The 56,485-nt window shown below is 73.9% G+C and carries 45 protein-coding genes and 2 pseudogenes (1 of these 47 cut by a window edge); 23 read left to right on the top strand and 24 right to left on the bottom strand.

Features of this window, described 5'->3' with window-relative positions:
• On the bottom strand, nt 1-959 hold the 5' portion of the coding sequence (locus tag ABZ719_RS28515; RefSeq protein ID WP_366728045.1) for a DUF5941 domain-containing protein. Its footprint begins 865 nt before the window's first position; only the first 959 of its 1,824 coding nucleotides appear in the window; the start codon lies at nt 957-959; the stop codon falls past the left edge of the window.
• 575 nt (nt 960-1,534) lie between these two features.
• Between ABZ719_RS28515 and ABZ719_RS28510 the strand changes: the two genes are divergently transcribed.
• Entirely contained in the window at nt 1,535-2,467 is a 933-nt protein-coding gene (locus ABZ719_RS28510) for a cation diffusion facilitator family transporter (protein WP_037863124.1), read from the top strand.
• 221 nt (nt 2,468-2,688) lie between these two features.
• Nucleotides 2,689-3,279, top strand: coding sequence for an isopentenyl-diphosphate Delta-isomerase (gene idi / locus ABZ719_RS28505; protein ID WP_366728044.1), 591 nt, complete (start codon nt 2,689-2,691; stop codon nt 3,277-3,279).
• Nucleotides 3,280-3,514: 235 nt separating this feature from the next.
• Here idi and ABZ719_RS28500 read toward each other — a convergent pair whose 3' ends face one another.
• Nucleotides 3,515-4,027 carry an ATP-binding protein gene (locus tag ABZ719_RS28500; RefSeq protein ID WP_366728058.1) on the bottom strand — a complete coding sequence of 171 codons (513 nt, stop codon included), beginning with the start codon at nt 4,025-4,027 and terminating at the stop codon, nt 3,515-3,517.
• 250 nt (nt 4,028-4,277) lie between these two features.
• Here ABZ719_RS28500 and ABZ719_RS28495 point away from each other — a divergent pair, with 250 nt between their 5' ends.
• The gene (locus ABZ719_RS28495; RefSeq protein WP_366728043.1) at nt 4,278-5,024 is read left to right on the top strand and encodes an enoyl-CoA hydratase/isomerase family protein; all 747 of its coding nucleotides are present in this window, start codon (nt 4,278-4,280) and stop codon (nt 5,022-5,024) included.
• 37 nt (nt 5,025-5,061) lie between these two features.
• Here ABZ719_RS28495 and ABZ719_RS28490 read toward each other — a convergent pair whose 3' ends face one another.
• Both ABZ719_RS28490 and ABZ719_RS28485 read right to left on the bottom strand, forming a co-directional pair.
• Nucleotides 5,062-5,697: a DJ-1/PfpI family protein gene (locus tag ABZ719_RS28490; RefSeq protein ID WP_366728042.1), complete on the bottom strand. Its 636-nt coding sequence runs from the start codon at nt 5,695-5,697 to the stop codon at nt 5,062-5,064.
• A 135-nt stretch (nt 5,698-5,832) separates the two neighbouring features.
• Complete coding sequence (locus ABZ719_RS28485) at nt 5,833-6,795, bottom strand: GlxA family transcriptional regulator (RefSeq protein ID WP_366728041.1); 963 nt, start codon at nt 6,793-6,795, stop codon at nt 5,833-5,835.
• Nucleotides 6,796-6,999: 204 nt separating this feature from the next.
• On the opposite strand from ABZ719_RS28485, the gene ABZ719_RS28480 reads away from it, so the two are divergent.
• Nucleotides 7,000-9,390: a Tex family protein gene (locus ABZ719_RS28480; protein ID WP_366728040.1), complete on the top strand. Its 2,391-nt coding sequence runs from the start codon at nt 7,000-7,002 to the stop codon at nt 9,388-9,390.
• Nucleotides 9,391-9,518: 128 nt separating this feature from the next.
• Here ABZ719_RS28480 and ABZ719_RS28475 read toward each other — a convergent pair whose 3' ends face one another.
• Nucleotides 9,519-9,731: a hypothetical protein gene (locus ABZ719_RS28475; protein WP_366728039.1), complete on the bottom strand. Its 213-nt coding sequence runs from the start codon at nt 9,729-9,731 to the stop codon at nt 9,519-9,521.
• 257 nt (nt 9,732-9,988) lie between these two features.
• Nucleotides 9,989-11,629, bottom strand: coding sequence for an ABC-F family ATP-binding cassette domain-containing protein (locus ABZ719_RS28470; protein WP_366728038.1), 1,641 nt, complete (start codon nt 11,627-11,629; stop codon nt 9,989-9,991).
• A 103-nt stretch (nt 11,630-11,732) separates the two neighbouring features.
• On the opposite strand from ABZ719_RS28470, the gene ABZ719_RS28465 reads away from it, so the two are divergent.
• Nucleotides 11,733-12,692 carry an FAD-dependent oxidoreductase gene (locus tag ABZ719_RS28465; protein ID WP_366728037.1) on the top strand — a complete coding sequence of 320 codons (960 nt, stop codon included), beginning with the start codon at nt 11,733-11,735 and terminating at the stop codon, nt 12,690-12,692.
• Nucleotides 12,693-12,722: 30 nt separating this feature from the next.
• Here the strand turns inward: ABZ719_RS28465 and ABZ719_RS28460 are convergent, their stop codons facing one another.
• Nucleotides 12,723-14,708, bottom strand: a complete 1,986-nt coding sequence (locus ABZ719_RS28460; RefSeq protein WP_366728036.1) for a Xaa-Pro dipeptidyl-peptidase — start codon at nt 14,706-14,708, stop codon at nt 12,723-12,725.
• Nucleotides 14,709-14,966: 258 nt separating this feature from the next.
• On the opposite strand from ABZ719_RS28460, the gene ABZ719_RS28455 reads away from it, so the two are divergent.
• The gene (locus tag ABZ719_RS28455; protein ID WP_366728035.1) at nt 14,967-16,463 is read left to right on the top strand and encodes a M1 family metallopeptidase; all 1,497 of its coding nucleotides are present in this window, start codon (nt 14,967-14,969) and stop codon (nt 16,461-16,463) included.
• A gap of 144 nt (nt 16,464-16,607) precedes the next feature.
• Here ABZ719_RS28455 and ABZ719_RS28450 read toward each other — a convergent pair whose 3' ends face one another.
• Nucleotides 16,608-18,071: an amino acid permease gene (locus ABZ719_RS28450; protein WP_366728034.1), complete on the bottom strand. Its 1,464-nt coding sequence runs from the start codon at nt 18,069-18,071 to the stop codon at nt 16,608-16,610.
• A gap of 220 nt (nt 18,072-18,291) precedes the next feature.
• Between ABZ719_RS28450 and ABZ719_RS28445 the strand changes: the two are divergent.
• Nucleotides 18,292-18,978, top strand: a pseudogene (locus tag ABZ719_RS28445) (MerR family transcriptional regulator); the annotation flags it as partial.
• Nucleotides 18,979-19,163: 185 nt separating this feature from the next.
• Here ABZ719_RS28445 and ABZ719_RS28440 read toward each other — a convergent pair.
• The 3 genes from ABZ719_RS28440 to ABZ719_RS28430 are packed head-to-tail and all read right to left on the bottom strand — an operon-like array spanning nt 19,164 to nt 23,813.
• Nucleotides 19,164-21,362, bottom strand: coding sequence for a 3-hydroxyacyl-CoA dehydrogenase NAD-binding domain-containing protein (locus tag ABZ719_RS28440; RefSeq protein ID WP_366728033.1), 2,199 nt, complete (start codon nt 21,360-21,362; stop codon nt 19,164-19,166).
• A 34-nt stretch (nt 21,363-21,396) separates the two neighbouring features.
• Nucleotides 21,397-22,611 (bottom strand): acetyl-CoA C-acetyltransferase, encoded by a 1,215-nt coding sequence (locus ABZ719_RS28435; protein WP_366728032.1) that lies wholly within the window; start codon nt 22,609-22,611, stop codon nt 21,397-21,399.
• An 11-nt stretch (nt 22,612-22,622) separates the two neighbouring features.
• Nucleotides 22,623-23,813 (bottom strand): CaiB/BaiF CoA-transferase family protein, encoded by a 1,191-nt coding sequence (locus ABZ719_RS28430; RefSeq protein WP_366728031.1) that lies wholly within the window; start codon nt 23,811-23,813, stop codon nt 22,623-22,625.
• Nucleotides 23,814-24,094: 281 nt separating this feature from the next.
• Here ABZ719_RS28430 and ABZ719_RS28425 point away from each other — a divergent pair, with 281 nt between their 5' ends.
• Entirely contained in the window at nt 24,095-25,276 is a 1,182-nt protein-coding gene (locus tag ABZ719_RS28425; protein ID WP_366728030.1) for a saccharopine dehydrogenase NADP-binding domain-containing protein, read from the top strand.
• A 27-nt stretch (nt 25,277-25,303) separates the two neighbouring features.
• On the opposite strand, the gene ABZ719_RS28420 is transcribed toward ABZ719_RS28425, so the two are convergent.
• The 3 genes from ABZ719_RS28420 to ABZ719_RS28410 all read right to left on the bottom strand — a co-directional run bounded on the left by ABZ719_RS28420 (nt 25,304) and on the right by ABZ719_RS28410 (nt 27,991).
• Nucleotides 25,304-26,044, bottom strand: coding sequence for an endonuclease V (locus ABZ719_RS28420; protein ID WP_366728029.1), 741 nt, complete (start codon nt 26,042-26,044; stop codon nt 25,304-25,306).
• Nucleotides 26,045-26,304: 260 nt separating this feature from the next.
• A complete protein-coding gene (locus ABZ719_RS28415) occupies nt 26,305-26,631 on the bottom strand; it encodes a plasmid stabilization protein (RefSeq protein ID WP_366728028.1) in 327 nt (108 codons plus the stop codon).
• A 70-nt stretch (nt 26,632-26,701) separates the two neighbouring features.
• Complete coding sequence (locus tag ABZ719_RS28410) at nt 26,702-27,991, bottom strand: oxidoreductase (RefSeq protein WP_366728027.1); 1,290 nt, start codon at nt 27,989-27,991, stop codon at nt 26,702-26,704.
• A 460-nt stretch (nt 27,992-28,451) separates the two neighbouring features.
• On the opposite strand from ABZ719_RS28410, the gene ABZ719_RS28405 reads away from it, so the two are divergent.
• Nucleotides 28,452-28,868: an SsgA family sporulation/cell division regulator gene (locus ABZ719_RS28405; protein WP_366728026.1), complete on the top strand. Its 417-nt coding sequence runs from the start codon at nt 28,452-28,454 to the stop codon at nt 28,866-28,868.
• A 30-nt stretch (nt 28,869-28,898) separates the two neighbouring features.
• On the opposite strand, the gene ABZ719_RS28400 is transcribed toward ABZ719_RS28405, so the two are convergent.
• Nucleotides 28,899-29,636 (bottom strand): GPP34 family phosphoprotein, encoded by a 738-nt coding sequence (locus ABZ719_RS28400; protein ID WP_366728025.1) that lies wholly within the window; start codon nt 29,634-29,636, stop codon nt 28,899-28,901.
• Nucleotides 29,637-29,961: 325 nt separating this feature from the next.
• Between ABZ719_RS28400 and ABZ719_RS28395 the strand changes: the two genes are divergently transcribed.
• Both ABZ719_RS28395 and ABZ719_RS28390 read left to right on the top strand, forming a co-directional pair.
• Nucleotides 29,962-31,587, top strand: coding sequence for an ABC-F family ATP-binding cassette domain-containing protein (locus ABZ719_RS28395; RefSeq protein ID WP_366728024.1), 1,626 nt, complete (start codon nt 29,962-29,964; stop codon nt 31,585-31,587).
• Nucleotides 31,588-31,938: 351 nt separating this feature from the next.
• Entirely contained in the window at nt 31,939-32,913 is a 975-nt protein-coding gene (locus tag ABZ719_RS28390; RefSeq protein ID WP_366728023.1) for an acyl-ACP desaturase, read from the top strand.
• Nucleotides 32,914-33,118: 205 nt separating this feature from the next.
• Here ABZ719_RS28390 and ABZ719_RS28385 read toward each other — a convergent pair whose 3' ends face one another.
• Nucleotides 33,119-33,364, bottom strand: a complete 246-nt coding sequence (locus tag ABZ719_RS28385; protein ID WP_366728022.1) for a WhiB family transcriptional regulator — start codon at nt 33,362-33,364, stop codon at nt 33,119-33,121.
• A gap of 204 nt (nt 33,365-33,568) precedes the next feature.
• On the opposite strand from ABZ719_RS28385, the gene ABZ719_RS28380 reads away from it, so the two are divergent.
• Nucleotides 33,569-34,372, top strand: coding sequence for a VOC family protein (locus tag ABZ719_RS28380; RefSeq protein ID WP_366728021.1), 804 nt, complete (start codon nt 33,569-33,571; stop codon nt 34,370-34,372).
• 31 nt (nt 34,373-34,403) lie between these two features.
• Here the strand turns inward: ABZ719_RS28380 and ABZ719_RS28375 are convergent, their stop codons facing one another.
• Nucleotides 34,404-35,450: a LacI family DNA-binding transcriptional regulator gene (locus ABZ719_RS28375; RefSeq protein WP_366728020.1), complete on the bottom strand. Its 1,047-nt coding sequence runs from the start codon at nt 35,448-35,450 to the stop codon at nt 34,404-34,406.
• Between the two features lie 375 nt (nt 35,451-35,825).
• Nucleotides 35,826-36,863 (bottom strand): non-homologous end-joining DNA ligase, encoded by a 1,038-nt coding sequence (ligD, locus tag ABZ719_RS28370; protein WP_366728019.1) that lies wholly within the window; start codon nt 36,861-36,863, stop codon nt 35,826-35,828.
• 75 nt (nt 36,864-36,938) lie between these two features.
• On the opposite strand from ligD, the gene ABZ719_RS28365 reads away from it, so the two are divergent.
• Entirely contained in the window at nt 36,939-38,009 is a 1,071-nt protein-coding gene (locus tag ABZ719_RS28365; RefSeq protein ID WP_366728018.1) for an ATP-dependent DNA ligase, read from the top strand.
• Nucleotides 38,010-38,083: 74 nt separating this feature from the next.
• Here ABZ719_RS28365 and ABZ719_RS28360 read toward each other — a convergent pair whose 3' ends face one another.
• Together ABZ719_RS28360 and ABZ719_RS28355 are read right to left on the bottom strand one after the other, a co-directional pair.
• On the bottom strand, nt 38,084-39,274 hold the full coding sequence (locus ABZ719_RS28360; RefSeq protein WP_366728017.1) for a zinc-dependent alcohol dehydrogenase: 1,191 nt from the start codon (nt 39,272-39,274) through the stop codon (nt 38,084-38,086).
• Between the two features lie 110 nt (nt 39,275-39,384).
• A complete protein-coding gene (locus ABZ719_RS28355) occupies nt 39,385-39,849 on the bottom strand; it encodes a MarR family transcriptional regulator (RefSeq protein ID WP_366728016.1) in 465 nt (154 codons plus the stop codon).
• 365 nt (nt 39,850-40,214) lie between these two features.
• Here ABZ719_RS28355 and ABZ719_RS28350 point away from each other — a divergent pair, with 365 nt between their 5' ends.
• The 7 genes and pseudogenes from ABZ719_RS28350 (at nt 40,215) to pcaD (ending at nt 45,980) form a co-directional block, all read left to right on the top strand.
• The gene (locus ABZ719_RS28350; protein ID WP_366728015.1) at nt 40,215-40,997 is read left to right on the top strand and encodes a CoA transferase subunit A; all 783 of its coding nucleotides are present in this window, start codon (nt 40,215-40,217) and stop codon (nt 40,995-40,997) included.
• Nucleotides 40,997-41,641, top strand: coding sequence for a CoA transferase subunit B (locus ABZ719_RS28345; protein WP_366728014.1), 645 nt, complete (start codon nt 40,997-40,999; stop codon nt 41,639-41,641). Before ABZ719_RS28350 ends, ABZ719_RS28345 begins: the two co-directional genes overlap by 1 nt.
• Nucleotides 41,638-41,793 (top strand): annotated as a pseudogene (locus ABZ719_RS28340) (3-oxoadipyl-CoA thiolase); the annotation flags it as partial. The gene ABZ719_RS28345 and the pseudogene ABZ719_RS28340, both read left to right, overlap by 4 nt.
• A gap of 172 nt (nt 41,794-41,965) precedes the next feature.
• A complete protein-coding gene (gene pcaH, locus ABZ719_RS28335; RefSeq protein WP_366728013.1) occupies nt 41,966-42,739 on the top strand; it encodes a protocatechuate 3,4-dioxygenase subunit beta in 774 nt (257 codons plus the stop codon).
• A 6-nt stretch (nt 42,740-42,745) separates the two neighbouring features.
• The gene (pcaG, locus tag ABZ719_RS28330; protein WP_366728012.1) at nt 42,746-43,363 is read left to right on the top strand and encodes a protocatechuate 3,4-dioxygenase subunit alpha; all 618 of its coding nucleotides are present in this window, start codon (nt 42,746-42,748) and stop codon (nt 43,361-43,363) included.
• 86 nt (nt 43,364-43,449) lie between these two features.
• Nucleotides 43,450-44,754, top strand: coding sequence for a 3-carboxy-cis,cis-muconate cycloisomerase (pcaB, locus tag ABZ719_RS28325; protein ID WP_366728057.1), 1,305 nt, complete (start codon nt 43,450-43,452; stop codon nt 44,752-44,754).
• Nucleotides 44,751-45,980 (top strand): 3-oxoadipate enol-lactonase, encoded by a 1,230-nt coding sequence (gene pcaD / locus ABZ719_RS28320; RefSeq protein ID WP_366728011.1) that lies wholly within the window; start codon nt 44,751-44,753, stop codon nt 45,978-45,980. The genes pcaB and pcaD overlap by 4 nt, the downstream gene beginning before the upstream one ends.
• A gap of 269 nt (nt 45,981-46,249) precedes the next feature.
• On the opposite strand, the gene ABZ719_RS28315 is transcribed toward pcaD, so the two are convergent.
• On the bottom strand, nt 46,250-48,928 hold the full coding sequence (locus tag ABZ719_RS28315) for an AAA family ATPase (RefSeq protein ID WP_366728010.1): 2,679 nt from the start codon (nt 48,926-48,928) through the stop codon (nt 46,250-46,252).
• Between the two features lie 247 nt (nt 48,929-49,175).
• On the opposite strand from ABZ719_RS28315, the gene ABZ719_RS28310 reads away from it, so the two are divergent.
• Nucleotides 49,176-50,297 carry a DUF2510 domain-containing protein gene (locus ABZ719_RS28310; RefSeq protein WP_366728009.1) on the top strand — a complete coding sequence of 374 codons (1,122 nt, stop codon included), beginning with the start codon at nt 49,176-49,178 and terminating at the stop codon, nt 50,295-50,297.
• Between the two features lie 116 nt (nt 50,298-50,413).
• Here the strand turns inward: ABZ719_RS28310 and ABZ719_RS28305 are convergent, their stop codons facing one another.
• The gene (locus ABZ719_RS28305) at nt 50,414-51,055 is read right to left on the bottom strand and encodes a TetR/AcrR family transcriptional regulator (protein ID WP_366728008.1); all 642 of its coding nucleotides are present in this window, start codon (nt 51,053-51,055) and stop codon (nt 50,414-50,416) included.
• 240 nt (nt 51,056-51,295) lie between these two features.
• Between ABZ719_RS28305 and ABZ719_RS28300 the strand changes: the two genes are divergently transcribed.
• Nucleotides 51,296-52,096, top strand: a complete 801-nt coding sequence (locus ABZ719_RS28300) for a phosphatase PAP2 family protein (RefSeq protein WP_366728007.1) — start codon at nt 51,296-51,298, stop codon at nt 52,094-52,096.
• Nucleotides 52,093-53,262, top strand: coding sequence for a hypothetical protein (locus ABZ719_RS28295; protein ID WP_366728006.1), 1,170 nt, complete (start codon nt 52,093-52,095; stop codon nt 53,260-53,262). Before ABZ719_RS28300 ends, ABZ719_RS28295 begins: the two co-directional genes overlap by 4 nt.
• 26 nt (nt 53,263-53,288) lie before the next feature.
• Here the strand turns inward: ABZ719_RS28295 and ABZ719_RS28290 are convergent, their stop codons facing one another.
• Nucleotides 53,289-54,110, bottom strand: coding sequence for a phospholipid scramblase-related protein (locus ABZ719_RS28290; protein ID WP_366728005.1), 822 nt, complete (start codon nt 54,108-54,110; stop codon nt 53,289-53,291).
• Nucleotides 54,111-54,162: 52 nt separating this feature from the next.
• Entirely contained in the window at nt 54,163-56,229 is a 2,067-nt protein-coding gene (locus ABZ719_RS28285) for a phosphocholine-specific phospholipase C (protein ID WP_366728004.1), read from the bottom strand.
• Between the last annotated feature and the right edge of the window lie 256 nt (nt 56,230-56,485).

Genomic DNA, 56,485 nt, shown 5'->3' with positions numbered 1-56,485 from the left:
GGGCTGGTGTTGGCGGTGGCGTCGTGGTTGGCCTCGTTGAAGGAGAAGTCCACGACGTGCCGGCAGGTCTGCAGGACCATGGCGCCCAGCGCGAGGGCCCATACGTCGTCGTGGCCGCCGCCGCGGACCGCGCCGAGGGCGAGCCCGGCGTAGTAGGCGTACTCCTTGGCCCGGTCGAAGGTGGCGTCGAGCCAGGCGCCGAGGGTGGAGTACTGCAGCGAGTAGCGGGCGAGCTGGCCGTCGGTGCAGTCCAGGACGAACGAGGCGATGAGGAGCACGCCGGCGGCGACGAAGCCGCCGCGGGTGCCGGTGGCGGCGCAGCCGGCCGCTATGAGCGCGGTGAGCAGGGAGGCGGTGGTGACCTGGTTGGGGGTCAGGCCGCGGCGGGCGCACCAGCGGGCGATGTAGCGCGAGTACGGGCTGATGAAGAACGTGGTGAAGAAGCCGTCGCGGGCCTTGACGGCCGACTTCAGACGGACGGCCTCGTCGTCGACGGCGGCGACGGCCTGCCGCGCCTCGTTGCGGGCCTGCGGGTCGGCCGGGACGACGGCGACGAGGCTGCCGAGTTCGGGGTGGTGCACGGCGGTGCCGTCGGCGTGCAGGGCGGCGGCGAGGCGGTCGGCGACGCTGTCCACGGCGAGCGCGGTGCCGCCGCCCGCGGTGTTCTCCCGGGCCAGGGCGCGGACCAGGGCCTGGCGGCCGGCCGGCTGCGCGGTGACGGCGCCGGGGACGGCGGCGAGCGGGAAGCGGGGGTCGGTCAGGCCCAGGCGCAGGGCGTGGGTGTGGCCGACGAAGCGGGCGTCGACGACGGCGACCCGCTCCCCGCTCGGCACCCGGGCCAGCACGGCCTCGGCGTCACCGACGTCGGCGGCGGGGCGCACGTCGAAGCCGATGGCCCGCAGATCGGCCTCGATCGACGATCCGGGGACCGGCTGACCGGTGAGGATGGCGGTCGACAACCGAACTCACTCCCTGGTGCCGACGCGGGGGCGCCGGTCATGTGCATGGTGGAGGGGTGCCGCTTGCCCCGGGGCGGCCGGGCGGCATGTCGGCAGAGGCTATCGGATGCCGGGAAGCCCGCGTTCACCGCCCGTTCACGGGGCCGATCGACGTGATCCGCCGCAGCCTGCGCCGAGATCATCATCGGTGATCGGGGCGCCGCCTCACAAACTCCGCACCAGATCGGACATTCACCGCGAACGCGCGGCACGGGCGCGGGTGCGGGGACGGAGACGGTGGGGCGGGGGACGGGGCCGGGCGGCACGACGGGCCCGGCCGGGCGGCGCGGTGCGCGGCAGCCGGACGGTGCGGTGCGCCGGGCGGGGCGGCGGACGGCGGGGCGAGAGGCGCCGCGCCGCGCCCGACGACACGCGGTGCCGCGTCTGCCGAAACGTTCTGACCTGCGGATCGTTTGCGCAGGTCAGGGCACATGACAACGGTGTTCAGTGCCGCGTTGCCCCATACCCCCCACCCGTAGTTGACTGGGTCGCGCCCGGCGGGGATCCGGGCGGGACCCACGAGGACGGAGAGGCTGATGGGGGCCGGTCACGACCACGGGCACGCGCACGGCGCCACCGGCACGGCGGCGGCCGCCCACCGCGGCACGCTGCGCATCGCACTGTCGATCACGCTCGCCGTCATGGTGGTGGAGATCATCGGCGGCGTGGTCGCGGATTCCCTCGCGCTGGTGGCCGACGCCGCCCACATGGCGACGGACGCCCTCGGCCTGGGCATGGCGCTGCTCGCCATCCACTTCGCGAACCGGCCGCCGAGCGGGAACCGCACCTTCGGCTACGCCCGCGCCGAGATCCTGGCCGCGCTCGCCAACTGTCTGCTGCTGCTCGGAGTGGGCGGGTACGTCCTGTACGAGGCGGTGCAGCGGTTCGTGCGGCCCGCGGAGACGCACGGCGGCCTGATGATCGTGTTCGGTCTGATCGGCCTGGTGGCGAACTCCGTCTCGCTGGCCCTGCTGATGCGCGGCCAGCGGGAGAGCCTGAACGTGCGCGGCGCGTTCCTGGAGGTGGCCGCGGACGCGGTCGGCTCGCTGGCCGTGATGGTCTCGGCGGCGGTCATCCTGCTCACCGGCTGGCAGGCCGCCGACCCGATCGCCTCCCTGGCCATCGGCCTGCTGATCGTGCCGCGCACGGTCAAGCTGCTGCGCGAGACCCTGGACGTGCTGCTGGAGGCGGCCCCGAAGAACGTCGACATGGACGACGTGCGGGCGCACATCCTGGCGCTGGACGGCGTCGAGGACGTGCACGACCTGCACGCCTGGACGATCACCTCCGGACTTCCGGTCCTGTCCGCGCACGTGGTGGTCAGTTCCGAGGTGCTGAGCGCGGTCGGTCACGAGAAGCTGCTGCACGAACTGCAGGGCTGCCTCGGCCACCACTTCGACGTGGAACACTGCACCTTCCAGCTGGAGCCCGGCGGGCATGCCGAGCACGAGGCGCGTCTGTGCCACTGAGCGCCCTCCCGGCCCCCGGTCCGCCGGGGTACCCGGACGGTTCCGGTGGCGCCCGGCAGGGCACGATCAGTAACCGGGTCCCTCTCGCGGTGACCGTCCGGTGACCGCCGCGCCCGCCCCGGGCGCGGTGCCGCGGGGACATGCGGGCACACCGGGAAGTGCCGGGAGTGCCGGTTCCGTGCGGCAGACTTGGGGCTCGAGGACCGATGCGAAGGATGGGTATGCCGATCACACCTGCCACCGCGACGCACAGCTCGCCGGACGGCACCGCGGACGCGATCTTGCTGGAACTCGTCGACGAGGGCGGCGTGACGATCGGCACCGCGGAGAAGCTCGCCGCGCACCAGCCGCCGGGGCAGCTGCACCGCGCCTTCTCCGTGTTCCTCTTCGACGAGCAGGGCCGCCTGCTGCTCCAGCAGCGGGCGCTGGGCAAGTACCACTCCCCCGGTGTGTGGTCCAACACCTGCTGCGGCCACCCCTACCCCGGCGAGGCGCCCTTCGCGGCGGCGGCCCGGCGGACGTACGAGGAGCTGGGCGTCTCCCCGACGCTGCTCGCCGAGGCGGGCACCGTCCGCTACAACCACCCGGACCCGGCGTCGGGCCTGGTGGAGCAGGAGTTCAACCACCTCTTCGTCGGCCTGGTGCAGTCCCCGCTGCGGCCGGACCCGCAGGAGATCGCCGACACCGTGTTCGTGGCGCCCGAGGAGCTGGCCGCACGGCACGCGCGCGACCCGTTCTCCGCGTGGTTCATGACCGTGCTCGACGCGGCCCGTCCGGCCATCAGGGAGCTGACCGGCCCCGCGGGCTGGTGAGCCCGGCCGGGGTCCTCACGGACCTTTTCCCCAAGGTGTTCCAGGTCCTGCCGTCACCTTCCCGTCGTCGCCCGCGGGGCGGCCCCGCGGCGTCCGGTGCGTGCTCCCGGCGTGCCGGGCGGAAGTCCTCGTACCGGGCCGGGCGTACTCGGGCTTTCGTCCGGTACGGCGACCGGTACGGCGAGAGGACGTGCCAGGCGTCGCGGGGCGGGCGGGATCCTGGCGACAGGGCCTGTCAGGGCGCGGGGGTGAGCGGCAGGGCGGCCCAGATCACCTTGCCGCCGCCGGCCGTGTGCTCGACGTCGCAGACGCCGCCCGCCTCCCGTGCGATCTCGCGGACGAGCAGCAGCCCGCGCCCGCCGGTGCGGCCGTGGTCGGTCTCCAGCGCGGTCGGCCGGTAGGGGTGGTCGTCCTCGACGGAGACCCGCAGCCAGTCGGCGCCGACGGCGACCTCCACGGCGAGCGTCGGTGACAGCACCGCCGCGTGCCGGACGGCGTTCGTGACCAGCTCGGACACGATCAGCAGCAGGCCGTGGACCAGGTCGCCCGAGGCGGGTACGCCCTGGCGGCGCAGCAGGTCGCGCACGGCGTGCCGGGCCTGCGGGACGGAGGCGTCGACCGCGGGAGCGGTGAACCGCCAGACACCCTCGTACGGCATCGGGGCCGGCGGAGGCGGCGGCACGCCGTCCAGGGGGGCCGCTGTACCGCCTGCTGGGCGCGGGCCGTCCCCGCGCCCGTGGTCGTCCATCGTCCGGTCGCCACCCTCGCGCTCGATTGTCACCACAGGACGAGTGTTGGTACCGCGGCGCGCGACCCCAAGGACTGAACGCAAGTGGGCCGGTTCCTGGCCCTTTCCGATCGTTTCAGTCGTCCATGGCCCCGACCCGGACCCCTTCTGCTCGACCGGTGCCGCGTTCGCGAACTTTTCGGGTTGTACGGGTTCCCTCCGCCACCCGGGACCGTGATCGAACGCACGATCGGGCAGATAGCATCCGGCCATGGAGCCGCAGCTGCTGCACGACGTCACCGACGCGGTCGCCACCGTCGTCGTCCACCACCCGGCCAAGCGCAACGCCATGACGGCGGCCATGTGGCGGGCGCTGCCGCCGCTCCTGGACCGCCTGGCGGCCGACCCCGGCGTACGGACGCTGGTGCTGACGGGCGCGGACGGGACGTTCTGCGCCGGTGCCGACATCTCCACGCTGCGCGAGTCGCCCGCCGAGGCGCAGGAACTCGCCGTGCTCGCCGAGGAGGCGCTCGCCGCCTTCCCCAAACCGACCCTGGCCGCCGTGCGCGGGCACTGCGTCGGCGGCGGCGCGCAGCTCGCGGCCGCCTGCGACCTGCGGTTCGCCGAGGAGGGCGCGCTGTTCGGGGTGACCCCGGCCAGACTCGGGATCGTCTATCCCGCCTCCGCGACCCGCCGGCTGGTGTCCCTGGTGGGCCCGGCCACCGCCAAGTACCTGCTGTTCTCCGGCGAGCTGATCGGTGCGCGGCGGGCGCTGCGCACCGGGCTGGTCGACGAGGTGCTGCCCGAGGGCGGGCTGGACGAGCGTGTCGCGGAGTTCACCCGCCTCCTGGCCGCGCGCTCGCCGCTGACGCAGGCGGCGGCCAAGGAGTTCGCGGACGGCCGCACGGACCGCGACGCCCACTGGACCGCCCAGGCGCGCGGCAGCGGCGACACCGCCGAGGGCGTCGCCGCCTTCCTGGAACGCCGGACGCCGCGCTTCACCTGGAGTGCCGAGTAGGGGGCGGCGAGCGCGGGCCGGGGCAGGGCGTGCGGCTCTACCGGAGGTAGGGGCGGCTGTCGGCGCGGAACTTCTCCACGAGGTGGGCGGGGGCCTTCTGCGGGGAGCCCGCGTCGTAGGGCGGCTGGGGGTCGTACTCGGTGAGGAGCTGGACGGCCTGGGCCGTCTCGTCGCCCGCGATGCGGCCGAGCAGGGTGAGGCCCATGTCGATGCCGGAGGAGACACCCGCGGCGGTGACGTACTTGCCGTCGGTGACCACCCGCTCGCCGGTGGGCCGCGCGCCGAGCGAGGCGAGGTGGTCGAGGGCGAGCCAGTGGGAGGTGGCGCGCCGGCCGCGCAGCAGTCCGGCCGCGCCGAGCAGCAGGGAGCCGGTGCACACGGAAGTGGTCCAGGTGCTGGTGGCGTCGGCGGCGCGCAGCCAGTCGAGCAGGGCAGCGTCGTCCATCAGCGCCGTCTGGCCGGGACCGCCCGGGACGACCACGATGTCGGGGGACGGTACGTCGGCCAGGGTGCGGTCGGCGGTCAGGGCGAGGTTCCCGGTGTCCGTGCGCACCGGGCCGGTCCGCTCGGCGACGAAGACGGTCTCCGCGCCGGGCAGGCGGCCCAGCGTCTCGTAGGGGCCGACGGCGTCGAGCGCGGTGAAGCGGTCGTAGAGGACGATGGCGATCTGCATGGTCTTCCCTTCGGTGAGCCGCGCGGTGCGGCCCCGGCCGGTGAACGGCCGGCGGTCGCCCTGCGGACGGTCGGCGTGCCCGCGGGGAGCGCGGGCGGCGCCGTGGACGGCGCCGTGAGCGCCATGGGCGGGAGGTCAGGTGGGGGCGTGCGCCGGGCGGAAGCGGCGCCGGTACTCCGCCGGTGACGCGCCGAGCGTGCGCAGGAAGGCGCGCCGCATGGCCTCGGGCGTGCCGTAGCCGCTGGCGCGGGCGATCTGCGCGATGCCGTCGGCGGTGTCCTCCAGCAGTCGCCGGGCGTGTTCCAGGCGGACCCGGTCGACGTACCGGCCCGGGGACATGCCCGTCTCCGACTGGAAGGCCCGGGCGAAGTGGCGGGGGGAGAGGGCGGCGCGGGCGGCGAGCGCCTCGACGGTCAGGTCACCGGCAGGGTGCTCGGTGATCCACTGCTGGACGTCCCTGAGCGGCTCGCGGTGGGCGGTCTGCGCGGTGAGCTGCGCGCTGAACTGCGCCTGGTTGCCGGGTCTGCGCAGGAACACCACCAGGTGCCGGGCGACGGTGAGCGCGGTGTCGCGGCCCAGGTCCTCCTCGACGAGCGCGAGGGCCAGGTCGATGCCCGCGGTGACACCGGCCGAGGTGGCCACCTGGCCGTCCCGTACGAAGATCGGGTCGGCCTCGACCCGGACCGCGGGATGGTCGCGGGCGAGTTTCGCGCAGTACGCCCAGTGCGTGGTGGCCCGGCGCCCGTCCAGCAGGCCCGCCTCGGCCAGCAGGATCGCGCCGGTGCACACCGAGACCAGCCGGGCCGCGCGCGGGCCGTGTCCGCGCACCCACTCGACCAGGCGCGGATCCGGCCGGCGGGTGCCCTCGCCGCCGGGGACGAGGAGGGTGTGCGCCCGGGGCGCGCCGGTGAGCGCGGTGTCCGGTACGAGGCTCAGGCCGCTGGAGGTGCGCACCGGGGCGCCGTCCAGCGAGGCCGTACGGAGCCGGTAGGTGCCCGGGGTGTGCTTCTCGGCTCCGGCGAACACCTCCAGGGGGCCGGTGACGTCCAGGCTCTGCACGCCGTCGAAGAGGACGACGAGAACGGTTCGCTGCGCCATGCCCTCGATTCTGGGCGGGCGCGACGGTGGCCGCAACGACGGTTTTCCCACCTTTCCGGCCATGCGTCCGCCGGGCCGGCCGGGCCGCGGGCGCCCGGCCGCGCCGTGGCGACGCGCCCGCCGGGGACCGCCCTGATCCCCGGATGTCGGTGCCGCCTGCCACAATTGCGGCGCAACCCGAAGTGGAGAAGGCGGTACCGGAACGTGACGACACCCGGGTCCCTCGCAGCAGGGTCCATCGAAGGCAGGATCGCCGAGGAACTCGGCGTCAGGGAGCGGCAGGTCAGGGCCGCCGTGGAGTTGCTCGACGGCGGTTCGACGGTGCCCTTCATCGCCCGTTACCGCAAGGAAGCGACCGAGATGCTCGACGATGCGCAGTTGCGCACGCTCGAGGAGCGGCTGCGCTATCTGCGGGAGCTGGAGGACCGGCGGGCCGCGATCCTGGACTCGGTGCGCGAGCAGGGCAAGCTCACCGGTGAACTGGAGGCGCGGATCCGGGGCGCCGAGACCAAGGCGCGGCTGGAGGACATCTACCTGCCGTTCAAGCCGAAGCGGCGGACGAAGGCGCAGATCGCGCGGGAGGCGGGTCTGGAGCCGCTGGCGGACGGCCTGCTGGGTGACCCGGGCGTGGAGCCGCTGGCCGCGGCGGCGGCCTTCGTGGACGCGGACAAGGGCGTGGCCGATCCGCAGGCCGCGCTCGACGGGGCTCGCGCGATCCTCACCGAGCGGTTCTCCGAGGACGCCGACCTGATCGGCGAGGTCCGCGAACGCATGTGGACGCGCGGGCGGCTGGCCGCGAAGGTGCGCGAGGGCAAGGAGGAGGCGGGTGCGAAGTTCGCCGACTACTTCGACTTCGCCGAGCCGTTCACCGAGCTGCCCTCGCACCGGATCCTGGCGATGCTGCGCGGCGAGAAGGAAGAGGTCCTCGACCTCGTCCTGGAGCCCGAGGAGCCCACCGACGGCCCGTCGTCGTACGAGGCGATCGTGGCGCACCGCTTCGGCATCGCGGACCACGGCCGGCCCGCCGACAAGTGGCTGACCGACACGGTCCGCTGGGCCTGGCGCACCCGGATCCTCGTCCACCTCGGCATCGACCTGCGGCTGCGGCTGCGGACGGCCGCCGAGGACGAGGCGGTGAACGTGTTCGCGGCCAACCTGCGCGACCTGCTGCTGGCCACCCCGGCGGGCACCCGCGCGACGCTGGGCCTGGACCCGGGCTTCCGTACGGGTGTGAAGGTCGCCGTGGTCGACGCGACCGGCAAGGTCGTGGCCACGGACGTCGTCCACCCGCACGTACCGGCCAACAAGTGGGACGAGGCCATCGCCACGCTGGCGCGCCTGGCCCGGGAGCACGCGGTCGAACTGGTCGCGATCGGCAACGGCACGGCGTCCAGGGAGACCGACAAGCTCGCCGGTGACCTGATCACCAGGCACCCGGAGCTGAAACTCACCAAGGTGATGGTGTCCGAGGCGGGCGCGTCCGTGTACTCCGCCTCCGCGTACGCCTCGCAGGAACTGCCCGGGATGGACGTGTCGCTGCGCGGCGCCGTGTCCATCGCGCGCCGGCTGCAGGACCCGCTGGCCGAGCTGGTGAAGATCGACCCGAAGTCGATCGGTGTCGGCCAGTACCAGCACGACCTGTCCGAGGTGAAGCTGTCCCGCTCCCTGGACGCGGTGGTCGAGGACTGTGTGAACGGTGTCGGGGTGGACGTCAACACCGCGTCCGTGCCGCTGCTCTCGCGCGTCTCCGGCATCACCGGCTCGCTCGCCGAGAACATCGTGGCGCACCGCGACGCCAACGGGCCGTTCACCTCGCGCGCCCAGCTGAAGAAGGTCTCGCGGCTCGGTCCGAAGGCCTACGAGCAGTGCGCGGGCTTCCTCCGCATCCGCGGCGGCGACGACCCGCTGGACGCCTCCAGCGTGCACCCGGAGGCGTACCCGGTGGTGCGCCGGATGGTGAAGACCACCGGCCAGGAGGTGGCCTCCCTCGTCGGGAACACGGGTGTGCTGCGCTCGCTGCGGCCGGCCGACTTCGTCGACGACACGTTCGGTCTGCCCACGGTCACCGACATCCTCAAGGAGCTGGAGAAGCCGGGGCGCGACCCGCGGCCCGCCTTCAGGACGGCCACCTTCAAGGAGGGCGTGGAGAAGATCTCCGACCTGTCCTCGGGGATGGTCCTGGAGGGCGTCGTGACGAACGTGGCGGCGTTCGGCGCGTTCGTGGACGTCGGTGTCCACCAGGACGGTCTGGTGCACGTGTCGGCGATGTCGAAGACCTTCGTCAAGGACCCGCGGGACGTGGTCAAGCCCGGCGACATCGTCAAGGTGAAGGTGCTGGACGTCGACATCCCGCGCAAGCGGATCTCGCTGACCCTGCGCCTGGACGACGAGGCGGCGCCGCAGGACCGTCAGGGACAGGGCGGCGGCGGTGAGCCGCGCCGGCGCGGCGGCCGGCCGCCGCAGCAGCGCCAGGGCCGCGGTGGCGGCGGTGGCGGTGGCGGCGGCTCGCGTCAGGCGCCGGCGCCGTCCAACAGCGCCATGGCGGACGCGCTGCGCCGGGCCGGTCTGCTGGACTCGGACAAGGGCCGTCGCTGACGTACCGCGGGCCCGGCCCCCGCGTGGTGCGGTGGGCCGGGCCCGGTGGCCGCGTCGCGGCGGTCCGCCGTCCGGCGCGCGTCACTGCCGGGGACGCGCGGGCGGGACGGGCGCCGTGGACGGGGCCGCTATCGCGGAGTCTGGCCGGGCGGCAGCGCGGAGTGCGGCCGTGGGGAGGCGTTCCGCGCCCCGGGGCCGGGCTCGAAGGCGCCCGACGGCTGCCCCGTCCGCATCACCTGGTCGAGTTCGCGCCGTATGCTCGTGGCCGCGTCACGGACCCGTGCGGGTACGTCACCGCGCTCCGCGACCAGCTGGTGGTAGATGGGGGCGTCCTGGAACATGGGCGACCATGCCTTTCTGTCTGCGGCTTCGCTCCGGTGGGCAACGGTTGCCGAGTGTAAAGCCCCCTGGCGAAGGCGCCGGTGGCCGCCTCCGGCAGGTACCGGACAAGGCGTGACGACCGGGCCGGACCCCCGCCCGACGACCGGACCCGAGTCCCTGCCTGACCGCCGGGCCCGGGTTCGCGCCGTCACCGGCTCCCGGGCCACCGGACGGCTCTGGTGCTGTGGCCGGCGAGGTTGGCCCGCCCCAGCACGAGCTAGTGTTCCGTCACCTTGCCGTCGGCCACTTCCAGGTGGCGGGTGGTCCGTACCGCCTGGAGCATGCGGCGGTCGTGGGTGACCAGGAGGAGGGTGCCCTCGTAGGCGTCGAGGGCGGACTCCAGTTGCTCGATGGCCGGCAGGTCGAGGTGGTTGGTCGGCTCGTCCAGGACGAGCAGGTTGACGCCCCTGCCCTGGAGCAGGGCGAGTGCGGCCCGGGTGCGCTCGCCCGGGGAGAGGGTCGCCGCGGGGCGCAGTACGTGGTCCGCCTTCAGGCCGAACTTGGCGAGCAGGGTGCGGACCTCGGCCGGTTCGGTGTCCGGGACCGCCGCGCGGAAGGCGTCCAGGAGCGACTCGGAGCCGTGGAACAGGCGGCGGGCCTGGTCGACCTCACCGACCAGGACGCCGGAGCCCACGGCCGCGTGCCCCGCGTCCAGCGGGAGGCGGCCGAGCAGGGCCGCCAGCAGGGTCGACTTGCCGGCCCCGTTGGCGCCGGTGACCGCCACCCGGTCCGCCCAGTCGATCTGGAGGGTCACCGGGCCGAGCACGAACGGGCCGCGCCGTACCTCCGCGTCGCGCAGGGTGGCGACGACCGCGCCCGAACGGGGGGCCGCCGCGATCTCCATGCGCAGCTCCCACTCCTTGCGGGGCTCCTCGACGGTCTCCAGGCGTTCGATCATGCGCTGGGTCTGGCGGGCCTTGGCGGCCTGCTTCTCGCTGGCCTCACTGCGGAACTTGCGGCCGATCTTGTCGTTGTCGTTGCCGGCCTTGCGCCGGGCGTTCTTGACGCCCTTGTCCATCCAGGCCCGCTGGGTCTGCGCACGCTCCTGGAGGGCCGCCCTCTTGTCGGCGTACTCCTCGTAGTCGTCGCGGGCGTGCCGGCGGGCGACCTCGCGCTCCTCCAGGTAGGCCGCGTAACCACCGCCGAAGAGGTTGACCCGGCCCTGGGCCAGGTCCAGTTCGAGGACCTTGGTGACGGTGCGGGTGAGGAACTCGCGGTCGTGGCTGACGACGACCGTCCCGGCGCGCAGGCCGGTGACGAAGCGTTCGAGGCGTTCCAGACCGTCGAGGTCGAGGTCGTTGGTCGGCTCGTCGAGGAGGAAGACGTCGTAGCGGGACAGGAGCAGGGAGGCGAGTTGGGCGCGGGCCGCCTGGCCGCCGGACAGCGACGTCATCGCCTGGTCCAGGTCGACGGCCAGGCCCAGCGAGCCGGCGGTCTCCTCGGCCCGTTCGTCCAGGTCGGCGCCGCCCAGGCCGAGCCAGCGCTCCAGGGCGCTCGCGTAGGTGTCGTCCGCGCCGGGGGCGCCGTCGACGAGGGCCTGGGTGGCCTCGTCCATGGCCCGCTGGGCGTCGGCGACGCCGGTGCGGCGGGCCAGGAACTCCCGGACGGTCTCGCCGGGGCGGCGCTCCGGCTCCTGGGGCAGGTGGCCGACGGTCGCGGTCGGCGGGGAGAGGGTGAGTTCGCCGTGCTCGGGGGTGTCCAGGTGGGCGAGGATGCGCAGCAGCGTGGACTTGCCCGCGCCGTTGGCACCGACGAGACCGATCACGTCCCCGGGCGCGACGACGAGGTCGAGCCCGGAGAAGAGCGCGCGGTCGCCGTGTCCGGCGGCGAGGTTCTTGGCGACGAGGGTGGCAGTCATCAGACCGCCGATCTTAGGTCCTCCCGTTCCGGTCGTGCGGGCCCGCGGCGGCGGAGGGCGGGCGGGCGGCGCCGGTCCTGGCACTGTCGGCTACGGTCCCCGTATGGACGCTGGAGTGAACGGTGACGTGGTGGTGGTCGGCGGCGGGGTCATAGGACTGACGACCGCCGTGGTGCTGGCCGAGGGCGGCCGGCGGGTGCGGGTGTGGACGCGGGAGCCCGCCGAGCGGACGACCTCGGCCGTCGCCGGCGGTCTGTGGTGGCCGTACCGGATCGAGCCGGAGTCGCTCGTCGGTGACTGGGCGCTGCGGTCCTTCGCCGTGTACGAGGAGCTGGCGGAGCGGCCGCGGGAGACCGGCGTGCGGATGGTCGAGGGGGTGCACGGCGGGACCCGGCTGGAGCAGCTCGGACCGTGGGCCGCGCAGGTGCCCGGGCTGCGCGCGGCGCACGCCGGTGAGTACGCGGGGACGGCGCTGTGGGCGCGGCTGCCGCTGGTCGACATGTCGGTTCATCTGCCGTGGCTGCGGGAGCGGCTGCGGGCGGCGGGCGGGGCGGTGCAGGAGCGGACGGTGACGGATCTGGCCGCCGTGGACGCCCCGGTGGTGGTGAACTGCGCGGGGCTGGGCGCCCGCGACCTGGTGCCGGATCCGGAGGTGTATCCGGTGCGCGGTCAGCTCGTCGTCGTGGAGAACCCGGGGATCACGACCTGGCTGACCGCCGTCGACGACGTCTCGGCGTCCTCCACCTACTTCATTCCGCAGCCGGGCGGTCTGCTGCTCGGCGGTACGGCCGAGGAGGACTCCTGGTCGAGGGAGCCGGATCCGCGGGTGGCCGAGCGGATCGTCGCACGGTGCGCGGCGCTGCGGCCCGAGATCGCCGGTGCGCGGGTGCTGGAGCACCGGGTCGGGCTGCGCCCGGCCCGCCGCTCGGGTGTGCGGCTGGAGCGGGCGGCGCTCGCGGACGGGCGCGCGCTGGTGCACAACTACGGCCACGGCGGCGCGGGGGTCACCGTGGCCTGGGGCTGCGCGCGGCAGGCGGCCGGGCTTCTCCTCCCGGCCGCCTGACCTGCTCGTCGCCGCTGCCTCAGCGCCGCGTCACCGCCCGGGTAGCGGGTGCGCGGGGAGCTGTGCGCGTACGCCGTCCAGCGGACGGGGCGCCGGGGCGGACGGTCCCCCCGCGGTGGCGGAGGGGGTGCTGCCCGCGGTGGCGGCGGCGAACGCCGCCGCGCCGCCGGCCAGCGGGACCCTGGCCGAGGTGTGCGCCAGGTCGAGGGTGAGCGTCGGAGTGGTGGACGGCGGGTCGATGAGGTCCTTGTCGGTGCCCGCGACGATCAGCGCCAGGCGGTGGCCCCGGGGCACGACGTGGTCGGTCGGCGCCAGGTCCAGGGTGAGGGTGTAGGCCTTGCCCGGGACGAGCGGGCCGCCCTTGCCGTCGGGGGTGTGGTGGCCGAGGTCGGCCCAGCCGCGGCTGAGGACCGTGAAGCCGACCTGGGTCGTCTTCGCCGCCGTCTCCTTGTAGCAGGCGCTGTCGCCCGCCGTGCTGGCGCCCCAGCAGGTGCGGTCGGCGAGGGTGGTGATGCCCTCGGCGGCGTCGGCGTAGTCCCGGATGGTGTCGGGGCCGAGGTCGACGAGGACGGCGGACAGGTGGGCGCTCGTGGTGGTGGACGCGGCCCGGACGGTGACCTCGGAGGAGCCGGACAGCCGCAGGTCGCGGCCGAGCGGGCCGGTGACGAACCCGGCCTTGTCCGGGGTCGCGGTGTCGATCCGCGCGGCCCAGTCCGTCTCGCTCAGCTTCGGGTCGTCGGTGAACGTCTCGGTGCCGTGCGCCGGGCGCAGGCCGAGGGTGCCGGCGCCGGCCCGGGTGCCGGGCGCGGGGCGCAGCGTGGCCGCCGCGGTGCCGCGCGGCGGCCAGACGGCGGAGGTCACCCACTGGTCGGGCCGGCGTTCGATGTCGGCCATGGGCTCGCGGTCGACGCCGTTGCGGTAGCCGAGCAGTTCGTGGTCGAACCAGCGGTGCAGGGTGTCGACCCAGGCGCCGCGGCGGTAGTCGAAGGGGTCGACGTGGCCGGTCTGGGAGAGCCAGATCTTGCGCTGCACGCCGTTCTTCGCGAGGGCGTCCCACCACTGGCCGAAGTTCTTGGTGCGCACGTTGAGGTCCTGCATGCCGTGGACGAGGAAGACGCTCGCCCTGACCTTGGCCGCGTCCTTCACGTAGTCACGCTCGGTCCACAGGGGCGTCCAGTCGCCGGTGCGCGGGGCGCCGTCGACGAGCTTCTTCTGCACGGCGGCGCAGTGGGCGTGGGCGGCGTCGCTCTCCACCGCGTCGGAGAGCCAGTCGGGGCCCGAGCCGTACAGCGGGGCGCCCTGGGCGAAGTAGTAGTCGTACCAGGAGGAGATGGCGCTGATCGGCACGATGGTCTTCAGGCCCTCGACGCCGGTGGCGGCCACGCCGTTGGCGATGGTGCCGTCCCAGCTCTTGCCGATCATGCCGGTCTTCCCGTCGGTCCAGCCGGCCCTGACCGGGGTGGAGCCGGTGCGGGTGGTGTAGGCGCGGGCCCGGCCGTTCAGCCAGTCGACGACGGCCTTGGCGGACCGGATGTCCGAGCGGCCGCCGACGTCGACGCAGCCGTCGGAGCGGTTGGTGCCGGCGAGGTCGACGCCGACGACGGCGTAGCCGCGGGGCACGAAGTAGTTGTCGTAGAAGAGCGGCATCTGTACGACGCGGCCATCGGCGTCGTAGGTCTTCAGCTGGCTCTCGTTGCCGCGCCCGCAGCAGGAGTAGTACGGGCTGGCGTCCATGATGACGGGCACTTTCCGGCCCTGCTGGGCCGCTTCGCGGGGCCGGACGATGTCGGCGGCGACGCGGTCGCTGCGCCCGTCGCCGTCGCCGTCGAGGCCGGTGTCGACCCAGACGGACTCGCGGACGGCGTTCGTGTAGGAGTAGACGGGGCGGCTCTCGCGCGGGGCCGGGCCGTCGTGCGGCGCGGCGTGCGCCGCCGGGCTGAGGAGTGCGGTCGCCAGGACGGCGACGACCGCCAGGGCGATCGATCTCCAGGTCGTCATGCGCATGCTGTTCGGCATGAGCGGGACGGTACAGGGGGCAACTGCCGTGCAGAAGGGGAAAACTGACGTGTTGCCGGGACGCAGGGGACGGCACGGGCGGAAGGGGCATCGCAGGGGTGCGGGAGTGCAGGCGAGTGCCCGGGCGCGCAGGGTGCCTGCTTCCCCCGTGACGGCCGAATGGCGATCATGTGACAGCAGTGACCATGGACATGCCTGGGCCGCCAGGGACTCAATAGGCTCCGAACAGACTTCGTTCCCCTAGGACTTGGAGCTGACGTGCACCGCAGAATCATCGTGCCGGGCACTCTGGCGGCGGCCTCCCTGTTGCTGGCGATCCCGGCGTCGGCCGCGAGCCACTCCCCCGGCGCGCCGGGCATCGGCGACCCCTACTACCCCGACTACGGCAACGGCGGCTACGACGTCTCCCACTACGACCTGCGGCTGACGTACCAGCCCGCGACGGACGAGCTGGAGGGCACGGCGACGATCTCGGCGCGCACCACGCAGGACCTGTCCAGCTTCGACCTGGACTTCCTGCTGGACGTCAGCGAGGTACGGGTCAACGGGGTGAAGGCGGCCTTCACCACCGCGCGCCAGCACGAGCTGGTCGTCACGCCGAAGAGCCCGCTGGCCAAGGGCGCGCCGGTCACGGTGGTCGTCCGCTACCGCGGGGTGCCGTCCACGAAGAGCGCCTACGGCTTCAGCACGTGGCACCGCACCCCGGACGGCGCGGTCGCGGCGGACGAGCCCGAGGCCGCCTGGTGGTGGTTCCCGAGCAACGACCACCCCAGCGACAAGGCCACCTACGACGTGTCGGTGGCGGTCCCGGACGGCACCCAGGCGATCTCCAACGGCACCCTCCAGTCGGTCTCCTCGAAGCTGGGCTGGACCCGCTACAACTGGCGCCAGAACAAGCCGCAGGCGACCTACCTGTCCACGCTGGCGCTCGGGAAGTTCGACATCACCACCGGTACGTCCGAGGGCGGTGTCCCGGTGATCAACGCCTACAGCAAGGACCTCGGCGACAACGACGGAGCGGCCCGCGCGAGCGTGGAGCGCACCGGGGAGCTGGTCGACTGGCTGAGCGGCTATTTCGGGCCGTATCCGTTCAGCTCGGCGGGCGGGTACGTGCCGAACACGACGACCGGGTACGCGCTGGAGACCCAGTCACGCGTCTACTACAGCCCGAAGCAGTTCGCGAACGGCTCCAACACCTCCGTCGTGGTGCACGAGCTGGCCCACCAGTGGTACGGGGACAGCGTGTCCCTCAAGGGCTGGAAGGACATCTGGATCAACGAGGGCTTCGCGCGGTACGCGCAGTGGCTGTGGTCCGAGCACGAGGGCGAGGGCACCACGCAGGAGCTGGCGGACTACGTGTACGCCTCGCACCCGGCCGACGACGCCTTCTGGACGGTGAAGCCGGGTGACCCCGGTCCCGACAACCAGTTCGACGCGGCGGTCTACGACCGGGGGGCCGTCGCCATCCAGGCGCTGCGCAACGCGATCGGCGACCAGGCGTTCTTCGCCCTGCTGAAGGGGTGGCCCCAGCAGCACGCCTACGGCAACGCCTCCGTGGCCGACTTCCAGAAGTACGCCGAGCAGGTCTCCGGCAAGCCGCTGGCCGCGCTCTTCGACACCTGGCTGTTCCAGCCGGTGAAGCCGGCCGCTCCCGCGGCGCGCGCGGCGTCCTTCGCCGCTGCGCCGGCGGCGGCCCCGGCGCAGCCGAGGTCGTGGAAGAAGATCGAGGCGACGAACTCCGTCCACGCCAGGTGAGCCGCGGCCGGACCGCTCCGCACCGGGGCGGTCCGGCCCCTGGGCCGTGGTCGTGCGTCCGGCCCGGCCGCAGCGGCGGCGGGCCGCCCCGGACGGCCTCGGTCGCCTCGTACCGGCCGGGGGCGCCGTGGCCGCCGGGGGACGCTACTTCGTGAGGGAGGGCGCCTCGGCGGACTGCCGCGTGACGCGGCGGCGGACGCCGAACCAGCCGCCGACCAGGAGCACCGCGATCAGCGGGATCAGGAAGAGGGTCTTGCGGCCCACGTCGGGGTCGTTCCACATCAGGCCGAGGCAGGCCAGCAGGAAGGCGATCGTGGCGATCTCGGTGACCGGGCTGCCGGGCAGGCGGAAGTGCGGCCGGTCGACCAGGCCCGCCTTCGCCCGGCGGACGAAGACCAGGTGGCAGATCATGATGATCACCCAGGTGCTGACAATGCCGAGCGAGGCGACGTTCAGCACGATCTCGAAGGCCTGGCTGGGCACCAGGTAGTTCAGGCCGACGCCGAGCACGCAGACCGCGCAGGTCAGCAGGATGCCGCCGTAGGGCACCTGGCTGCGGCTCATCACGCGGGTGAACTTCGGCGCCGAGCCCGCCATCGCCATGGAGCGCAGGATGCGGCCGGTGGAGTACAGGCCGGAGTTCAGCGAGGACATGGCGGCGGTGAGGACCACCAGGTTCATCACGTCACCGGCCGCGGGGACGCCGATCTTCGACAGGACGGTGACGAAGGGGCTCTCGTCGCCCGAGTAGACCGAGCCGGGCAGCAGCAGGGCGAGCAGGACGACCGAGCCGACGTAGAACAGGGCGACCCGCCACATGATCGAGTTCACCGCGCGCGGGACGACCTTCTCCGGCTCGGCGGTCTCACCCGCGGCGACGCCGACCAGCTCCAGGGCGGCGTACGCGAAGATCACGCCCTGCATGACGAGGACCACCGGCATCGCGCCGTGCGGGAGCAGTCCGCCGTGGTCACTGATCACGCTCAGGCCCGGGGTCGCGCCGTCCACCTTGTGCTGGGTGGCGAGCAGGAAGATGCCGATCAGCATGAACGCGACCAGCGTGGCCACCTTGACGATCGCGAACCAGAACTCCATCTCGCCGAAGATCTTCACCGAGATCAGGTTCACGGTGAGGACGACGGCGAGGGCGATCAGCGCCAGCACCCACTGCGGGACGGGCGTGAAGAAGCTCCAGTAGTGCGTGTACAGCGCGATGGCGGTGATGTCGGCGATGCCGGTCGTCGACCAGTTCAGGAAGTACATCCAGCCGGCGACGTAGGCGCCCTTCTCGCCGAGGAACTCGCGCGCGTACGACACGAAGGATCCGGACGAGGGGCGGTACAGGACCAGCTCGCCCAGGGCGCGCACGACGAAGAACGCGAAGACGCCGCAGACCAGGTAGGCCAGCGCCAGCGCCGGTCCCGCCGAGTGCAGCCGGCCGCCGGCGCCCAGGAAGAGGCCGGTGCCGATCGCGCCGCCGATGGCGATCATGTTGACGTGGCGGTGCTTGAGGTCCTTGCTGTAACCGGCGTCGCCCGCGTCGGCGGGGGTCGCGGTCGCCCGGGGACGGTCGGCGACCTGTTCCGTGTGCACGGAGTCCTTGCTCACGCGGTGGTATCCACTCTCTGGGGGCCGAGCGGGGTGCGCCCGGGTGTCCGTACGATTCCGGCGTGCACCACTGGGTACGCGGTACAGACCAGGCAAGCAGCTTCCCAGAGGGATCAGCTTGCATGCGATGGCGTACGTCACAGAGGGGGACTTCTCACACTATCCACGCAGATCGGTCACCCGCTTTCACACCACTGGTGAGACAGCGATACTGCTGCACATGACGACGACCGACACCGGCGAGCCGGTCCTCACCATCGACGAGCTGGCCGCGCGGGCCGGCGTCACGGTGCGCACGGTGCGGTTCTACGCCGGCCGGGGCCTGCTGCCGCCGCCCGCGATCGGCCCGCGCCGGGTGGGGCACTACGGCCGGGACCACCTCGCGCGCCTCGCGCTGATCGAGGAGATGCAGCACCAGGGCATGACGCTGGCGGCGATCGAACGCCATCTGCGCCGGCTCCCGCCCGGCCTCAGCCCGCACGACCTGGCCGTGCACCGCGCGGTGGTCGCCTCCTGGGCACCGGAGAGCATGGAGATGCTCTCACGGCCGGAACTGGAGCGGCGCGCCGGGCGGCCGCTCACCGACGAGGACGTGGAGCGGCTGGCGGCGATGAGCGTGCTGGCGCGGGAGGACGACTCCTTCCGCGTCGACGCGGGGCTGCTGCGGCTCGGGGTGGAGCTGCTGGACGTACCGCTGTCCGAGGAGACCGTGCTCGCCGCCCGCACGGCGCTGATCGACCACGCGCGGGCGGCGGCGCGCGAACTGTCGGGACTGCTGCGCGACGCGGTGGCCGAACGCGGCACGAAGGACGTGAAGTCCCTGTCCGCCCATATGCACCCCCTGGTGGTGCAGGCGCTGCTGACCACCTTCCAGCGGTCGCTGAAGGAGGAGCTGCGGGAGTGGGTCGGCTCCCCCGAAGCGGACGCCGGGCCCGGGCCCCGGGACGGGGAGCGCCGGGCGCGGCCCCGGACGGACGAGGCACGGGAGGACCTGGCGGAGGGGGCCGGAGCGGAGGAGGCGCGGGAGAGCCGGGCGGAGGAGGCGCGGGCGGAGGGCGCGCCGCCGGGCACGCCCTCCGCCTGAGCCGCGGCTCAGCGCTGGTCGGTGAAGGTCTCCCCCTTCTCCGCCTTGGCGACCAGCAGGGCGGGCGGGGTGAACCGCTCGCCGTAGCGCTCGGCGAGTTCGCGCGCGCGGGCCACGAAGCCGGGCAGACCGGTCGCTCCCCCGGTGCCGCCGTCGTAGCCGTTGATGTACTGCAGGACGCCGCCGGTCCACCCGGGGAAGCCGATGCCGAAGACCGAGCCGATGTTGGCGTCGGCGACGGAGGTCAGGACGCCCTCCTCCAGCAGGCGGACCGTGTCCAGCGCCTCGGAGAAGAGCATCCGCTCCTGCATGTCGCGGAACGGGATCTCGTGCCCCGCCTTGGTGAAGTGTTCGCGCAGGCCCGGCCACAGGCCGGCGCGCCGGCCGTCCTCGCCGTACTCGTAGAAGCCCGCGCCGCCGCTGCGGCCGGTGCGGCCGAACTCGTCGACCATGCGGTCGATGACGGCCTCGGCGGGGTGCGTGACCCAGGTGCCGCCCGCCTCCTCGACGGCCCGCTTCGACTCACGCCGGATCTTGCGGGGCAGGGTGAGGGTCAGCTCGTCCATGAGCGCGAGCACCTTGGCCGGGTAGCCGGCCTGGGCCGCCGCCTGCTCGACGGAGGCGGGCTCGATGCCCTCGCCCACCATGGCCACGCCTTCGTTGATGAAGTGGCCGATCACCCGGGAGGTGAAGAAGCCGCGCGAGTCGTTGACGACGATCGGCGTCTTGTTGATCTGCCGGACCAGGTCGAAGGCGCGGGCCAGGGCCTCGTCGCCGGTGCGCTCGCCCTTGATGATCTCCACCAGGGGCATCTTGTCGACGGGCGAGAAGAAGTGCAGCCCGATGAAGTCGCCCTGCCGCTGCACGCCCTCGGCGAGCGCGGTGATGGGCAGTGTGGAGGTGTTGGAGCACAGCAGCGCGTCCGGGGCGACGACGTGCTCGATCTCCTGGAACACCTTGTGCTTGAGCGCCGTGTCCTCGAAGACCGCCTCGATCACCGCGTCGCAGCCCGCGAGGTCGGCGGCGTCGGCGGTGGGGGTGATGCGGGCGAGCAGCGCGTCCGCCTTCTCCTGGCTGGTCCGGCCCCGGGAGACGGCCTTGGCGCACAGCTTCTCGGAGTAGCCCCTGCCCTTGACGGCGGCCTCCAGCGAGACGTCCTTGAGGACGACCTCGATGCCCGCGCGGGCGCACGCGTAGGCGATGCCCGCGCCCATCATCCCGGCGCCGAGCACGGCGACCCTGCGGACCTGGCGGGGCTCGACGCCCCGGGGGCGGTTGGCGCCGGAGTTGACCGCCTGGAGGTCGAAGAAGAACGCCTGGATCATGTTCTTGGAGGTCTGCCCGGCGGCCAGCTCGACGAAGTAGCGGGCCTCGATGACCTGGGCGGTCTCGAAGTCGACCTGGGCGCCCTCGACGGCGGCGGCCATGATGTTGCGCGGCGCGGGGTAGGGCGCGCCGCCCGTCTGCTTGCGCAGGTTGGCCGGGAAGGCGGGCAGGTTGGCGGCGAACTTCGGGTGGGACGGGGTGCCGCCGGGGATGCGGTAGCCGGGCCGGTCCCAGGGCTGGGCGGACTCGGGGTGGGCGTCGATGAAGGCGCGGGCCTTGGCGAGCATGTCCTCGCGGGTGCCGGCGACCTCGTCGACCAGGCCGTTGTCCAGGGCGCGACGCGGGTTGTACTGGGTGCCCTGGAGGAGCACCTTCAGCAGGGCGTCGGTGATGCCGAGCATCCGGACGGTGCGGACGACTCCGCCGCCGCCGGGCAGCAGGCCGAGGGTGACCTCGGGGCAGCCGATCTTGGAGCCCGGGGCGTCCAGGGCGACGCGGTGGTGGCAGGCGAGGGCGATCTCGTAGCCGCCGCCGAGGGCCGCGCCGTTCAGGGCGGCGACGACGGGCTTGCCGAGGGTCTCGATGCGGCGCAGGTCCCGCTTGACCGCCATACCGCCGTCGAAGAGGTCCTGGGCGGTCTCGGGGGTGACGCGGATCAGGTCACGCAGGTCGCCGCCGGCGAAGAACGTCTTCTTGGCGGAGGTGACGATGACGCCGCGGACGGTGTCCTTCTCGGCCTCCAGACGGTCCGCGACCGCGGCGAGCGAGGTGCGGAACGCCTGGTTCATGGTGTTCGCGGACTGGTCCGGGTCGTCGAGGACGAGGGTGACGACACCGGTGTCGTCCTGTTCCCAGCGGATGGTGGTGGACTCGGTGGTCATGAGGAGGGGCTCCAGGTGATCCGTCGGGAGGGGGTCAGATGCGCTCGACGATGGTGGCGATGCCCATGCCGCCGCCCACGCACAGGGTGGCGAGGCCGTACCGCTTGTCCTGGCGCTCCAGTTCGTCGACGAGGGTGCCGAGGATCATCGCGCCGGTGGCGCCGAGGGGGTGGCCCAGCGCGATGGCGCCGCCGTTGACGTTGACCTTGTCCAGGCTCAGGCCCATGTCCTTGACGAAGCGCAGCACCACCGCCGCGAAGGCCTCGTTGATCTCGACCAGGTCGATGTCGTCGATGCCCAGGCCGGCCCTGGCCAGCGCCTTGCGGGTGGCCGGAGCGGGTCCGGTGAGCATGATGGTGGGCTCGGATCCGGAGACGGCGGCGGAGACGATCCGCGCCCGCGGGGTGAGTCCGTAGCGCTCGCCGACCTCCTTGGAGCCGATGGCGACCAGGGAGGCGCCGTCGACGATGCCGGAGGAATTGCCCGCGTGGTGGACGTGGTCGATCTTCTCCACCCAGTGGTACTTCTGGAGCGCCACGGCGTCGAAGCCGCCGAGTTCGCCGATGTCGGCGAAGGAGGGCTTGAGCTTCGCCAGCGAGTCGGCGGTAGTGCCGGGGCGCGGGTGCTCGTCGTGGTCCAGGACGGTGAGGCCGCTGCGGTCCTTCACCGGCACGACGGAACGCTCGAAGCGGCCCTCCTTCCAGGCGGTGGCCGCGCGCTCCTGGGACAGGGCCGCGTACTCGTCCACGTCGCGGCGGGAGAAGCCCTCGATGGTGGCGATGAGGTCGGCGCCGATGCCCTGGGGCACGAAGTTGGTGGCCAGGTTGGTCATCGGGTCGTTGAACCAGGCGCCGCCGTCCGAGGCCATCGGCACCCGGGACATCGACTCGACGCCGCCCGCCAGGACCAGATCCTCCCAGCCGGAGCGCACCTTGGCGGCGGCCAGGTTGACGGCTTCCAGGCCCGAGGCGCAGAAGCGGTTCTCCTGTACGCCGGCGACGGTGTCCGGGAGTCCCGCGGCGATGGCGGCGATGCGGGCGATGTCGGAGCCCTGGTCGCCGACGGGGCCGACGACGCCGAGCACGATGTCGTCCACGGCGGCCGGGTCGAGGTCCGGGAAGCGGCGGCGGACCTCGTGGATGAGGCCGACGACCAGGTCGACGGGCTTCGTGCCGTGCAGGGCGCCGTTCGCCTTGCCGCGTCCGCGGGGGGTGCGGATCGCGTCGTACACGTACGCTTCGGTGGTCACTGGCAGGCCTTTCACTGAGGGGTGTCCCGGGGGACTGTCGGGGGCCGGGTCGCCGGCGGGGTCGTCTCGGGCGGGGCGGACAGGGCGGGTACGTCCCAGTCGCGGGCCACCGCCTCGGTGCCGGCGCCGGGGCGGGCGGGGGCGGTGCGCACGGTGGTGGGTGTCGCGGAGAAGCGGGGCGCGGGCGCCGGCTGGATGATGCCGCCGTGGTCGGTGAAGGTGCCGCGGGCGGCGAGGTGCGGGTGGTGCGGGGCCTCGCGCAGCGACAGCACGGGCGCCACACAGGCGTCGGAGTCCTCGAACACGGCGGTCCACTCCTCGCGGGTGCGGGCGCGGAAACGGGCGGCGATCACCTCGCGCAGCTCGCCCCAGCGGGCCGTGTCGTCGCGCTCCGGCACCTGGCCGGGGACGCCGAGGAGCTTCATGAACTCGGCGTAGAAGCGCGGCTCCAGGGCGCCGACGGCCATGTGGCGTCCGTCGGCGGTCTCGTAGGTGCCGTAGAAGGGACAGCCGCCGTCCAGGAGGTTGGCCGCGCGCCGGTCCTGCCAGGCGCCGGCGGCGAGCATGCCGTGGATCATCGTGGAGAGGTGGGCGGTGCCGTCGACGACGGCGGCGTCGACGACCTGTCCGGTGCCGGTCGCGCGCGCGTGGTGGAGGGCGGCGAGGACGCCGACGACGAGGTAGAGGGAGCCGCCGGCGTAGTCGCCGAGGAGGTTGGCGGGAACGGCGGGGGGCCGGTCCGCGTCGCCGATCATGCCGAGCGCGCCGGTGACGGCGATGTAGGCGATGTCGTGTCCCGCGCGCGGGGCGAGCGGGCCGTCCTGGCCCCAGCCGGTCATCCGGCCGTAGACCAGGCGGGGGTTGCGGGCGTGGCAGGCGTCGGGGCCGACGCCGAGGCGTTCGGCCACGCCGGGGCGGTAGCCCTCGACGAGGATGTCGGCGCGGGCGGCCAGGTCGAGGACGCGGGCGGGGCCGTCCGGGGACTTCAGGTCGACGACCACCGAACGCTTGTTGCGGTGGGTCGGGTCGGCGGCCGGGTCGATCCCGAGGCCGGCGCCGCCGGGGCGGTCGACCCGGACCACGTCGGCCCCGAGGTCGGCCAGGAGCATGGCGGCGAAGGGGCCGGGGCCGATACCGGCCAGCTCGACCACGCGGACGCCGCTCAGCGGGCCGTCGCGCCCGGGCACCTGTGCCGTTGCCATCCCAGCCCCCTTGCTGTGACACAACCGATGTAACACCGATGATGCTAAGAACGCGCCGCGCCGGGCACAAGCCCTGAACGAGCAAGCGCTTAGCCCAGGGTCCGGCCGAGGCGTGCCGCCCGCCGCCGCGGCGGATGCCGCCCGCCGTCACCCGCACCGCCGGTCGCCACTCCTTCACGCTAGCCTCGGCCACCGACAGTGGCACGGGATCGCGGTCCGGCGGGGCGAGGGATGCCGCGGGCGGGCGGTGAGGGGGGCGTCATGAGCAGACCAGGAGTGTCATGAGCAGGGCAAAGAAGACGGAACGTCCGTACGACATCGTGCTCTTCGGAGCGACCGGTTTCGTGGGGACCCTCACCGCCCGGTACCTGGCCGCGCACGCCCCCGAGGGGCTGCGCTGGGCCGTCGCGGGCCGCAGTGAGCGCCGGCTGGAGGAGCTGCGGGAGCGGCTGCCCGGCGGCGCGGGCGCCGGGGTGCTGCGGGCGGACGCGGCCGACCCGGCGTCGCTGCGTGAACTGGCCCGGCGCACGCGCGTGCTGGCCACGACCGTGGGCCCCTACGTGACCCACGGCGAGGAACTGGTCGCCGCCTGCGCGGACAGCGGCACCGACTACCTCGACCTCACCGGCGAGCCCGAGTTCGTCGACCTGGTGTACGTCCGGCACGACACGCGCGCGCGGGAGACCGGCGCACGTCTGGTGCACGCCTGCGGCTTCGACTCGGTACCGCACGACCTGGGCGTGTACGTCACCGTGCGGGAGCTGCCCGAGGGCGTGCCGCTGACGGTGGACGGGTTCGTCCGGGTGGACGCGGCCTTCTCCGGCGGGACGCTGGCCTCGGCGCTCAACCAGTTCGCCCGTCCCCTGCGGATGCGGGCGGCCGCCCGGGACCGCGCGCGGCACGAGCCGAGGCTGCCGGGGCGGCGGGTGTCCGCGCCGGTGGGCGCGCCCCGGTTCGCGGCGGAGGCCGGCGCCTGGGCGCTGCCGCTGCCGACCCTCGACCCGCGGATCGTCGCGCGTTCGGCGCGGGCGCTGGAACGGTACGGTCCCGACTTCCGCTACCGCCACTACGCGGCCGTCCGGCACCTGCCCGTCGCCCTCGGCGGGGTCGCCGCCGTCGGTACGCTCGCGGCGGTCGCCCAACTGCCGCCGGCCCGGCGCTGGTTGTCCGGCCGGCTCAGCCCCGGACAGGGCCCGAGCCCCGAGCGGCGGGCCAGGAGCTGGTTCTCGGCGCGCTTCGTGGGCGAGGGCGGCGGCCGGCGGGTGCGCACCGAGGTGGCGGGCGGTGACCCCGGGTACGACGAGACGGCGAAGATGTTCGCGGAATCGGCCCTGTGCCTCGCCCTGGACGAGCTGCCGGCGACGGCCGGCCAGGTGACGACGGCCGTCGCCATGGGCGACGCGCTGGTGCGGCGGCTGCGCGACGCGGGGATCACGTTCCGGACGAGCGTGGCGAGGCGGTAGGGGCCGGTGCGGCGGTGCGCGTGCGGCTCAGGCCGACCGCGTCGGGTCCGTGGTCCTCGCCGGCGTCGGGTCCGTGGCTTCCCTCAGTGCGCGGCGGCACAGCGCGTCGGCCCTGCGGGTCGTCTCCGGCAGCCGGTAGGACGGGGTGAGGGCGAGGGTGTGCGCGCAGGCGTTGTCCAGGGTGACCCGGTGGCCCACGGAGACGAAGACGGGTTTGACACCGTCGCGTGTGCGCAGCGCGCGGCCGACTTCCTCCCGGCCGTCGGCCAGGAGCGGCGCGACGCTGCCGCGCGGGGCGGCCGGGTCGTCGTGGGTGAAGGTGAACGGGTTCTTCGCGACCCCGATGGCCGGCAGCCCGGTCAGGACGCCGAGGTGACTGGCGAGGCCGAAGCGGCGGGGGTGGGCGAGGCCGTAGCCGTCGCAGACGACCAGGCCGGGCTCCCGGTCCAGGGCGGCGAGGGCGGCCAGCACCGCGGGGATCTCCCGGAAGGCCAGCAGACCGGGCACGTACGGGAAGGAGATCCGGCCCACCGCGGTGGCCTCGGCCACCACCCGCAGAGTGGCCGCGTCCAGCACGACGGCCGCCGCGGCCACCACGTCCCGCTCGTCGTCGTAGGCCACGTCGACGCCCGTGACGTGGCCTGTCCCCGGCTCCGGGCCGCGCTCGTCCAGCACCACCCGGGCCCGCAGCTGGTCCTGCACGGCCAGGGCCTGCGCCTCGGTCGCGGGCCAGCCTTCGGGGATGCCCACGGTCGTCGTGATCGTCATGACGGACGAGCGTACGACGCCCGCGACGGCAGGGGGACACGGGGAACCGCCGGGCCGGGGTGAACCCGCGGGCGAGGGGCGGACCCGAGTGCGGACGTCGGGCCGGGGCCCGCGGTCCCGTGGCCGGGCGGGCGGCGTTCGAGGTCGGGTGGTGGGGCGGACTAGAGGTCCGCCGGCCGGGCGGGGCGGGCTCGCGGTCCGTGCCGTCCGTACCGCGTACGTCCGTACCGGGGCGTGCCCGTCCCGCTCGCGGGCTCGGCTCAGTGCTTGCCCAGGGCCTGCTGGAGCTGCTGCTTGTTCATGTCCGAGCGGCCGTGGATGTTGCGCCGCTTGGCCTCCTCGTACAGCTGGTCGTAGGTGGGTCCCTCGGAGCCCCGGCCCGAGCGCTGGCCGCCGCGCTTGCCGGAGGACATGTCCTGCGTGGAGGTGCGGCTCGCGGTCTTGGACTCGCCGGAGCGCGCGCGCTCCTTGTTCACCGTGCGCGCGGCGATCTCCTTGGCGCGGCCGGTGCTCTCCCCCCGGTCCTGCGCGCTCTCCTTGATGTGCTCGTACTGGCGCTCCCGCTTGGAGCTGGAACCGCGTGGCATACCGTTCACTTCCTCTCTGTCAAGGAACGGATACCCGCATCCTGGAACAGTTCGTCATATCAGGCGATATTCAATCCTCCAGTCGAGCGATACGGCCCTTCTCACCGGATGCCCAGCAGCCGCCGTCCCAGGCGCAGTCCACGGTGTCGTACGAACCGGTGTCGACCGTGCGCCAGGTCCGGCCGCCGTCGGTGGTGAGGTCGGTTCCGGTCGGGCCGACGGCGAGCGCGCTCGCGCGCGTGTGCGGGATCCAGACGGCGCCGGAGCGGTAGGCCGGCGGCGGCGTGGTCGAGGGCCGCCAGGTACGGCCGCCGTCGGCGGTGGTGGCGGAGGAGTCCGGCGACGCCTGGCCCGGACGGTAGTCGCCGCCGACCGCGAGCCCGTGCGTCCGGTCCCGGAAGGCGAGCGCGAAGACGCCCTTGGCGGGGTCGCCCGCCGGGAGCGGCGCGTCGGCGGCCCGCCAGGTCAGCCCGCGGTCCGCGGAGTGCAGCACGCGCGCGCGTGCGCCTCCCCCGGTGGCGAGCCAGACGTCCCGCGGCCCGGCGGTGACCAGGCACTGGCCGCTCGCGGCGAATCCCGCCTCGCCGGGCTGCGCGGCCGGCATGCCCCGGTCGGACAGGACCTTCCAGGAGCGCCCGCCGTCACTGGTGGACAGGACACGGAACTTGCCGTTCACCGGGTCGCTCACGGCCAGGCCGTGCCGGTGGTCGAAGAAGGCGAGGCAGTCGTAGAAGGCTGCGGCGTCGGTGTTGCGGAAGGACTCCGTCCAGGTGGCTCCGCCGTCGTCGGTGCGGTAGACGCGGGAGGCCTCGCCCTCGCCGACGGCCAGGACCACGGCGCGCCGCGCGTCGAACGCCTCGACGTCGCGGAACTCCAGGTCCGCCGCGCCGGCCGGCGAGACGTTCCGCCAGGAGGCGCCGCCGTCGGTGGTCCGCAGCACGGTGCCGCCGGTGCCGGCCACCCAGGCGGTGCGGCGGCTCACGGCGGACAGGCCCCGGAAGCGGGCGTCCGGCGTGCCGCCGTCCTCGAGCCGCCACTGCGGCGCGTGGGGGCGGTGCGCGTGGGGGCCGCCGTGCACCGGCCCGGCCGCCTGCGCGGGCACCGCCGCCAGCACGGCGAGCGCCACCGCCCCCACGAGCCCGGCCGGCCGGCGGCCGGCACGGAGGGCCGGGGCGGCCGGGCGGGTCACGGACTCCGCCTGTGCCGTGGGCCGTGCCCCGGTCGCGGGGCTCGCGCCACCGGCGCCACCAGTTCCGGTCGTCCGCGGCGTACGCTCCGTCCACTCCGTCCGGTTCGTCAGGTCCGTCAGGTCCGTCAGGTCCGTCAGGTCCGTCGGCATCACCCGGCTCGTCGGGATCATCCGGCCCGTCAGAATCGTCGGGCTCGTCGGGCTCGCCGATCCCGTCCGTCGCTTCGTTCCCCAGCGCCTCAGTTCCATGGCGGGCGAAGCTAGCCCACTCCCCCGGCGGCGTCCAGACGACCCCGGACCCCAACTGGCCCCGCCCGCACGGGAAGAGGGCGGCGCACGGGTGCGGGGGTCCGCCGCGCCGCCTCCGGGCAGCCGCGGAACGGGCGCCCGGAAGGGACGCCCTCGACGGCCCACGGCCCCTCCGCCTCCGGCTCCGGCGATCCGTCGGCAGCCCGCGGCCGCTGCCCGCCGGAGACACTCGTCACTTCCGTGCATGAACGCGGTGACCGAGGTCACTCGCTTCTCATGTGCACTGAACGGCTGATTCAGTCGTCTCCTCCAGTGCCCGGTGTCCCGGCTTCATCCACCCGGACGTGTCCCCAGCCGTCAGACGTCACAAGGGAGCAAGGCGTTGTCCACCGTCATCGAGCAGACCGTCGAGGCGCGCCTGGTCGCCGCCGCGCCGCGGATGCCCAGCATTCCCGCAACGTTGCACTACGACCTGAGCGACCCGTTCGCGGTCCGTATGTCCTTCCCCGCCCCCGCCACCCTGGAAGGCGTGGAGGTCTGCTGGACGTTCGCCCGCGACCTGCTGGCGGCCGGGATGCAGGAGCCGGAGGGCCACGGGGACGTCCGGGTGCGGCCGTACGGCTACGACCGCACCGTCCTGGAGTTCCACGCCCCGGAGGGCACCGCGGTGGTGCACGTCCGCAGCGGTGAGATCCGGCGGTTCCTCCACGCCACCAGCGAACTGGTGCCCGTCGGCTCCGAACACCGCCAGCTCGACCTCGACCACGACCTGGCCGTGCTCATGGGGGACGCCTGCTAGGGCCCCGGCAGATGTCCGGGAGGCCCGGGGTCAGGTCGCCCGGGGCGACGGCTCCGGGGCCGGGGACATCCGCTGCAGCGCGGTCCGGATCTCCCGGACGACCGTGCGCAGGGCCGGGTCCGCCGCCGCGCTGCGTTCGGCCAGTTGCTCGAGCCGTTCCTCCAGTTCCCCGGCGGACGGCCGGTGGTGTCCGCCGTCCCCGCCGCCGGACAGGACGGTGCGCAGCCCGGCGGCCGACGCGAGGACGACGAGGGCCGCGTCCCGCGCGGAGACCTCCGCGGCGGATCGCGCGCCGTCGAGCGCCCGCCGCGCCCCGGCCCGCAGCGCGTCCGCCACGTCGGCGCGTTCCAGGGTGTGCCCGGTGACCGGCAGCACACCGAGCCGGCGCCGTCTGCGTGCGCGCAGGCACCCCTCGGCGGCCAGCTGGTCCCGTACGGCCGTCAGGGTGTACCCGGCCCGCAGGGTCACCCAGGACCCCCAGGGGCGGGGCCGTGACTCACGGACGAGTTCGAGCAGGCCGTCCAGCACCGCGTCCCCGGTGGCGGCGTCGAGGTCGACGGGGGTGGCGATGCCGTCGTCGTCGACGAGCAGTCCGCGCTGGGCCAGCTCGGTGAGGGCGCCCGCCCGGACCAGGTGCTGCGGGCGGCCGGTCCCGGCGGCCCCTTCCGGTGCGGGATCCGGGTCCCAGGCCAGCAGACACAGCCGGGCAGGCAGCGAGAACCGGTCGGGGGCGGACCGGTCACGTGTCACGGGCGAGCCGTCGGGCATGGGCCGGATGACCTCCTTCACGCGGGGGGGCGCGGGGCCCGCCCGGAAAGCCGTTGACAGCCGTACCCGCCACTCCTACGGTGTACGACGTCCCTGTTGCCGCCGATCGGAGAAGGACGTTGCTCGTCTGAGGTCCTGAGACACCGCGTCACACCGCACAGGTGTGTGCGTTGCGTGCGACCTCGGCGTCGAGCCGTCCCGGAGGAAGTCGGCCCAGGGCTTTTCTCATGCCCGGTGGAGTCCGTCCTACACGGTGCCCGTCGTCTCGCGGTGTCCAGACACGCGTGTGCCCCTGCCCACCACACCGAGCAACCGCGAGGCGCCCATGTCCGCATCCCTCACCTGCACCTCCCTGTCCTTCGCCTGGCCCGACGGCACCCCGGTCCTCACCGGGCTCGACATCGCCTTCGGACCGGGCCGCACCGGCCTCGTCGGGGCCAACGGCTCGGGGAAGTCGACCCTGTTGAAACTGATCGCAGGTGAACTGACCCCGTCCGACGGCGTCGTCCGCACGGCCGGCGAGATCGGTCACCTCCCGCAGAACGTCACCCTGGACACCGCGCTCCGGGTCGACCAGGCCCTCGGCATCGCCCGGCGGCGGGCCGCACTGCACGCCATCGAGGCGGGCGACGCGTCCGAGGAGCACTTCGAGACCGTCGGCGACGACTGGGACGTCGAAGAACGCGCCCTGGCCACCCTCGGTGAACTCGGTCTCGGCCACATCGGTCTGGACCGCACGGTCGGCGAGGTGTCCGGCGGCGAGTCGGTGCTGCTGCGGCTGGCCGCGCTGCTGCTGCGCCGGCCCGACGTGCTGCTGCTGGACGAGCCGACCAACAACCTCGACCTGTACGCGCGGCGGCGGCTGTACGCGACCGTGTCCGCCTGGCCGGGCACGCTGGTCGTGGTCAGCCATGACCGCGAACTGCTGGAGCTGGTCGACCAGATCGCCGACCTGCGGGCCGGCCAGGTCAGCTGGTACGGCGGCAACTTCTCGGCGTACGAGGAGGCCCTCGCCGTCGAACAGGAGGCCGCCGAACGGATGGTCCGCGTCGCCGAGGCCGACCTGCGCAAGCAGAAGCGCGAACTGGCCGACGCGCACGTCAAACTGTCCCGCCGCAAGCGGTACGGCCAGAAGATGTACGACACCAAGCGTGAGCCCCGGGCGGTGATGAAGCAGCGCAGACGCACGGCTCAGGAGTCCGCGGGCAAGCACCGCATCATGCACCAGGAGAAGCTCGCCGAGGCCAGGGAACGGCTCGACGAGGCGGTGGAGGCGGTGCGCGAGGACGACGAGATCCGCGTCGAACTGCCGTACACGGCGGTGCCGGCGGGCCGTACGGTCCTCACCCTGCGCCACCTGGAACTGGCGTACGGCGCGCAGGTGCGCGGCGGGCTCGACGTGCACGGCCCGGAGCGCGTCGCGCTGCTCGGCCGCAACGGCGCCGGGAAGACGACCCTGCTGCGCACGGTGGCCGGGGAACTGGCGCCGGTGTCGGGGGAGGCGGAGGTACACGTTCCGCTGAGGTTCCTGCCGCAGCGGCTCGACGTGCTCGACGGCGGGCTGAGCATCGCCGAGAACGTGGCCCGCCTCGCGCCGGGCGCCACGGAGAACCTGATCCGGGCCCGTCTGGCCCGCTTCCTGTTCCGGGGCGCCCGGGCCGACCAGAAGGCGGCGACCCTGTCCGGCGGGGAACGCTTCCGGGCCACGCTGGCCGCGCTCATGCTCGCCGAACCGGCGCCGCAACTGCTGCTGCTCGACGAGCCGACGAACAACCTCGACATGGCGAGCGTGCGCCGGCTGACGGCCGCCCTGGAGTCCTACGAGGGCGCGCTGCTCGTGGCCGGCCACGACGTGCCGTTCCTGGAGTCCATCGGCATCACGCGGTGGCTGCTCCTGGAGGAGGGAGAGCTGAAGGAGACCACACGGGAGGCGATCGTGGAACTGGCCTAGCCTGTCTGCCCGCTGCGGAGGACGGAAGGGTGTGACATCGCTCTCGGTGCCGTTGCCGGAGCGGCAGGGCCGGCCCCGCCGACGGCCCTCCCTCCGGCGCCGGGACCTGCGCCTTGCGCAGCCTCGCACGACCGGCCGGCTTCCCGGAGCCGGTGACCTGATCAGTGATCTTTACGGCCCCCTTAACCTACGGGTTCGTAACCTACGGATTCGTAGCCTACGATCCCGTAGGTTCGAGTGATCGGACCGGCACCGCTCGCCGGTTCGGCCCGTCCTCCCCCGCCGTTTCCGTCTCCCTCAGTTCCGCTGTTCCGCCGGCCCCGCCCGGCACGCGCGTCCCCTGGAGTAACCTTGACGATCACCTCCCCTCACCTCGGCAGTTCGTCCGCCTGGACCGACGCACGGATGCTGTACGCGCTGGAGGAGGTGGTCGAGAAGGAACTCGACCGGCACCTGCGGGTCGCCAAGGAGTGGATGCCGCACGAGTACGTCCCCTGGAGCGACGGCCGCAACTTCCCCGGTCTGTTCGCGGACGGCGAGGCGTGGGACAAGGAACAGTCGAAGGTGACGGAGATCGGCCGGATCGCCCTCGTCGTCAACCTGCTGACCGAGGACAACCTCCCCAGCTACCACCACGAGATCGCGACGCTCTTCGGCCGGGACGGCGCCTGGGGCACGTGGGTGCACCGCTGGACCGCCGAGGAGGGCCGGCACGGCATCGTGATGCGCGACTACCTGCTCACCTCGCGCGCGGTCGACCCGGACAAGCTGGAGCGGTTCCGGATGGCGCACATGAGCGAGGGCTTCGAGTCCGACAACAGTCACTCGATGCTGCACTCGGTCGCCTACGTCGCTTTCCAGGAACTGGCCACCCGCATCTCGCACCGCAACACCGGCCACCAGTCGGGCGACCCGGTCTGCGACCGCATGCTGGCGCGCATCGCGACCGACGAGAACCTGCACATGATCTTCTACCGCAATCTGCTGAAGGCGGCCTTCGAGATCGCGCCCGACCTCACCATGCAGGCGGTGCGGGACGTCGTGGTCAATTTCCGCATGCCGGGCCACGGCATTCCCGGCTTCGAGCGGGCCGCCGCCCAGATGGCCATCGGCGAGGTCTACAACCTGCGCATCCACCACGACGACGTGCTCCAGCCGGTGCTGCGCTTCCTGAAGGTCATGGAGATCGACGGGCTGGGCCCCGAGGGCCGGCAGGCGCAGGAGGAGCTGGGCATGTTCATGGGCGGGCTGAACGCCGAGGCCACGACGTTCGACGAGCGGCTGGCGGCGCGCAAGGCGCGGATGGCGGCGCGAGCGAGCGCCTGACCGGACACCGGCGCACCACGCCGGATCGCCGGCGGACGGGGCTGGGGCCGGACGGCGGACGACGCCGGATCACCGGCGGGCAGGGCTGTGACGTCGGCGGACGAAGTCCGGGTCACCCGCGGACGGGTCCGGGTCACCCGCGGACGGGTCCGGGTCACCCGCGGACGGGTCCGGGAACGGCGGAAGCTGTGCGGTGGGCCGCTCGCTAGCGGGCCGCTCGCCGCAGGCTCTGCCGTTCCTTTTCGGACAGGCCGCCCCAGACGCCGAAGCGTTCGTCGTTGGCCAGCGCGTACTCCAGGCAGGCCGGGCGCATCTCGCACAGGGCGCAGATGCGCTTCGCCTCGCGCACGGAACTGCCCGGCTCGGGGAAGAAGAAGTCACCCCCGGTCTGTGCGCACAGGGCCTGGGCCTGCCAGGCGGGGGCGTCCGGGGTGATCGTCTCGATGTGCATGAGCCAGATCGTGCAGGGCGGCGAAAAACGTTCGATCAACGCGGGATCAACACCGCGTCCGGGAGCGCCCTCCCCCGGATGATCCGCCGCCGGTGGCCCCTGCGCACGGCGGCGCGCGGAGCCGGAGCCTTCCGGCAGCGGTCGACGGTGGGCGGTGCGAGACTCGGCAGAGCAGGCAACGGGTCCCTTCGAAGGAGGGCGACGATGCTCACCACCCGTTTCGTGGACGGCGCTCCGAACTGGACCGATGTCGCCACCCCCGACATCGACGGCGCCCGTTCCTTCTACGCCGGGCTCTTCGGCTGGGACTTCCGCTCCGCGGGCCCCGACGCCGGCGGCTACGGCTTCTTCCAGCTCGACGGCAGGGTCGTGGCCGGCGGCATGCCGGTGACGGCGGAGCAGGCTCCGTCGTCGTGGACCGTGTACTTCCGGTGCGGCGACGCACAGGCCACCGCGAAGGCCGCCGAGGAGGCGCACGGCAGAGTGCTGGCCGGGCCGGTGGACGTGATGGACCAGGGGCGCGTGGCGCTCCTCGCCGACCGGGCGGGCGCGACCTTCGGCCTCTGGCAGCCGGGGCACCGCAAGGGCCTGGACGCCGCCGGTGAGCCGGGCTCGCTGTGCTGGGCCGAGCTGTACACGCCGGACCTCGCGGCGGCGGCCGCGTTCTACCACCGGGTGCTCGGCCTGGAGACCTCGGCGGTCTCGTTCCCCGGTGGCTCCTACACCTGCGTCAATCCCGCCGCCGGCGGGGAGGACGCCATGTTCGGCGGCATCGTCCCGCTGGGCGACGGCCCGGTCGAGGCGGCTGCGGGGGCGGCCGGGGCCCACTGGCTGCCGTACTTCGACGTCGCGGACGCGGACGCCGTCGTCGGCCGGGCACGTGACCTGGGCGGTACGGTCCGCATGGCGGCCACCGACATCCCGGGCGTCGGCCGCGTGGCCCGGCTCGCCGACCCGCACGGCGCCCGCTTCGCGGTGCTCGGTGCGGCGCCGCGGCAGCAGGCCTGAGCGAGCGCCGGGGCCGCACGGCGGGCGGGGGCTATGCCGAGGCCCGGCGGACCAAGGTGGTGGGCAGGACGATGCCGCGCCGGCCGTCCTGCGTCCGCCGGCCGGGGCCCGTGGGAGTCGGGGCGTGACGGTCACCCAGCAGGAGGCGGGCCATCAGGCGGCCCATCCCCTCGATGTCCTGACGGACGGTCGTCAGCGGCGGCTCGGTCTGCTCCGCGACGGGCAGCATGTCGTCGAACCCGACGACCGCGACGTCCTCGGGCACCCGCAGTCGGCGTTCGCGCAGCACGCGCAGGGCGCCCGCGGCGCTCAGGTCGTTGGCGGCGAACACGGCGTCCAGGCCGGGCAGCCGGTCGAGGAGTTCCCGCATGGCGCGCTCTCCCCCGGCGGGCGTGAAGTCGCTCACCGCGACCAGCCCCGGGTCGTCGTCGCCCACGACGTCGCGGAAGCCTTCGAGCCGGTCCGCCGCCGAGGTCTGGTCCAGCGGCCCGGAGATGTGGGCGATCCGCCTGCGGCCGAGTCCGGCCAGATGCCGTACGGCCGTCCGGGCGCCGCCCCGGTTGTCGCTGTCGACGTACACCGCCTCCCGGGTGCCGTCGCTCCAGCCGGGCCGGCCGCCGAACACGGTCGGCACACCGGCGCGCTGGATCAGTCCGGGCAGCGGGTCGTCGAGGTGGAGGGAGAAGACCAGCGCGCCGTCGACGTGACCGCCGGCGAGATAGCGTCCGACCCGGGCGTGGTCCTCGCGGCCCTCCGTGAGCAGCAGCACGAGCTGGGCGTCGTGGGCCGTCAGTTCCTTGCTGATCCCGCGCAGTTGCCGCGCGAAGAAGGGGTCGGCGAAGACGCGTGTCTCCGGTTCGGCGATGACGACGGCGACGGCGTCGTGCCGCTTGGTCACCAGGCTGCGGGCCGCCTGGTTGGGGACGTACCCGAGTTCCTCCACCGCCTGCCGGACCCGCGCGGCGAGCGGCTCGCGCACGCCCTCCCCGCCGTTGACCACCCGGGACACGGTGGCCCGGGACACGCCCGCCCGCGCGGCCACGGCCTCCAGCGTCGGACGCGGCGCTGTCTCGCTCACTTCGGGGCTCCTCACAGGCGGCTGCGGCACAGGATAGCTCCGCGTCCGCCACCGGATGAGAGCGCTCTCCCCACCCGGAACCGTTCGGGCCGGCCGGTGCCCTGGCCCGGTCCCGTGGATCCCGACCCAGGCGGCGGCCCTCCCGGCCGGGGCCACGGCCGACCCGAGGAGTCACGGCCCGGGTTCTCGCCGGGCCCCGACGACCCGGACACGGACGGACGGCGGTTCGGGTCCGGGTACACCGGTCTCCGGGTACATCGGGGTCCGGGTACACGGGGGTCCGGGCGCACGGCACCTGGACATCGTCTCCCGCCGCGGCATCCGGACCGAGGAGCTGTGGCGCCCCTCGGGACCGAGGGCCCGTGCGCCAGCCGATCAGGTGACGGCCGGGCCCTCCTGCTCCTTGCGTGCCCTGGCCCGGCTCGGCTGCACCCGCTTCGGCTCCCCCGGCATCTTCGGGTACTCGGGCGGGTAGGGCAGGTCGCCGAGACCGTGGTCGCGTTCGTCCCGGGCGGCGAGGTCCAGCAGCGCCTCCAGCGAGAACGCGTGGTCGTCCATGCCGGCGTGCACGTCCCCGGCCTCGGCGAACCGGGCGGGCATGGTCGTGATGTCGAAGTCGCGGGGCTCGGCGACACCGACCTCCTCCCAGCGCAGCGGCGCCGAGACGGGGGCGTGCGGGCGGGGGCGCACCGAGTAGGCGGAGGCGATGGTGCGGTCACGGGCGGTCTGGTTGTAGTCGACGAAGATGCGGGCGCCGCGCTCCTCCTTCCACCACTTGGTGGTCACCTGCTGCGGCATCCGGCGCTCCAGCTCCCGGCCGGCCGCGATGGCGGCCCGCCGCACCTGGGTGAACGTCCAGCGGGGCTCGATGGGGACGAAGACGTGCAGGCCGCGTCCGCCGGAGGTCTTGGGCCAGCCGCGCAGTCCGCCGAACTCCTCCAGGACGGCGCGCAGTTCACCGGCGGCACGGACGGCGTCGGCGTAGTCGGTACCGGGCTGCGGGTCCAGGTCGATGCGCAGTTCGTCGGGGTGTTCGACGTCGTCGCGCCGCACCGGCCAGGGGTGGAAGGTGAGGGTGCCGTACTGGGCCGCCCAGACGACCGCCGCCTGCTCGGTGGGGCACATCTCGTCGGCGCTGCGGCCGCTGGGGAAGGTGATGTGGGCGGTCGGGATCCAGTCGGGCATGCCCTTGGGCGCCCGTTTCTGGAAGAACCACTCGCCCTCGATGCCGTCCGGGTAGCGCTCCAGGGTGGTGGGCCGCTCCCGCAGGGCGCGCAGGATGCCGGGGGCGACCGCCTGGTAGTACCGGGCGACGTCCAGCTTGGTGTACCCGTGCTCCGGGAAGAAGACCTTGTCCGGGCTGGACAGCCTGACGGTCCGGCCGGCCACGTCGAGTTCCACCGCATCGCCCATGCGAGACACGGTAGGCGTCCCCCGCGCACCTCGCACACCGGGCGGAAGGTGCCGCGGGCGCGCAGAATCGCTGGCATGGATCTCCCCGTGATGCCGCCCGTGAAGCCGATGCTCGCCAAGCCGGTGGCGAAGATCCCGCCGGGCATGCAGTACGAGGCGAAGTGGGACGGGTTCCGGGCGATCGTGTTCCGCGACGGCGACGAGGTCGAGCTGGGCAGCCGTACGGGCAAGCCGCTGACCAGGTACTTTCCCGAACTGGTGGCGGCGCTCAAGGAGCGGCTGCCGGGCAGGTGCGTGCTGGACGGGGAGATCGTGATCGCCCGGGAGGGACGGCTGGACTTCGACGCGCTGACCGAGCGGATCCACCCGGCCGACTCGCGGGTGCGCACGCTGGCCGAGCGCACCCCGTCCTCGTTCGTCGCCTTCGACCTGCTCGCGCTGGACGGCGAGTCGCTGCTGGACGTGCCGCTGACCGACCGCAGGGCGCTGCTGGTCAGGGCGCTCCGGGGAGTGCGGGCGCCGGTGCACGTGGCGCCCGCGACGACGGACGCCGAGGTGGCGCGGCAGTGGTTCGAGCAGTACGAGGGCGCGGGTCTGGACGGGGTGATCGCCAAGCCCCTGGGGCTGCGCTATCTCCAGGACGAGCGGGCCATGTTCAAGATCAAGCACGAGCGGACGGCGGACGTGGTGGTCGCCGGCTACCGCCTCCACAAGAGCGGTCCGGTCGTCGGCTCGCTGCTGCTCGGCCTCTACGACGACCGGGGCACCCTCCAGCACGTCGGGGTGTCGGCGGCCTTCCCGATGAAGCGGCGCGCGGAGCTGATCGAGGAGCTGGCGCCGCTGCGGATGGACGACACGGCCGGGCATCCCTGGGCCGCGTGGTCCCAGGAGGCGGCCCACGAGTCGGCCCGGCTGCCGGGCGCGCCGAGCCGCTGGTCGGGCAAGAAGGACCTGTCCTGGGTGCCGCTGCGGCCGGAGCGGGTGGCGGAGGTGGCGTACGACCACATGGAGAACGGGGCGCGGTTCCGGCACACGGCGCGCTTCCGGCGCTGGCGCCCGGACCGCACCCCGAGCAGTTGCACGTACGCCCAGCTGGAGGAGCCCGTCCGCTACGACCTCGCCGAGATCCTGGGCTCCGGGCCGTGACCGCGGGCCGGGCGGGGCCGGGCTCACGGTCAGGTCGGCAGGGCGGGCGCCAGGAGGCGTGAGGACTTTGCGTCTCAGGGGGTCATGAGGACCTTGACCGCGCCGTCCTGCTTGCGCTGGAACATCTCGTACGCGTGCGGTGCCTCGGTGAGCGGCACCCGGTGGGTGGCGAAGTCGTCGACACCGAGCGGATCCTCGTCGGTGAGGTAGGGCAGGATGTCGTCGGTCCAGCGGCGGACGTTGGCCTGGCCCATGCGGATCTGGAGCTGCTTGTCGAACATGGTGAGCAGCGGCAGCGGGTCGGCCGAACCGCCGTAGACGCCCGAGAGGGAGATGGTGCCGCCGCGGCGGACCAGGTCGATCGCGGTGTACAGGGCGGTGAGCCGGTCCACGCTGAAGCGTTCGGCCAGCGGTCCGCTCAGAGCGCGCGGCATGATCGCGGCGGTCTGCTGGACGAGCCGGGCGACGTGGCTGCCGTGCGCCTCGGTGCCGACCGCGTCGATCACCGCGTCGGGGCCCCGCCCGCCGGTCTCGTCGTGGATGGCGGCGACCAGTTCCTTCTCGCTGTCGAAGTCGCGCAGGTCGTAGGTCTCCACCCCGCGGCCCCTGGCGCGGTCCAGACGTTCGGTGACCAGGTCCACCCCGAACACCCGTCCGGCGCCGCGGGCCAGGGCGACCCGGCAGGCCATGTCGCCGATCGGGCCGAGTCCGAGCACGGCGACGGTGCCGCCGCGCGGGACATCGGCGTAGGCGACCGCCTGCCAGGCGGTGGGCAGCACGTCGGAGAGGTAGACGAAGCGGTCGTCCGCCGGGCCCTCGGGCACCTTGATCGGGCCGTACTGGGCCTGCGGCACCCGCAGGTACTCGGCCTGCGCGCCCGGGACCGCGCCGTACAGGCGGGTGTAACCGAACAGCGCGGCGCCCATGTGCTCGCTGGTGACCTGGGTGGTCTCGCACTGGGTCTGCAGACCGGTGGAGCACATGACGCAGTGGCCGCAGGAGATCTGGAACGGGACGACCACCCGGTCGCCGGGCCTCAGATTCGTCACCTCGGGGCCGACCTCCTCGACGATGCCCATCGGTTCGTGGCCGAGGATGTCGCCGGGGGTCATGAACGGGGTGAGCACCTCGTACAGGTGCAGGTCGGAGCCGCACAGCCCGGACGAGGTGACCCGGATGACGGCGTCCGTCGGTTCCTGGATCTTCGGGTCGGGGACGTCGTCCACCCGGACGTCGCGCTTGCCCTGCCAGGTCACTGCCTTCATCGTGTCGCGCCCCTTCCGTCACGCTCCGGTGCCTTGACGGACGGCCGGGTACCCGGGGCCGGACGGGCGAACCCGCCGGGGCGGGCCCGCGGGGGCGGGCGCCCCGCGGGTCAGGGGCGCGCGGCGGCCGGTTCCGGCGGGTTGCGCAGGCCCTCGGCCGCGTCCGCGACGCGCCGGATGAGGTCGAAGAACTGGGCCTGCTCCGTCGCGCTGAGCGGGCCCAGGAAGACCTGGTTCATCCGGGCCGTGCGCACGGTGAGCCGGCGGTGGGTGCGGTCCCCCTCGCGGGTCAGGCGGAGCAGGAAGCGGCGGCCGTCCTGCGGATCGCGGACCTTGTCGAGCAGGCCGCGGCGGCTGAGCCGGCTGATGACCTCGGCGATGGTGGACCGGTCCAGGCCCACCCGCTCCCCCACCGTGCGCTGGTCGAGTCCCGGTTCGGCGACGAGCGCGTTGAGGACCGCGAACTGGGGTGAGGTGATCTCCTCGGAGACCATCGTGTTCCACAGCAGGTAGTGGGCCTGCTGGAGCCGGCGGGCCAGGTGCCCGGGGTGCGTCGTGAGGTCCACCGCGGCCATGTGCGCTCCTCGGGGTAGGTCTGCTGGTGCGGCCCTGCCTGGTCGCACGTACGTCGTCGTAGCCGCGTCGTCGTGGCTGCCCGGCCGTACGCACGACCTCGTACGCACATCTTCGTACACGTCTTCGTGCACGCGGCTCGGCAGACGCGTGGGGGCGCCCGCCTTTTAGTACGTGCACTGAACGATACCGCTCGCCGGGCCTCCCTCGTTCCTGATGCAGCCCCTTTCGGTCCCTTTCCCTGGCGCTCTTGACGGCCCGTCCCACCGGTGGCAGCGTGAGGGCACCTTCACCGAATTAATCAGTGCGCTGACTGTCTGGGCCGGTGCGGGTCGGCGGCGCTCGGCAGAGATGAGGCTTGTTTTCGATGGACAAGGTGGTCGCGACGGCCGTGGAGGCGGTGGCCGACGTGCCGGACGGCGCGTCGCTGGCGGTGGGCGGTTTCGGGCTGAGCGGTGTGCCGGACGTGCTGATCCAGGCGCTGTACGAGCGCGGCGTGGGCGGCCTGTCGGTGGTGTCGAACAACTGCGGGGCGATGGACTCCGGGCTGGCGGTGCTGCTGGCGGCGGGCCGGATCGCCCGGGTGACCGGCTCCTACATCGGCGCGAACAAGGAGTTCGCCCGGCAGTACCTGGCCGGTGAGCTGGAGGTCGAGCTGATCCCGCAGGGCACGCTGGCCGAGCGGCTGCGCGCGGGCGGGGCCGGGATCCCGGCCTTCTACACCCCGGCCGGGGTGGGCACGCAGGTCGCCGAGGGCGGACTGCCCTGGCGCTACGACGGCTCCGGCGGGGTTGCGGTGGCCTCCGCGCCGAAGGAGGTCCGCGAGTTCGACGGCACCGAGTACGTGCTGGAGCGCGGCATCCGCACCGACTTCGCGCTGGTCCGGGCGGCGCGGGGCGACCGGCACGGGAACCTCGTCTTCAACAGGTCCACCCGCAACTTCAACCCGCCGGCCGCCATGGCCGGCAAGGTGACGATCGCGGAGGTGGAGGAGCTGGTCGAGCCCGGCGCGCTCGACCCGGACGCGGTGCACCTGCCGGGGATCTTCGTGCAGCGCGTGGTCGCCCTGAGCCCGGAGCAGGCCGCCGACAAGAAGATCGAGAAGCGGACGGTGTCCGTGCCCGGTACGCGAGGGGCGGTGAGCGCCTGATGGCGTGGACACGTGAGGAGATGGCCGCCCGTGCGGCCCGCGAGCTGCGTGACGGGCAGTACGTCAACCTGGGCATCGGACTGCCGACGCTGATCCCGAACCACCTGCCGCCGGGTGTGGAGGTGGTCCTGGAGTCGGAGAACGGCATCCTGGGCACCGGCCCGTACCCGGCCGAGGACCAGGTCGATCCGGACCTGATCAACGCGGGCAAGGAGACCGTCACGGTCCTGCCGGGCGCCTCGTTCTTCGACTCGGCGCTGTCCTTCGCGATGATCCGCGGCGGCCACATCGACGTCGCCGTGCTCGGGGCCATGCAGGTCTCGCAGGCCGGCGACCTGGCGAACTGGGCCGTGCCGGGCAGGATGGTCACCGGGATCGGCGGGGCGATGGACCTCGTGCACGGTGCGCGCACGGTCGTCGTCGTGATGACGCACACCGCCAAGGACGGCTCCCCGAAGATCGTCCGGGAGTGCACGCTGCCGCTGACCGGCAAGCGCTGCGTGCACCGGATCATCACCGACCTCGGCGTCCTGGACGTCACCGGTGACGGACTCGCGCTGGTGGAGACCGCGCCCGGGGTGAGCGTCGAGGAGATCGCCCGCAGGACCGACGCCGAGCTGACCGTCGCGGAGGACCGCAGGTGAAGGACGTCTACGCGGCCGACGCCGTGCGCACCCCGTCCGGAAAGTGCGACGGCGCCCTCGCGGGCGTGCGCCGGGACGCCCTGGCCGCCCACGCCCTGCGCGGACTCCTCGCCCGGACACCCGGCCCGGACCCGGCCCGGATCGACGACGTCCTCCGGTGCCGCCTCGCCGACACCGTCACGCACCAGCTCGCCCGCAAGGGCTCCGGAACCGGCGTCGCCACCCTCCGCATCGGCGCCGCCCAGGGCCTCACCTTCGTCCTCGAACGCTGACTGCCCGGGACTTTCTTTCGTCCGGAGCACTCAAGGAAGCACCAGGTGTCCCATGCCCCTCACCCAGCACGACATCGACCAGGAGATCGCGGCCGAGCACGCGGCGTACCAGAAGCGGCGCGCCGCCGGCGCGCCGGTCGAGCACCATCCGCGCCGCGACTACGCGCCCTACCGCTCCTCGGTGCTGCGCCACCCCCGGCAGCCGCTGGTCGCCATCGACGTCAGCAAGGACCCGGAGCTGGTGGAGCTGACCTCGCCCGCCTTCGGTGAGCGGGACGTCACCGAGACCGACAGCGACCTCACCCGGCAGCACACCGGGGAGCCGGTCGGGGAACGGATCACCGTCTCGGGCCGGCTCCTCGACCGGGCCGGCCGCCCGGTGCGCGGCCAGCTCGTCGAGATCTGGCAGGCCAACTCCGCGGGCCGCTACGCCCACCAGCGCGAGCAGCACGACGCCCCGCTCGACCCGAACTTCACGGGCGTCGGCCGCACCCTGACCGACGCCGAGGGCCGCTACCACTTCACCACCGTCCAGCCGGGCCCGTACCCGTGGCGCAACCACGTCAACGCCTGGCGGCCCGCGCACATCCACTTCTCCGTCTTCGGCTCGGCCTTCACCCAGCGGCTCGTGACGCAGATGTACTTCCCGAACGACCCGCTCTTCCCCTACGACCCGATCCTGCAGTCCGTGACGGACGACGCCGCCCGGCAGCGGCTGGTCGCCGCCTACGACCACAGCCTGTCGGTGCCGGAGTTCTCACTCGGCTACCACTGGGACATCGTGCTGGACGGCCCGGCCGCCACCTGGCCCGAAGAAGGACGCTGACCTGCCATGACGAAGACCGACACGAGCGGCCCCGAGGGCGTCGCGCAGGGCCTGCCGCCCACGCCGTCGCACACCGTGGGCCCCTTCTACGGCTATGCCCTGCCCTTCCCCGGCGGCGAGGACATCGCGCCCGCCGGACATCCGGACACGCTCACCGTGCACGGCCACGTGTACGACGGCGAGGGGCGCCCGCTGCCCGACGCGCTCGTGGAGCTGTGGGGACCGGACCCGGCCGGCGAGCTGCCCGCCGTCGACGGCTCGATGCGGCGCGATGCGGCCTCCGGCGGGTTCCTCGGCCGCAACGGCGTGGAGTTCACCGGCTTCGGGCGGATCCAGACCGACGCCGACGGCCACTGGTACGCGCGGACCCTGCGGCCTGGCTCGCGCGGGCGGAACGCCCCGTACCTCAGCGTGTGCGTGTTCGCGCGCGGCCTGCTGGTCCACCTGTTCACCCGGATCTACCTGCCCGGTGACGACACCGCCCTGGCCGCCGATCCGCTGCTCGCCCGGCTGGACGAGGAGCGGCGCGCCACACTGGTCGCGGTGCGCGAGGACAGCGGGGCGTACCGTTTCGACATCCGCCTTCAGGGTGAGGGCGAGACGGTCTTCCTGGAGTTCCGGTGACATCACCCGCACCACAGCCCACGGGCCCCGGCCACGGCACCAGCACCGGACACGGCACCGGCACCGGCACCGATCCGGATTCCGGCCTGCTCGGCCCCGGGTGGGCCGCCTCCGCCGCCGCGAACGGGACGGGCGACACCGCCTTCCTGTGGGCGCTGCTGGACGCCGAGGCCGCGCTCACCCGGGCGCAGGCCTCGCTCGGCCTCGCTCCCGCGGCCGCGGCCGACGCGGTGACCCGGGCCGCGGATCCCGCCCGTTTCGACGTGCGCGCGCTCGCCGAGCGTGCCCGCGGCGGCGGCAACCCCGTGATCCCCCTGGTCGCCGACCTGACCGCGGCGGTGGGCGAGGAGTACGGCGCCTACGTCCACCGGGGCGCGACCAGCCAGGACATCATGGACACGGCGGCGATGCTGGTCGCCGCCCGCACCCTCGCCGTGGTCCTGGCCGACCTGGCCCGCACCGAGGCGGCGCTGGCCCGGCTGGCCGCCGCCCACCGCGACACCGTCATGCCCGGCCGGACCCTCACCCAGCACGCCGTGCCCACCACCTTCGGACTCAAGGCGGCCGGCTGGCGGTCGCTGGTCCTGGACGCCCGGGACCGCGTCGCCGGCGTCCGCGCCGCGCTGCCCGCCCAACTGGGCGGCGCGGCGGGGACGCTGGCGGCCTTCTCGGCGTACGGCGCCGCCGACCCGACCGTGCTCGCGGCCGCTTACGCCCGTGAACTGGGCCTGCGTGAGCCGCTGCTGCCCTGGCACACCCTGCGCACCCCGGTCGCCGACCTGGCCGGATGCCTCGCCTTCACGGCGGGGGCGCTGGGGAAGGCGGCGGCGGACGTGCTGGTCCTGTGCCGTACCGAGATCGCGGAGCTGGCGGAGGGCAGCGGCGGCGGCTCCTCCGCCATGCCGCACAAGGCGAACCCCGTGCGCGCCACCCTGATCGCGGCCGCCGCCCGCCGCGCCCCGCACCTCGCGGCCACGCTGTACGCCTCGATGGCGGCCGAGGACGAGCGGCCCGCGGGCGCCTGGCACGCCGAGTGGGAGCCGCTGCGCGACCTGCTGCGGCTGGTCGGCGGCGCCGCCCGCGACGCGGCGGAGCTGACCGGTGGGCTGCGGGTGGACGCGGACGCCATGCGGGCGCACCTCGGCCTGACCCACGGGCTGATCGTCTCCGAGCGGCTGTCGGCCGAGCTGACGCCGCTGCTCGGCCGGGCCCGCGCCAGGGAACTGCTCACCGAACTGGCCCGCCGGGCCTACGCCGAGGATCGCGACTTCGGTGAACTCCTGTCCGTCGAAGCCGAGTTGCGGGGCGTCGATCTGGCCGCCCTCACCGACCCGACCCGCTGCACCGGCTCCGCCGGAGCCCTGACCGACCGCGCTCTGGAGCGACGTTGACACTGAACCACCGCCTCGAAGGCCCCGCTTCGGCACCCGCCCTGCTGCTCGGTCCGTCCCTGGGGACGTCGTACGCCCTGTGGGACGGGGTCGCGCCCGAGCTGGCCGTCTCGCACCGGGTGGTCCGCTGGGACCTGCCGGGGCACGGCGGCTCGGCGGCGGACCTCGTCGCGGCCGGGGCGACCGTCGGCGACCTCGCCTCTTTGGTGCTGGCGCTCGCGGACTCGCTGGGCGTCGAGCGGTTCGCGTACGCGGGGGTGTCGCTGGGCGGCGCGGTGGGGCTCCACCTGGCCGTGCACCGTCCCGAGCGTCTGACGTCCCTGGCAGTGATCTGCTCCTCGGCCCACTTCGGCGGTGCGCGGGCGTGGCGGGAGCGGGCCGAGCGGGTCCGCCGCGAGGGTCTTCAGTGGCTGGTGGAGAGCGCGAACTCCCGCTGGTTCGCCGGGGACTTCACGGTGCCGGAGCTGATCCGCGACCACCGGGACGCCGACCCCGCGGCCTACGCCGCGTGCTGCGACGCGCTGGCTGCCTTCGACCTGACCGGCCGGCTGTCCGGGATCACCGTGCCCACGCTGCTGATCGCGGGCCGGCAGGACCCGGCCACGCCGCCCGCGCACCTGCGGGAGATCGCCGACGCGGTGCCCGGCGCGGCCCTGGTGGAGGTGCCGGGCGCCTCTCACCTGGCGCCCGCGCAGTGTCCGCGGGCCGTCCTGACCGCCCTGCGCACCCAGCTCGACGGCCCGGCCCCGCGGGGCATGCGGGTGCGGCGGGCGGTGCTGGGCGACGCCCACGTGGACCGGGCGCAGGACCGGCAGACGCCGTTCACCGCCCGGTTCCAGGACTTCATCTCCCGCTACGCCTGGGGGGAGATCTGGACCGATCCGACGCTGAGCCGGCGCGAGCGCAGCATGATCACCATGACGGCGCTGGTGGCCCACGGCCACTACGACGAGCTGGCGATGCACGTCCGGGCGGCGCGGCGCAACGGGCTGACGCCCGAGGAGATCGGCGCGGTGTTGTTGCAGAGTGCCGTGTACTGCGGGGTGCCGGCGGCCAATTCCGCGTTCGCGGTGGCGCAGCGGGTCCTGGCCGAGGAACCCGTCGAGCGGTCGCGCCCCGACCCCGGCGCGCAGCCCGCCGGGCCGGCCGGAGAGGAGTCCGGCGCACGGCCCGCCGAGCGGCCCGCCCGGAGGCCCGGCGAGAAGCCCGGCGCGGAGCGCACCTAGAGATCAGGCGAGAGGCCCGACGGGCAGCCCAGCCCAGAGGCCCGGCGAGGAGCCCGCCCGGAGGCCCGGCGAGAAGCCCGGCGCGGAGCGCACCTGGCGGAGCCTGCCGAGCGGTCCGGGCGCGGCCCGGCGAGGAGCCGACGGGAAGCCGGCGGGGAGCCCGTCCAGCGGTCCGGCGAGAAGCCGGCGGGGAGCCCGGTCGGCCGTGCCCCCGGTGGCAGCGGCCCGGCCAAGGGGCGCCGGTCGGTGCGCCGGGTCCGCTCCCCGCGCTACCGCAGCCCGCGTCCCGACTCCAGGACCTCGCGCGCCTGGGCCGCCAGGCCGTCCGCGCCGCACGAACGGGCCAGGGCCAAACCCTTGTTCAGCTCGGCGACCGAACGCGAGGCGATGCCGTACTCGACGCGGGCGGCGGCGTGCTCGTACTGGCAGGGCGAGGCCTCCAGGTAGGTGACGGCCTGGGCGGCCAGACCGACCGCGCGCTGCCCGGTCTCCAGCGCGGCGGCGCAGCGCAGTGCCTCCCCTATGGCGGTGTCGGTGCCGAACCGTTCGGCCTGGCGCCGGACGTCGGCGGCGAGCCGTGCCGCCCGGTCGGGCTCCTCGGTGGCGAGGGCGCGGGCCAGGTCGGCCGCCCAGGGCACCATGACCGGGTTGTGGTGGCCGCGGACGGCCGCCGCCTTCTCGGCGGCCTCCAGCTCGGCCACGCCCTCCCTGGTGCGGCCGGCGGCGAGCAGCAGCCTGCCGCGGACGCTGCGCGGGTCGGGGATCACGATGGTGGCCGGGTAGGGCGGGGCGAACCCGTAGCGCTCGGCGATCTCCCAGGCCTCCTCCACGTGGCCGCGGGCGAGCAGGGTGTCCACGAGGTTGCAGGTGGCGGTCCAGTACAGGGGAAGTCCGCGGCCGACCCGCTCGGCGATGCGCAGCGACTCGCGCAGGGCCGCCTCCGCCTCGCGCAGCCGGCCGCGTCTGCGGTGGCCGAGGCCGACGTAGGCGTGGGCGAGCGCGAGGTGGCCGCCGTTCCAGTGGGCGCTCTCGTAGGCCCGCAGGGCTTCGTTGTAGAGGGTCTCGGCGCGGTCCAGGCGGTCGCTGTAGGCGTAGGCGCTGGCGAGCATCAGCAGCAGTTCGATGCCCCACTCGGCGTCGGTCCAGCCGAGGCCGGGGGCGAGGCGGCCGTTGACGAGGGCGCGGTCGCACACTTCGACGACCTCCTCGGCGTTCTCGCCGCGGGCCATGGCGTCGAAGCCGCGCAGGATCAGCAGGGCCCGCTCGGAGTTGTCCCGCCCGGTGCAGCCGGCGGCGAGTTCGGCGAGCCGTTCGGAGCGGTCGGGGGTGATGGTCTCGCCGGTGTGCAGGCCCTCCCACATGTACTGGACGGCGTGCAGCCGCAGCCGGACGGGGCCCGGGGCGTGGCGGGCGGCCTCCGCCTCGATGGTGCGGACGGCCTCCTCCAGCTGGTTGTTGTGCAGCAGTGCCTGGGAGAGCCGCCACACCGCGTCCACCCGGATGGCGCCGTCCAGGCCGGGCATGCTCAGCGCCAGCTGGAGGTGGTCGATGGTGGTGGCGGGGGCGGTGAGCAGGGTCGCGCAGCCCAGTTCGTACAGGACGCGTGCGTGCACGTCGGGGGTGGGCGGCTCCAGCAGGGCCCGCTCCAGGCAGCGGCGGGCCGCTTCGGGGGCGCCGACGGCGAGGTGTTCGCGGGCGGCCTGGCGCAGTTGCTCGACGAGTTCCTCGTCGTCGTCCGGATGGACTTCCAGCAGGTGCCGGGAGGCGGCCGCGGCGCCGAGGCCGCAGTCGTCGACGATCTGGGCGGCGATGCCGTGCATGGCGGTGCGCAGGGCGTCGGGGATGGAGTTGTAGACGGCGGTGGCGATGAGCGGGTGCACGAACTCCAGGTCGCTGTCGCCGCCCCGCGTGCTCGCCGGGTCCGGTTCGGTGAGGATGCGGGCGCCGCGCAGCAGCTCGGCGCAGCGCACCGCGTCCTGGTGGTCCATGGTCGCGAGCCGGGCGACGAGACCGACGGAGATGCCGGTGCCCAGGATGGCGGCGGCCCAGGCGAACCGGGTGGCGTCGATGCCGAGTTCCTCGAGGCGGGCGACGAGTCCGCCGCCGCGGGCGGTGCGGTTCAGCTCGCGCAGCTCCCCGGCGTGCGCCTCGACGGGTTGCAGTTCGCTGTCGCGGACCTTGGCGAGGAGTTCGACGGTGTCGTAGGGGTTGCCGCCGGTGACCGCCCACACCTCGCGGCAGAAGGGGGCGTCGGCGTGCGTGCCGAGGGTGGTGCGGGTGAGGTGGGCGGTGGCGTCGGGGGACAGGGAGCTGAGGGTGTGGACGCCCGCGGCGGCGGCGACGGTCTCCAGCAGGCGGGCGCCGTCCCCGCTCACCTCGCCGGGGCGGCGGGTCACCACGAGGAGGACGGACAGCTCGTCGAGGCGTTCGGCGAAGGCGGCGAGCCAGCGCAGGCTCTCCTCGTCGGCCCAGTGGGCGTCGTCGACCAGGAGCACGAGCGGCCAGTCGCGGGAGGCCAGCCGGCTCACCGCGTCGACCAGGCCCTCGCACACGCTGCGCGGGTCGGCCTGGCCCTCACCGGGTTCCGCTATGCCGAGAGCCGGTCCCGCGATGCCGTACCACTCGCCGAGGTACTCGCGGGCCTCTTCGGGCATCAGCGACAGCAGCGCGGGCTGCAGCAGTTGCCGTACCACGTTGAACGGGACGGAGCGCAGGATCTCGCCGCCGCGCGCCGACCACACCGTGCAGCCGCGCTCCTCGGCGATGCGGCGGGTCTCGGCCAGCAGGGCGGTCTTGCCGAGTCCGGCCTCGCCCTGCAGGACCAGCAGTCCGCCGCAGGAGGCGCGGTCGGCGCACAGGTCCTCCACCGCGCGCAGGATGGTGGTGACTTCCTCGTCGCGCTCCCACAGGGAGGCCGAGGCGGCCGCTCCCGGCCGTCCCTCCGTCATCCCGCTACCTCCCCAAGTCGCCCGAACGACGTACGGGTGCCGAGCCTAGCCGCCGGGCCGCCCGAACGGAGGCCGGACCGGGCAGCTCTTCCCGTGACGGGTGACGTGCGGTGCGGCCGGGCGACGGGGCGCTCCCGCGACCTGCGGGGGAAAGCACGACATGTCAACAGACGTTCCGGGCAAGGGCGGTGGCGGTGGAGCAGAGCCCTCTCATACCTCTTTCACGGACGCCTCATACGGTGGGGGCATGACGCAGGTGACTCCTCCCGGGTGGTACCCCGACCCCGGGCAGACAAGTGACGGTCCCGCCACCGAGCGCTGGTGGGACGGCAAGACGTGGACGGACCGGACGCGCCCCGCCGGATCGGCCGCCGCATGGGGTCCGCCGGCGCAGCCCCCGGCCCAGGCGCCGCACCCGGCACCGCAAGGTGATCCGCAGGCCCCGATACCCACGGGCCCGCCCGGTCCTCCCGGACATCCGGGCCCTACGGCGTACCCGGGGTACCCGGGCTACCCGGGCTACCCGGGGCAGCCGCCGGCGCGTCCGCGCCGCGGACTGCGCACGGGCATCGCCGTCGCGGTGACCGCCGCGGTGCTGGCGAGCATCGGGGTGGGCGTGTACGCGCTGAGCAAGGACGACGGCGGGGGCCGCGACCGCGCGGGGTCCTGGCAGGACCGGGGCCGGCAGGGCGGACCCGGCGACCGGGAGGGTTCCGGCGGCCGGGGCGGCCCGTTCGGCGCGCCGGGCGGGAGCGGCGGCTCGGACGGGTCCGGCGGACCGGACGGCCCGGGCGGGTCGGGAGGTGCCGGGGGCTCCGGCGGGTCCGAGGCGCCGAAGATCAGGAGCGGGTCGGTGCCCGATCCGGCCAACGGCATCAGCCTGCCCGTGCCGGACGGCTGGTACGGGCAGCAGATCGGCGTGGGCGCCCAGATCACCTCCGACGCCGCCTACAAGTGCCCCGGCGACACCTCCAAGTCCTGCACCAAGGGCGGCGCGTACTCGGCGCCCGCGATGGTGCTGGGCACCCGGGGCAGCACCGCCGAGGAGGTCGCCAAGGCCGACATCGCGGCGAACGCCGAGGAGTCCTACGGCGGCAAGACCTACGGCGCGATCACCTCGCACCAGGTCCTCGCCTCCAAGGCGGTCACGGTGGCCGGGCAGAAGGGCTACCTGGTCCGCTGGAAGGCGGTCACCAGCAAGGGCGCCGACGGGCTGGTCGAGTCGCTGGCCTTCCCGTCCCCGGCGAACCCCGGACGGCTGGTCGTGGTGCGCTTCGGCGTGGACGCCGACCAGCAGCAGTCCGTGCTCGACGAGATCACCCGAGGGATCAAGGTGTCCTCGGGCGGCGGCAGCGGCCAGCACGTCTGAGGCGCCGCCGTGGATGTCGGCCGGGCCGGGTTCCTCTCCGCTCCGGAGGAACCCGGCCCGGCCGGGAGTGCGCCGCCCCCGTCCCCACGGTGCGGCGCGCACAGGTCACCGTCCAGTCATCCCGTGGACGGCGGCCTGAGTCCTGTGGTGAGGCCGAGCGCGGGCAGCACGGCGGCCTCCACGAACCGGACCATGTAGTCCGCGTCCGCGTACGTCCCCTCCAGCACGGGACGGATGCGCAGGACGCCGAACATCTGCGCGGGCACGTACGCCAGCGCCGGGTTGTCCGCGTCGACCTCGCCGCGCTCGACCCCGCGCCGCAGGATCTCCCGCAGCGCGGCGATCTCCGGCTCCACGAGGGTCTCGCGCAGCGCCTGCTTCAGCTCGGGGTCCTGCATGATCGCGTGACCGAGGGCCTGCAGGAGCCGGGTGTCCTTGCCGGACCACTCCCCCGCGGCCCGGGCGGCCTGCCGGAGGTCCTCGACGAGCGAGCCGGTGTCGATGCCGCCGAAGCGGGTGCGCCGGTTCGCGCGCAGGGCGGCCACCACGAACTGCGGCTTGTTCTTCCACTGCCGGTAGAGCGTGGACTTGCTGCAGCGCGTGCTGGCGGCGACACCCTCCATGGTGACGGCGTCGTACCCGCACTCGCGGATCTGTTCCAGGACGGCGTCGAAGAACTCCCGCTCACGCTCGGGCGTGATCTTGGAGCGGCGCGAGGCGACAACCGTGTCCGGTCCGTCCGCGGCCTGCGACGTCATCGCTCTACTCCTCGCTGTCGCTCGTGCCACCAGGACGGCTCCAGCCGCCCTCGGGTGCGCTTCGTCTCGGGTGTGAGAGACCTCAACCGATACGCCAGTGTACCGGTACTCCATCGTATCGGTACACTGGCGTATCGGTACGATGTCGTATCGATGCTCCCGGCGCGGTCACCGCTCGCGTACCGGTCGGCACCACCCATACGGCACACACGCAACACCCGCACGCGAAGGGGCCGGGGCATGACATCCCGAAACGAGGCCGCCGCCGCGGAGCCCACGAGGCCCGCGCGGCCCGCACTCGTGCGCGAGCTGCTGCTCGTCGCGGGCCTGTTCCTCGTCTACAAGGTGGGGCGCCAACTGGCCGCCGACCACACCGGCGAGGCCTTCCGCAACGCACACCACGTGTGGCACCTGGAACGGGCGCTCCACCTGCCCGGCGAGGGCGCGGTGCAGTCCCTGCTGCTGCACGGCGACACCCTGGTCCGCATCGCGAACACCTACTACGCCACCGTGCACTTCCCGGCCACCGTCGGTCTGCTCGTCTGGCTCTACCTGCGCCGTCCCGCGCACTACGTCTGGACCCGCCGGGCCCTGGCCGCGCTGACCGCCGCCGCCCTGGTGCTGCATCTCACGTTCCCGCTGGCCCCGCCGCGCATGCTCGCCGCCACCGGCCTGGTCGACACCGCGCGCGTCTACGGACCCTCGGTCTACGGACCGCCGAAGACGGACCACCTGTCGAACCAGTTCGCGGCCATGCCCTCGCTGCACTTCGGCTGGGCCCTGATGGTGGCCGTCGCGCTGATCGCCGCCACCCGCTCGCGCTGGCGCTGGCTGTGGCTGCTGTACCCGCTGCTGACCCTGCTGGTGATCGTGGGCACCGCCAACCATTACTGGCTCGACTCGGTCGCGGCGGCCGCCCTGCTCGGCATCGCCCTGGTGGCGCTCCCGCTGCCGCACCGCCGCCCGGTGACCCTCGCCCTGGGCCGGCAGCGGCCCGCGCCGGCCGAGGAGAACGGCCCCCTCGTCGGAGCGGTCCGATGAACGCCGCGCTGCTCGCCGTGGTCCTCTCGCTCTTCTCCGCCGTCGCCTACGCCGCCGCGGCCGTCGCCCAGGAACGGCTCGCCTCGCGGGCGGCCGCGGGCACCGGCGCGCTCGGGCTGCTGCGCCGCGGCGCCTGGTGGTGGTCGGTCGCCCTGAACGGGTCGGCGGCCCTGCTGCACGTGGTCGCCCTCAAGTACGGGCCGCTGACCGTGGTCCAGCCGCTCGGCGCGCTCACGCTGGTGGCCGCCGTGCCCATGGGGGCGCGCCTGGCGGGCCGGCGGGTCGTCGCCGCCGAGTGGCGGGGCACCGCGTGCACCCTGCTCGGACTGGGCGCGCTGCTGCTGGCCGCGTCCGGACCCGCGCCGAAGCAGGTGCTGAGCCCCGCCGAGGCCCTGGCGGTCGCGGGAGCCACGGCGGTCCTGATCGGTGCCCTGTCGCGGCCCGGGGCGCGGCCGGGTCTGCGGCACGCGACCGCCTCCGGTGTCGCCTCGGGCGTGGCGTCCGCGCTCACCCAGACTGTGACCGTGGCGGCGACGGACCACACCGGTCCGCTGCTGAGCGCCCGCGTGATCGTCGTGACGCTGCTGGTCGCGGCGTTCGCGACGGGCGGGCTGCTGCTCTCGCAGACCGCCTACCGGGGCGGCCTGGGCGCGCCGCTGGCGGTGGTGACGCTGACGAACCCGGTGGCCGCCGCGCTGATCGGCCTGACCCTGCTGGGCCAGGGGCTGCAGGGCGGCGTACGGGGTGTGCTGCTCGCGCTCGCGGGAGCGGCGTTCGCCGCCTGGGGGGTGGTCGAACTGTCGCGGGCGGCCCCTCACCCGCATCCCGTGGAAGAGGCACCCGGCCCCGGAGAAGGCGCACGCGCGCACCCGGCGAACGCGCCCGCGGCCGACGCCACGTCCGGACCCGGACCCGTGTCCCTGCCAGGGCCCGCGTCCGCGCCCGAACCGGTGCCCGGGCGCGCGTCCGGGCCGCAACCCGCGTCCGTACCCGAGTCCGCCCCCGTCCTCGTGCCCGCGCAGGACGGCGACGACGAGACACACCCCGTGGCCGCCGTCCTCGCCCTGGAGCCGGAAGGGGCGTCCAGGGAACCGCTGCTGCTGCCGCTGCACGTGCCCCTGCCCGGGCCACCGCCCTGCGGGCCGGAACACCTGACCCCGCTCTAGGAGCCGCGAACGCGGCCCGTGCCGGATCAGCCCCAGCCGCGCGAGTCCTGCTTGAGGGCCGTGTCGACGGTCAGCGCCGTCGCCACCACCAGGCTCAGCAGCGGCTCGGGAAGCTGGTAGTGGATCTGCAGGACGTAGTTGTCGGCCGTGGTGAACATCGTCTTGGCCAGCCCCTCCCACGTCTTGGTGATCCGGGCCACCTCGTTGTCGGCGTGGTCGACGATCGCGAAGTTCCAGGCGCGCCAGTTCTCCGCCTTGATCGCACCGACCTGCTGCCCGTTCGCGTTCATCGCGAAGTTGATCTTGCCGAAGACGTTCTGCTGGACGATCTCGCCGACCTCCGAGCCGTCCGGACGCGAGACGATCACCCGCGACTTGACGAACTTCGCGGGCCGGGTGAGCACGAGCTGCGGCTGCCCGTGACCGTCGCGGATCTCCAGCCGGTGGGTCATGAACTGGTCCAGGCTGGAGACGAACCGCAGGGCCTTGCGCAGCGTGCTCTGGCCGATCTCGGTGACGGCGCCGATCTGGTTGCCGTTCTGGTCGAAGACCTTGTACTCGTTGGTCAGCTCGATCAGCTTGGCCTTCTGGTTCACCACGAGGACCGGCTCGCTGAACAGGGTGCCGCCGCCGACGCCGCCGGGGGCGACGCCGGCCTGCTGCTGCACCTGACGCTGCACGCGCGCGTCGGCACCGGCCGGCCCGCCCGGCACCTGCTGGGCCGCGGGAGCCTGCTGGGCGGCGTGGGTGTGCTCGGTCCACTGCGCGCCGTCCCAGTAGCGCAGCGTCTGCGCCGCCCCGTGGGGGTCCGGGTACCAGCCTGCAGGTGTGTTCGAATGCGTGGTCACCGGGGCACACTACCGCGAGCCGGCCGGAAAGCAACCGCTGTCTGCCCGCCGGTCAGCCGGCCGCGATCGCCGGATCGCTCACCCCCGGAAGGCCGTTCTCGACGTGACCGGCGAACCGCCGCAGGAAGGACGGATCGGCCCCCGAGGTGACGGTCAGGTCGTACCAGCGCGCGCTCGCCGCCAGTACGACCCGCCGGCGCACCGTCGCACCCGGCTGGACCTGGACCGTCGTGCGGCCCCCGCCGTAGCCGTCCGACACCGCGAGATCCACCGCCTTCGCGCCCCTGTTGGTGAAGGTCAGCTCGATGTCGTCGCCGGCCGGCCGCGCGGTGACCTCGGGACCGGCCGTCCTGCCGGGTCCCTTGAAGACGCGCAGGAAACCGTTGGGGCCGTGCACGCTCAGGTCGTACGACCCCCCGGAGTAGACCGAGTTCCAGGTGTCCGAGAGGGTCTTGCCGGCCTCGGTGGTGTAGGTCCAGGGGCCGTCGGAGCGGCTGCCCGAGGTGACCAGGAAGGCGGCCCCGGCCTGCGCGCCCGAGGCGAAGGTGAGCGTGTACTTCCCGGCCGCCGCGTCCACCGAACCGTCCACCACGGGGGCGTACCTGAGCGGCCGGGTGGGCCGTCGTCCGGGCTCCTGGCGGGGCAGGGAACCCTGGGCCGGCGGGGTCGGCACGTAGTCGGGGTGACGGTTGTGGTCGCGCGGCGCGTACTTGGCGGTGTCCGGCAGGGAGACGACGGCGGTGTCCTTGCCGGAGAAGTCGAACGCCGCGGTCAGGTCCCCGCAGACCGCCCGCCGCCAGGGCGAGATGTTCGGCTCCCGCACCCCGAAGCGGCGCTCCATGAACCGGATGACCGAGGTGTGGTCGAACGTCTCGGAGCAGACGAAACCGCCCTTGCTCCACGGTGAGATCACCAGCATCGGCACGCGCTGGCCGAGTCCGTAGGGACCGGCCACGTGGCCGGCGTCGCCCTTGAACAGGTCGAGGCCCGCGTCGACCGTGGACAGGCCCTGGGCGGCGGAGGCCGGCGGGAAGGGCGGGACGAGGTGGTCGAAGAAGCCGTCGTTCTCGTCGTAGGTCAGGAACAGCGCGGTCCTCGCCCACACCGCCGGGTCGGCGGTCAGCGCGTCGATGACCTGGGAGACATACCAGGCACCGTAGTTCGCGGGCCAGTTGGGGTGCTCGGAGAAGGCCTCGGGGGCGACGATCCAGGAGATCTGCGGCAGCTTCCCGCCCGTGACGTCGGCCCTGAGCCGGTCGAAGAAGCCCTCGCCGGTGCGGGCGTCGGTGCCGGTGCGGGCCTTGTCGTACAACGGGTCGCCGGGCTTGGCGCCGCGGTACTGGTTGAAGTACAGCAGCGAGTTGTCCCCGTAGTTGCCGCGGTAGGCGTCGTTGATCCAGCCCCAGCCGCCGGCGGCGTCGAGCCCGTCGCCGACGTCCTGGTAGATCTTCCAGGACACGCCCGCCTTCTCCAGGCGCTCGGGGTACGTCGTCCAGCTGTAGCCCGCCTCCTCGTTGCCGAGGACGGGGCCGCCGCCCTTGCCGTCGTTGCCGGTGTGGCCCGTCCACAGGTAGTAGCGGTTGGGGTCGGTGGAGCCGATGAGCGAGCAGTGGTAGGCGTCGCAGACGGTGAACGCGTCGGCGAGCGCGTAGTGGAACGGGATGTCCTTGCGGGTCAGGTACGCCATCGTCGTCGTGCCCTTGGACGGCACCCACTGGTCGTAGCGGCCCCGGTCGTGTGCGGCGTGCCCGTCGTTCCAGCCGTGCGGGAGGTCCTGGACGAAGGCCAGGCCCAGGTCGTCGGCGTCGGGGCGGAAGGGCAGCACCTCCTTGCCCGCGCCGTTGGTCTGGTGCCACACCGGCTTGCCGTTCGGCAGCGGCACCGGGCGCGGGTCGCCGAAGCCCCGGACGCCGCGGAGGGTGCCGAAGTAGTGGTCGAAGGACCGGTTCTCCTGCATGAGGACGACGATGTGCTCGACGTCCTCGATCGATCCGGTGCGGCGGTGGGCGGGCAGGGCCGCCGCGCGCTGGATGCTGCCGGACAGCGCGGTGAACGCGGTGGTCGCGCCCGCTATCTGCAGGAAGCGGCGCCGGTTGACCTCGGGGGTGGGTGACGGCATGAAGGTCCTCACATCCTCGTGCACGGACGGCCGGAACGGGTGAGTGCTGCGCGCAGCGAGTGTTCCAAGAGCACCGAACGGGAGGGAAGGGTGCGGTGACGTCCATGTGAAAGTCAGGGGACCGGCGTGCCGGTGCGGGAGCCGGCCCCATGGCCGGCTCCCGGGTGGCTGCCGTCCGGCGGCGCCGCGGGGGGCGCCGGCCGGGGCGCGCGGGGGGGGCGGGTACCCACCGGGGACAGAGCCCCAAGGGGGACTG

Origin of the sequence: Streptomyces sp. NPDC006743 (assembly GCF_040703815.1) — a bacterium.
Lineage (GTDB): Bacteria > Actinomycetota > Actinomycetes > Streptomycetales > Streptomycetaceae > Streptomyces.
This window is presented reverse-complemented; position numbering and strand designations above follow the sequence as displayed.

What these genes read in the sequence shown, in the direction of transcription:
- ABZ719_RS28510 (WP_037863124.1), top strand. Translation starts at nt 1,535, where the DNA reads ATGGGGGCCGGTCACGACCACGGGCACGCGCACGGCGCCACCGGCACG.
- ABZ719_RS28400 (WP_366728025.1), bottom strand. Translation starts at nt 29,636, where the DNA reads ATGCCCGACGGCTCGCCCGTGACACGTGACCGGTCCGCCCCCGACCGG.
- ABZ719_RS28425 (WP_366728030.1), top strand. Translation starts at nt 24,095, where the DNA reads ATGAGCAGGGCAAAGAAGACGGAACGTCCGTACGACATCGTGCTCTTC.
- ABZ719_RS28285 (WP_366728004.1), bottom strand. Translation starts at nt 56,229, where the DNA reads ATGCCGTCACCCACCCCCGAGGTCAACCGGCGCCGCTTCCTGCAGATA.
- ABZ719_RS28495 (WP_366728043.1), top strand. Translation starts at nt 4,278, where the DNA reads ATGGAGCCGCAGCTGCTGCACGACGTCACCGACGCGGTCGCCACCGTC.
- ABZ719_RS28345 (WP_366728014.1), top strand. Translation starts at nt 40,997, where the DNA reads ATGGCGTGGACACGTGAGGAGATGGCCGCCCGTGCGGCCCGCGAGCTG.
- ABZ719_RS28475 (WP_366728039.1), bottom strand. Translation starts at nt 9,731, where the DNA reads ATGTTCCAGGACGCCCCCATCTACCACCAGCTGGTCGCGGAGCGCGGT.
- ABZ719_RS28490 (WP_366728042.1), bottom strand. Translation starts at nt 5,697, where the DNA reads ATGCAGATCGCCATCGTCCTCTACGACCGCTTCACCGCGCTCGACGCC.
- ABZ719_RS28350 (WP_366728015.1), top strand. Translation starts at nt 40,215, where the DNA reads ATGGACAAGGTGGTCGCGACGGCCGTGGAGGCGGTGGCCGACGTGCCG.
- ligD (WP_366728019.1), bottom strand. Translation starts at nt 36,863, where the DNA reads ATGGGCGATGCGGTGGAACTCGACGTGGCCGGCCGGACCGTCAGGCTG.
- ABZ719_RS28395 (WP_366728024.1), top strand. Translation starts at nt 29,962, where the DNA reads ATGTCCGCATCCCTCACCTGCACCTCCCTGTCCTTCGCCTGGCCCGAC.
- ABZ719_RS28415 (WP_366728028.1), bottom strand. Translation starts at nt 26,631, where the DNA reads ATGCCACGCGGTTCCAGCTCCAAGCGGGAGCGCCAGTACGAGCACATC.
- idi (WP_366728044.1), top strand. Translation starts at nt 2,689, where the DNA reads ATGCCGATCACACCTGCCACCGCGACGCACAGCTCGCCGGACGGCACC.
- ABZ719_RS28385 (WP_366728022.1), bottom strand. Translation starts at nt 33,364, where the DNA reads ATGCACATCGAGACGATCACCCCGGACGCCCCCGCCTGGCAGGCCCAG.
- ABZ719_RS28430 (WP_366728031.1), bottom strand. Translation starts at nt 23,813, where the DNA reads ATGGCAACGGCACAGGTGCCCGGGCGCGACGGCCCGCTGAGCGGCGTC.
- ABZ719_RS28460 (WP_366728036.1), bottom strand. Translation starts at nt 14,708, where the DNA reads ATGCCGAACAGCATGCGCATGACGACCTGGAGATCGATCGCCCTGGCG.
- ABZ719_RS28295 (WP_366728006.1), top strand. Translation starts at nt 52,093, where the DNA reads ATGAACGCCGCGCTGCTCGCCGTGGTCCTCTCGCTCTTCTCCGCCGTC.
- ABZ719_RS28315 (WP_366728010.1), bottom strand. Translation starts at nt 48,928, where the DNA reads ATGACGGAGGGACGGCCGGGAGCGGCCGCCTCGGCCTCCCTGTGGGAG.
- ABZ719_RS28485 (WP_366728041.1), bottom strand. Translation starts at nt 6,795, where the DNA reads ATGGCGCAGCGAACCGTTCTCGTCGTCCTCTTCGACGGCGTGCAGAGC.
- ABZ719_RS28470 (WP_366728038.1), bottom strand. Translation starts at nt 11,629, where the DNA reads ATGACTGCCACCCTCGTCGCCAAGAACCTCGCCGCCGGACACGGCGAC.
- ABZ719_RS28465 (WP_366728037.1), top strand. Translation starts at nt 11,733, where the DNA reads ATGGACGCTGGAGTGAACGGTGACGTGGTGGTGGTCGGCGGCGGGGTC.
- pcaG (WP_366728012.1), top strand. Translation starts at nt 42,746, where the DNA reads ATGACGAAGACCGACACGAGCGGCCCCGAGGGCGTCGCGCAGGGCCTG.
- ABZ719_RS28365 (WP_366728018.1), top strand. Translation starts at nt 36,939, where the DNA reads ATGGATCTCCCCGTGATGCCGCCCGTGAAGCCGATGCTCGCCAAGCCG.
- ABZ719_RS28300 (WP_366728007.1), top strand. Translation starts at nt 51,296, where the DNA reads ATGACATCCCGAAACGAGGCCGCCGCCGCGGAGCCCACGAGGCCCGCG.
- ABZ719_RS28380 (WP_366728021.1), top strand. Translation starts at nt 33,569, where the DNA reads ATGCTCACCACCCGTTTCGTGGACGGCGCTCCGAACTGGACCGATGTC.
- ABZ719_RS28355 (WP_366728016.1), bottom strand. Translation starts at nt 39,849, where the DNA reads ATGGCCGCGGTGGACCTCACGACGCACCCCGGGCACCTGGCCCGCCGG.
- ABZ719_RS28440 (WP_366728033.1), bottom strand. Translation starts at nt 21,362, where the DNA reads ATGACCACCGAGTCCACCACCATCCGCTGGGAACAGGACGACACCGGT.
- ABZ719_RS28360 (WP_366728017.1), bottom strand. Translation starts at nt 39,274, where the DNA reads ATGAAGGCAGTGACCTGGCAGGGCAAGCGCGACGTCCGGGTGGACGAC.
- ABZ719_RS28310 (WP_366728009.1), top strand. Translation starts at nt 49,176, where the DNA reads ATGACGCAGGTGACTCCTCCCGGGTGGTACCCCGACCCCGGGCAGACA.
- ABZ719_RS28500 (WP_366728058.1), bottom strand. Translation starts at nt 4,027, where the DNA reads ATGGACGACCACGGGCGCGGGGACGGCCCGCGCCCAGCAGGCGGTACA.
- pcaH (WP_366728013.1), top strand. Translation starts at nt 41,966, where the DNA reads ATGCCCCTCACCCAGCACGACATCGACCAGGAGATCGCGGCCGAGCAC.
- ABZ719_RS28420 (WP_366728029.1), bottom strand. Translation starts at nt 26,044, where the DNA reads ATGACGATCACGACGACCGTGGGCATCCCCGAAGGCTGGCCCGCGACC.
- ABZ719_RS28305 (WP_366728008.1), bottom strand. Translation starts at nt 51,055, where the DNA reads ATGACGTCGCAGGCCGCGGACGGACCGGACACGGTTGTCGCCTCGCGC.
- ABZ719_RS28410 (WP_366728027.1), bottom strand. Translation starts at nt 27,991, where the DNA reads ATGATCCCGACGAGCCGGGTGATGCCGACGGACCTGACGGACCTGACG.